A 55,449-nucleotide genomic window follows, 5' to 3' on the forward strand; every position below is an offset into this window, starting at 1 on the left:
GGACGGGTTGTTGAGCACTAACCCGGGATCGCGATACCGGCTTCAACCGGCCTCCGTAATCGGATCCACTCACCACGTGCGACTTCGTGTCGCACGCCGCAGCCGACATCGACAGCGACCATGCCCGGCACGGTCTTCACATGCAGTTGGAAATACTCCACTTCCTCAGGCGTCACAGGGAGGAACTTCCGGCCCTGCTTGTAAGCCTTGTCCCAGTGCAGGGCCGTGGCTTGCTCGTTGATGATCATGAGGCTCTTTCGAATTAATCGGACTGGAACGTGCTCCTCGCGAACCTGGGGCCGGCCGCCCTCCTCCCGCAGAAGGGCGGCCGGGGCACGGTGCGCTTCCGGCCGGCACTCCATGGCCAGACGCTTACCGCGCCGCATCCCTCCGCCGTTCGAATCCCCGGGCGCCGACGCGACGGGCGTCGCTGTGCGGTCATCTACCGGGTACGGAGGGATCCCGTTGGAAGGTCATCTCCCGGACGCGCCTCGGGGGCTCAGCAGCGCCAGGGAGATGACCCGCTTGAGGAGGCAGGCGGACTGTGCCCGGTCGACCGCCCGCGGATCAGGGGATACGGCCGGTCCACACGAGCGCCAGGGAGATCAGGGCAATACACAGGAGCCCAAACCCGGCGCAGCCTTTGAGGTAGTGCAGCCAGAACGGAGCAGGCTGGCGGGGTGCTGGTGCGGGGGTGCGGCGGTGGGCGGTCCAGAGCGCACTCGCCAGCCAGACCCCGTAGCCGGGCAGCATGGCGTAGACGAACAGGGAGCGGAAGATCATGATTCTGCCGACGGGTGGGGAGCGTTGGGGGCGTCATGGCGCATCGCCTCCCGCCGGTGCGGCGTTGGCGAGGCAAACCAGGCGTATGCCCCAACTCGTCAGCCACGCCTTGAACTTCTGGCGATCCCAGCCCGGGTCCCGCGTCTCCACGGGCGGAACCAGGTCGTCCGTCGAGTCGACGAGCAGCATGCCGATCTGCCGAGCCTCGACGAGGCGCCGGATCCGCTTCCAGCCGGGCCGCTCCGACAGCGGCCAGTCGTGCAAGCTGCGGTCACCATGGGCGAACCGCAGTGAACCCGCACGCTCCTCGCCGGCCCGAGCCATGCGCTGGAGAAGGACGTCCAGGTCAACACGCTCGCGGGTGCAGGTGTAGGCGGCGGCAGCGACCCGGTGGGGCAGGAGGTCGTCCAGGGCGCTGGACACCGCGTCCGCGTACTTGGGCCGGGGGAAGTCCGGGTCGGCGGGCAGGATCAGGAGCATCTGCTGCGCCCGCCACAGAGCGTGGGCGAGAGCGGGTGACGGAGCGGGGACCAGGGCCAGGGTCCGTACCGCCTCGAACAGTCGGGTGCGGGTGACGCGAACCCGTGTCGCGCGCTCGTCCGGCCACTTGTCCGCCGCCAGCGAGTCCCTGAGCCGCTCCAGCAGAGCAGTGCCTCCCGGAGCGAACTCGCGGTGCAGCGCCACGCTGTATTCGACGGTTGGGGTCGCCATCAGCGCGTTCCCTCCGCTTCGGAGGGCGTAGCAAGGAAGGCCCACGTCCACTTGCCGACCCTGCCTTCCCGCGCCCGGATGCCCCAGCTGTCGGAGAAGGCGTGGACCAGGAACAGGCCGCGCCCGTGCTCGTCATCCGGGTCGGCGTGCACCACGTGGGCTGAAGCCGTCGACCTGTCGGCCACTTCCACCCGGACCCCACCGTTCGTGCGGATGATCCGGAACCCGAGGTCACCGCCACCGTGCACGAGCGCATTGGTCACCATCTCGCTGAGCACGGTGTTGACGCGGTCCACGAGACAGTCCAGCTCCCAGTGCCCCAGCAGGCCCCGAGACTGGAGCCGGAGCCGCTCGGGCAACTTCCGGTCCTCGACAGTCAAGTCCTCGCCGGGCCCTGCGGTCCTGGGAAACCACTGCTCGTGCACGACCCTCACTCTCTCCCGGCCCGCTCCTATGCCCTTACCGCACGACGGCTCGACGAACGGCGTGCGGTGCGCGGTGAGAGTCATGAGCCCGGTCCGTCCTGTCGGTTCGCTGTGTTGCCGGTGATACCGGCAAGCTGCCTTCTGGGACCGCAGACTCCTCTGCGCCAGCCCAGGCAACAACCGTGAGGGGTCACGGTTTTGGGCCGCTTCACGGCTTCCCGTCACGGCTGGCGGGCCGGATCAGAGGAACATCACGGTTTCTTGACGCAGGTTCACGAATCGGCTACTAGGCTTTGCACGCGACCAGCCCGATTCGTAGGGAGTCCGCAGCATGCCGGAACGTCCTTTGCCACATGGCCCCTCCTGTGCCAAGCGGATCCGCGCGCACGGAGTCTCGGCGGCCTGGTCCCCCGCCCGGATCGCCGAGGAAATCACCGCGTGCTGCCGGGTAAGTCCCCTTCGCGCGGCGCGCCTTGGGCGGGGACTCACCTTGAAGGCCGCCGCAAGCTTGCTGCAGGAGAGCGGCGCCGCTCTTGGCGCCCACGCGCCTCGCACGGACGACGAACAACTGCGCCTGTACGAGATGGGGCGGCATAAGCCCCAGCGATTGACAGTTGATCTCCTGTCCAGGGTGTACGAATCGTCACCGGAGAGCCTGGGTTTCCGCGCTGACGCCCATGCCTCTGAAATTCATCAGCAGCCCGCTTTGACGGCGCCGGCCGCTGCTCGCGGACAGGTTTCCTCCTGGAGATCGGAGCATGATCACTTCGAGGACCAGGTTGACTCAGTCCGCCGGGCGGTCAACCGAACGCTGGCGATGACGACGGTCAGCGCCACCCAGCTCGACCTGCTTGATTTACAGATCAATACGGCCCGGCGTGAGTACCTCTATCAGCCCCCGTTGATGATGGTCCGCCAACTCCTCGGCATCTTGGGTGAGGTCAAGGGCCTCTCCGCCGACCGGCAGCCGGCGTCGGTTCAGGTGCGGCTTTCGGAGATGGCTGCGTGCCTCGCCGTCTTGATCGCTGATGCACTCATGAAGCTCGGCAAGCTGGATATGTCGCGGTCCTGGTATGACACGGCGCAGACCGCGGCCGAGGACAGTGGTGATCCGGAGCTGCGAGCACGCGTCCGCGCGCAGCGCGCGATGCTGCCGTACTACTACGGGCCGCTGGCGGAGGCCGTCGCCTTCGCCCACGAGGCTCGCCTGATCTCCAGAACCCGGCCGACCGCCACGGGGGCCTTCGCGGCCGCCGCCGAGGCGCGAGCTCGCGCCCGGCTGGGCGATGTGGCCGGTGCCGAGGAGGCGATCGGCGTCGCGCGCCGAGTCTTCGAGCGGTGCGATCCCGGTGACGAGAGCGACGCCTTCGCCTTTCCCTACCGCCGGCTCCTGCTCTATCTGAGCGGCGCACTCACCGCGCTCGGACGCACACGCGAGGCCCGCACGGTCCAGGAGGAAGCCATCGCCCTGTACCCGCAACGCACCGGGATCGATCCCGCCTTGCTGCGGCTTGAGACGGCCATCTGCCTGGCCCGCGACCACAGCCCTGCCGAGGCATGCCAGCTGGCTGGAGCGACGGTCTTGCGAGTCTCATCAGGTCATCGCACACCGATTCTGGAAGAACGGGCCCGCCACGTACTGGGGATCCTGCCGCCTGCGGTTCGACAAGCACGTGAAGCGCGCCAACTCACCGAAATCCTTGCTCTGCCGCCAAGCGGCATGTGACAGGGGACCTGCGGGTCCGTCAGCCTGTCCTCATGACAGAACCGGCGTCGGCCCCCGGCGGCTTCCCCCAGCGCACGATGATCGACATCCTTCACCGGGCGTGCGAGGCCGTTGGCCTCGACGGCAATGGTGCACATCTCCTGCGCGGCCACACGAACGCGGTCGTCCTTCTCGACAGCGTGCCCATCGTCGTGAAGATCGCCCGCCTCGGCACCTCAGTAGCCGAGGTCCAGCGAACCGTCCACCTCGTTCAGTGGCTCACAGACTCCGCATTCCCCACCGCTCCCTTGCACCCCGGCATTGCTCAGCCTCAGGTCATCGACGGGCACCCCGTGACCTTCTGGACATACCTGCCTCAACCTGATGATGAACCAGTCACCGCCGAGCAACTCGCCAAGCCGCTCAGCATGCTCCACACCCTCACGGCCCCGAATCTCGTCCTGCCCGCTCACGACAACGTCCGGGCCATTCGGTCCTCGCTCGCCAAGATCACATCTTTGTCATCGCCGGAAATCGCCTTTCTGGAAGACCGAACGACCCGCTTGGAAGAAGATCTTGAGCACGTGGAATTCGCTCTGCCCGGTGGGCTCATTCAGGGCGACCCGCAACACCGCAACGCCCTCCACGATGGCGGCGGTGGGGTAGTCCTCTGCGACTGGGACACTGTCTGCGTGGGCCAGCCCGAATGGGACTTGGTCACCATAGAGGTGCACTGCCGCCGGTTCGGCTACCCTCCTTCGCACTACCATGCCTTCGCCACCGCCTACGGTTTCGACGTCCGCCAGTGGCCCGGATACAGCACCTTGCGCGACCTGCGAGAGCTCCGAATGGTCACCACGAATGCCCGGAAAACCCACCACGCGCCCGGCAGCCTCCACGAGGTGCGCCAACGCGTGGAGGGACTGAGAGGCGAAGACCACGAGCGAACTTGGAACATCCTGTAGCAAGTTCACCCGACGCAAGGACGCCGAGGAGCGGTATCAGCCCCCAGCCCCGTCCCGACGATGATTCGGATCTCCTGACGGCTGTCGCGCACCGTCACCCGATACTCGACGTCCGCGTAGGCGGGCCAACGCCCGTCCACAGTCGGCCAGCCCAACTCCTCGAACGAGCGGTGCGCCGTGCGCTGACCGCGCACCTTCATGAAGGCCACACCGGTGACGAGCCGGCCTTCGCCGCCGCCCCGTCCGTCAGCGACCAAGCGGAGCAGAGCGTCGTGCCCGAACGGCCCGTACAGCGGGGTCACCACGATCGCGCCGGGCGCGGCCTGGTCGAGCCAGGCCTGCGGGATCTCACGGACGGCCGCGGTCGAGATGATCCTCGTGTACCGGGCGCGCGCGAGATAGCCCAGTTCCCCGTCACCGGCGACCACTGTCGGGTGAAGACCGAGGTCGGCGAGCGCCGCGCGGGCGCGGGCGGCCAACTGCTCGTCGATCTCCACCGTTACCACGTTCCCGGGCCGGACCCGCTGAGCCAGGAGTGCGGTGCTGTAGCCCGAGCCGGTGCCGATCTCCAGCGCGATGTCGTCGGGGCCGGGGTCGAGGTAGTGCAGCATGTCCACGACGACGGCGGAGCAGGACGCGGCGCTCGTGAACGGCTGGTCGGTAGGTCCGTCCTCCGGCCGCACGGCGCCGTCGGCGACCTGGGTGATCAGGGACGCCCCGGGCTGGTAGACCCCCTTGAGCCAGGCGCGGGGCCGCTCGTGACGGTCGATCACATGGTGCAGCCCGTCATCGCGGGCGGTGGGCCACCACACTTGGTCCGGCACGAAGTGTTCGCGCGGCACCCGCAGGAACGCCTGGCGCAGCCAGGGCCGGTCATGGAAGTGGCCCACCGGCCGGTCGTCGAGTTCGGCAGCGCATTGGGCGCGCAGCTCCAGGGCCAAGCTTGCCAGGGACGGGTCCGCGAGGTCAGTCATCGTCCGGCTCCGGTTGCGGGTCGGGCTCCGGCATATCGTTCCCGGGGTCGCCCGGGCTCGACGAGGGCCCGCCCACCTGACCGTCCTGATCACCGCGACTGCCACCCATGATGCCTCCCTGGTGTACGACGTCGGGTCGGCGCATCCCAAGCGCGCCCGCCGGATGACCAGATGACCAGCAGCTACGCCTGCCCGCAAGCGACTTGCAACATGTGCATGCGCCCTGTACGCCCAGCCGGTTGGAGCTCTACCGTGGGCTGGCCGTGGCCCTAGCATCCGGGAGGCGACGATGAGCAGCAGCGTCGATCCGCTGTGGAGATCTGCTCGGGCGCGCGCGCCCTGGTCGCGAGCCGTGATGCCGGAGGCCTCATCAAGATGGGGCGCGAGGCCCGCGGATGGCGGCAGCCTGATTTAGGGCGCCGGCTCGGATACTCCGCCTCCACCATCTCCCGCCTGGAGCAGCACGGCGCCCGCACTGACCTCGCCCTGATCCAAGCTGCCGCGAATGCCGTCGGCATCCCAACCCCGGTACTGGCAGCGTCTCTCGGCCTGATCGCGCCTCTACCCACTACAGTTGTGACGGTCGTCCCACACCACCAGGAGGACCCGGTGCGCCGTCGCACAATGCTCGCCGCTGCCGGGCTCGCGGGCCCCGCTAGCCTGCTGGCTGGACTGGATCCGCGCTAGCCAGCACCCCCGACCCCACCGGCTCACCAGTGCCCCTGGACGCCCGCCTCGCCCAGGCCCGCGCCTTCTTCGACGCCGGACAGCACCCCGCCCTCCTCAAGGCCCTGCCGGGACTTCTGGCCGACGCGCACCACGCCGCCCGCAGCCGCCGCGAGATCGAACTGGCGTGCCTCTCCTCCACCTACAGCCTGGCTGCGCAGGTCGCGGTCAAAGTGGGCCGCTACGACCAGGGCCGGCTCAGTGCCGACCGGGCCGCGGTGTACGCCGAATGGTCCGGCTCCCCGCTCGTCGCCGCGGCCGCAGCCCGGGAGATGTCCATCGTGCTGCGCCACCAGGACCAGGCGACCGCCGCCGAGCGGCACATCTTGGATGCCGTCGCCCGGGTCGAGGGCACCGGCCTGAAAACCGACGCGCAGACCTCCGCCTACACCCAAATGCTGTGCACCCAGTCGTACACCGCGGCGAAGGCGGGCGACCACGATCAGGCCCTCACCATGATCCGCGAGGCCACCCGGGCCGCCCGCCCCCTGCCCCAACAGGCCCCCGCCGGACGCCTGTTCCCGATCACCCAAGCCGCCGTCGACCTGTATGCCGTCGGGGTGCACTGGGCGCTCGGAGACCCCAGCGCGGCCCTGGAAGCTGGCCGCGGACTGCGCGAGGGCCAGTTCGCCACCGCGGAGCGCAAGGGCAGGATGCACACCGACCTCGCCCGCGTCTGGTGGCTTCAAGAGCGCCCCGAGCAGACCGCGTCCGAGCTGCTCGCCGCATTGAGGGTCTCGCCTGCAGAGGTACGTGAGCGCCCCGCGATCCGGCAGGTCGTCACCGAGCTGGGGCAGCGGCACAAGCGCATTGTTGGGGTCCGCGAGCTTGTCGCGGCCGTCGGCATGCCTGTCTGATCCAACTCAAGGCGGGGCCGCCCGACTTGGGCTCGTTCCCACCGGTACATGCCATCCAGGCTATTGACCATGATGCCTTCGACGCTGGCCGCGCCCCAGCCCGGAGACAGCCCGTTCGGGCCGTGTCCGGGTCGGTGGTCTGCGGGCACAAGGCCCAGGGGGCGGCGGGTCCATGGAGGGCGGCCAGGACATTTGTCCTGCGGGTCTCGGGATTCTTCGCTCTGCCGCGGGCTCCCTTCCCACCGGGAGTATCGGTGGTGTCGGCACGAGCCCGGCGGTCACTGAGAAGACGTGAGAGGAACGCCATGAGCGCCACGGTCGCGATGGAGATGCCGGTCCAGGCCATCACCCAGGTCGAGGGCACGGCGGCGGAGGGCGTGGCTCCGCTCAGGGGGCTGCCGAACTGGTACTTCCCGCTGGTGGGCCTCTTCGCCGGGATATTCGACATCGCCCGTGCCTACCCGGTCCTGTACGCCCTGATCCCGGTCGTCGCGATCGTGCAGATCGTGCTCGCGTTCACCGTCCTGAGGGCCCGGATCCGTTCCATGAAGGCGCTGTGGAAGAACAAGCGCACCCGCTTCCTCGCTCTGGGTCTGCTGGCCGTGCGCTTCGTTGTCCGCTACGGACTCGGCGTCGCCGGGCTCGCGCTGGGCGCCGCCACGGGCCAGCTCACCCTCGGCATCGTCATGACGGTCATCGGCACCGCGATGGCCTGGGGCGACCAGTGGCTCATCCTGCGCACCCTCAAGCACGCCCAGGCCAAGGCCTCCTGACGGGGACCGCACCGCCCTAGCTACATACCCACGAACCGAGACAGGGTCCCCGTCGCAGCAGCGGCACGGGGCCCTTCGTGTGTGCGCCGCGGCCGGGGTGTCAGACTCGGACGGTGATCGACATCGACGAGTTCATGAGCGGCTGTCGGCCGGCGGTCCGAGGCCTGGTGGAGCATGTCGCCGGTGAGCAGGCAGCTGCCGCGTTCGACGTCGACCCGCTGAACTCGATCGAGGTCCTGGACGACTACGTGCGGCGGCTGCCGCTCGACGCGTTCGAGGCGGAAGACTGGATCACTCTGCACGCCGACCTGACCGCCTTCGTGATCGTGGTGCTGATGGAGGCCTACGGCGGCACCTGCCGGGCACGCTCGGACGAAACGCTCCCAACGGGCTGGGAGCTGGTCGTTGACATCATCGGCCTGGACGGCGAGCACCGCACGATCGCGCCGATGGGACTGGTCTACGAGCACCTGGTGCCGGTCCCTCAGAGGATCCCGCGCCTGCTGGAAGCCGTGGCCCATCAAGCGACCAGCAAGCCCCCACCCGCGTGACCCACGTAGTCCCGCAGGCTCGGCACCCATCCGCCTAACCGCGCCTGCCTCGTCCCGCGCGTCCTCGACGGCTGACTCCGCCGGACCCGCGCCCGTGCCGTCGCCGGCAGCACCCGTGACGCGCCCGGCTTTCCGCTGCTGACTGGTGGGCGGTCCAGACCGAGCTGCTCACCAGGACAGCTGCGCGCCTCGCCCCAACGCCACGATCCACATCGGCTGCCGAGTCACTCCGACGGCAGCCGGAATGCGATATCCCCGGCCAACTGCCTTGCCTCGTAGGCTTCGTCGTCGCCCTCGTGGTCAGCGAGGTGCTGGAGTAGCCGCACGACATCTCGCGCCTCCATCAGGGTGATCAGCGGCAGGCGGGGGGCGTCCGAGTACGTACCGGTCACGGGTGAAGCGAGATCATCCATGACCGGTCAACTCGCAGGTGGGGCGCTGGGTTACGTATTCAGGTTCCTATGGCAGCGCGACGCCTTGAAATCAACCTTAGAGTTGATAGAGAGGTCAACCCTAGGGTTGAGTAGGTGGTGTCGAGAGAGGGAGCAGCCCCGATGGACACCGCCACTGCAACCGCCAAAGCCCCTGTCAGCATCCCCACCGCCCGCAGCTGGCGCGCCCCCAGAATCGTCACAGCCACCAAGACCGCCGGCCGCTGGAACATCGACGCCGACTCCCTCAGAGCCCGCATCCGCAAAGCCCGCACCGACCGGGCCGTCGCAATCGTCCGGGCCCGCATCCGCGCCGGACTGCAACTGCCCGGACTGACCGGCCCGGCGCGACGGCACCCTCTGCTACCAGATCACCGAGCCCGGCATGCTCGGCCGCGACCCCCCGGCATCACCTGCGAACAGACTCTCGGCATCCGCTCATCGGACCCTACGACACAGAGGCTGACTATCTCGCCGGCTTCAACCGCGTCCTCGCAGCGCCCCGCCACACCCAAGCCGCGTGGTGGATCAACCACGTGCTGACCCCAAGGAACCCCGCCATGCCGCAGCCGATCACCCCCGACGTGCAAGCCCGAGCAGATCGGATCATCCGCGCCATCCGCCGCGAAGAAGAACGCGCCGCCATGCAGCGCACTCTGTCCGCGATCCGCCGCGCCCAGCTGCTGCGCCAGGCGGAAGACGTCCTCGGCACCCAGAGGGCCGTCGCCCGACAACTCGGCGTCAGCCCGCAGGCCGTCAGCAAAGCCCTCGCCGACCCCGACGCCACTCGCGGCAGGCTCCCCAACGAGCAGCCCATCAACTATCTGCCTCTGGAACTCGCCGAAGGCTTCACCGGGCTCGGCTACGGCGAATTCGTCGTCACCCCGCAGGAGTGGGAAACGATCGAAGACCCGGACCAGCAGCAGGAAGCCGCCACCGAAGCAGCAGCGGCCTGGCATGCCCTCGCCCTGCTCACCGACGGCCTCTCCCGCGCGCTCAGCCAACTGATCTACGCCTACGCGGACGTCAACGACTACCCCGAGGAAGACACACAGTCACCCAGCCAGGTCCAGCAGATCATCCTCGACGAGTGCGCGTGGACCCCCAACTCGATGCTCCCCATCAACCGTGACGGGGCGCGCCGCATGAGCCGTCTGCTCGGATACCTCGCGGATTCCTTCGGCGACCACGGCGCCAGGTCGTGGAAGGAAGTCGAGAAGTGGCGCGACCGCGCCGGGCAGGAACAGACCAGCATCGAGAACGCGCTCTGACGAACCCTGGGTCACAATCCGCCAGCACCCCCACACCACAGCTGCTGACACGCGTGGTTTTGTTAAGACCGAGGTGGGCAGAGTGATCCGTTCTCCGCGCCGCTCCACCTTTCCCCACGACGGAGGTTCGACCCCCTGATGTTTCTGCGTAATCACACGGTCGCGACGGCCGTTGCTGCCCTAACTGCCGCGGGCACGCTGCTCCTCACCGCATGCGGCGGTGGGGGCTCGAAGGAGTTCGATTCCAAGAAGATGGCGGGAGCGGACAGCGGGTCTTCCGGCTCTGCCTCTGCCGCGCCGTCGGTGTCGGCCGCCATGTCGGACCGGCCCAAGGTCGAGATGCCGGCGGACGTGAAGCACGTGTACGAGGAGGTGAACACCGGCGATCGGGTCAAGGACGCGGTCCTGGCGGACAACGCCCGGAACCTTGAAGCCATCGATGCCGCGATCACGGGCAGTCAGTCCTCTGCCGAGGCTGCCCTGAAGTTCTACAACAAGGACAACGCGCTCATCGCGGTGTCCGCCTACATCAAGCCCTTCTACGACGAGGGCCGGAGTTTCGTCGGAACCACGCGCTACTACCACCGCCAGGTGACGGTCAAGGATGCGACGGCGACCCTGTCCTACTGCGCAGACGCGACGCAGACCTTCCCGAAGGACCGCAAGACCGGAAAGGTGGACCGATCCGTGGCCGGATCGGCTTCTGACTACACCTTCTTCACCGAGCAACTGCACAAGAACGACAAGGGTGTCTGGCAGTCCGTCGGCATCACCTCGGGACCTGGAGCGAAGAAGTGCAGGTGATGAGGCGAACCGCCCGCGCAGGCCGGTGATCGGCACCATGGCTCTGACAGCGGCGCCCTCCACCGTGTATGAGGACGGCGGCTGGCTTCGACGGCTGAGATGGACCCTTTTCCCTTACGGAGGTAGGACTCCCCGATGCGTAACCACAAGGCCACGACGGCCGCGGCTGCCCTGGCGGCCGCGGGCGCGCTTCTGCTCACCGGGTGCGGTGGGGATTCGAAGGGGGCCGATTCGAAGAAGATCGCGGGCGCGGACAGCGGGTCGTCCGCGTCGGCTGCGCCGTCGGCGTCCGCGTCCGGTGCAGCCGACGCGGCGAACCGGCCGAAGGTGACGCCGCCGGCGGGGGAGGAGCTGTCCTTCGACCCGGAGAAGACCGGCGACCCGATCAAGGACGCGGTACTCGGCGACAACGCGGAGTACGTGCGCGCCGTCGACGAGGCCATCGCCAATCAGGATGCCAAGGCGCCGAGTGTGGCGTTCTACGCCAAGGACGACGCCCTGGTGGGCGCCATGCAGTGGATTGCCTCGGTGACAAAGCAGGACGTCTCCATCACGGGGACGATCCGCTACTTCGACCGGCAGGTCTCTATCAGGCAGGACGGCGCGGCGACTCTGACGTACTGCGGCGACGAGACCAAGGGGTTCACCAAGGACCGGAAGACAGGCAAGGTCAACGTCACTCCGGCCAACAGCGATTCGTACATCTCGTACGCCCTGGTCCTGCGCAAGAACGACAAGGGCGTGTGGCAGGTCACCAAACTGTCGTCAGTACGGGGGGACAAGAAGTGCCAGCCGTAATGCGCGTCTCCCGCGGTCTTGCCGTCGGTGTCGGCCGTCGTGCCGGACCGGCCCGAGGCCGTGATGGCGGCGGACGTGAAGCACGTGTACGAGCAGGTGAACACCGGTGATCCGGTCAAGGACGCGGTCCTGGCGGACAACGCCCGCAACCCGGAGGCCATCGATGCCGCGATGACGGGCAGTCAGACCTCCGCCGAGCCGGCCTTGAGGTGACGTCTGCCCGAAGTGCGTCTACTGATCGAAACTCAGGAAGACGAACAGGACGCCCAGCAGTGTGAAGCCGCCGGAGATCAGGATGCCGAAGAGGCTCCCGAACAACGGTGACCAGCTTCCTCCGCGCCCCATGACGGTCGCGGTCCGAGCCGGGTTGTCGGGCCGGTACCGGACGGTCACGGCGTCGCCCTGGGCGAGCAGGAGGGCATCCTCTTCGAACTCGATGTACTGGCCTTCGAGAGTGGTGAAGCCATGGACGTGATGCCAGTAGGTGTTGCCCTCACTGCCTTCGCTTGAGTACCGGCGTACGCAGCGGCCTTCCACCGCGATACCGCTCACGATCGTGCGCAGTCGGCCGGTCAGCTGCCGCGTCAGGAAGAAACAGAGAGTGCCAAAGGCCGCCAGGAGGCCGAGCCCCACCCAAAGTATCGTCATCCCGGCAGGATAAGAGTCCATCCGCTGCCTCCTGGCAGGAGGCCGGCCGGCCGGTCAACACCACCTTGCATGTCAGGCGGTCATGCGTGGCTGAGGATGACCAGCAGCGCGGTGCACTCGGCGAGGACCTGGGCGGCGACCGCTACCTGCCGCACCCGAACCGCAGGGGCGGCGAGGGCGACCGCGAATGCCACCGCCCCGACACCGGCACTCCACTCGAACAGCCACCCAGACAGTGCCGGGGCGCACTGCTCCCCGCTCGTCACGCACTGAGAGGCTCGCTCCGATGCCAGGGTGAGCACACCGGTGGCCACCACTGCGGGCACGAACAGGAGGGCCGCGAGGGCGGCCCACAGCCGGGTACGGTCCCGGTCCTGGGCTGTCTGGGTCGGGAGCGCGGCGGGGGAGGGGTATGCGTTCATGGCTCCATCCAACGGGGAGCCTTTGGCGCCGCGCAGCCGCTCGGGTACTCAGTTCGGGGGCACATGTACTCAGGTTTCATGTCCGCCGTCCCGCTGGGAACGGCCCGTGGACCGCGACCGTCTCAACAGTCAAGGCGAATTGCCCGTGTACGGCGCGAAGGTCACCATCACCTCCGACGGTGCCTCCGCCCTCTCCCGCGGCCGCCGCTGGTCAGCCAGCCTGTAAACGACTGAAGAACGGCTGAGCGATCGTACTCATGTCAGCTGTCGGGGGCATCTGGGAGGCTAGGCGTCACTGATCAGAGGAGCCTCATGAGCGACGTACAAAATTCTCCCGCCTCGGATGATCCCAGGTCCGCGCGCATCCTCGGTTACCTGCTGGGACGGGCTCTGAGACCGCTGGCTCGCTTGGTCAACCCGCTTGTCCGCCGCGGCTACACCACGTTTGCCGGGGTGATCGTGGGGGCGATCGTCTGCGCCGCCGTGTGGACCTCGAGCTACGGGCTGTTGACGCTCGCGCCCGCGCTGCCGCTCCCGCTGATGTTGCTGGCGACCCTGTCCGGCGCGCTCTTCGCCGTTCTCGGGGGGCTCGGTGGCATGACGCTGCTCTTCACGGCCCCCGTATGGATCTTGAGTGGTTTCACCGAGCCCGCAGTCCGCACCCGGAGGTGACCCTCGACGCCGTGGGGCGTGAGCGACGACACTCCGCGGCGCCAGCGTGTGTTGGGCGGCGTACAGCGTGAGTACGTACGCGGGGGTTCGCGACGTTCACCGTGGCCATGGCCGGGAGCCGTCACGTTGACGCTCTTGCGCGACGACACTGAGATCGCCAACCGGCTTTCCCCGTACCTTACTTGGACGTCACGCTGCTCACCGTCGACATGTTGTCACTGGTCTTCGTTCGGGTGACCGGTGCGCCCGGGCCGGGCTGTGTGATCAAGGATGTGGGCAGCGTGGAACACGAGCTGACCCTGGCGTGGGCGGCGCGGGCCTGGTTGCGTTGGTGGGATGCAGAAGGCAGCAGCTCTTGATCGTCGTTCCGCCGGGACCTCGTGGGGCGCAAGAGTGTGCGTCACTCGTGTTCACGGTGTCTGCTGGATGGTTGTCCACTTCGCCGAACGCGGGGCATGGGCGTTCCGCCGGTCGTGACTGCAGTAATTACACCGATCCGTCGGATCGTTGGTGCTCGCGGAAATGTCGGCGGCGCTATCCGGGGCGGATTACGTCAGGTATCGGTGCAGGTTGGAAACGCGTACCATCCGGCAGCAACACACGCACACACATATCCCCTGGGAGTCGCACCGTGCCGGACAGCACCACGCTCCAGTCGCAGTACGCAGCCCAGGTCCACAAGGACCTGGAAACCAACGTCGCGGAACGCGACCGCATCACCGCCGAGATCGACGTCCTCCAAGAGCAATTGAAGGTCCTAGAGGACAACCATCTGCTGCTGACTGCGATGCAGCAGACCCTCGGCACCAGCACACCCCCGGCCGCTAAGACACCGAAGAAGCCCGGCAAGACTGCACCACCTGTCGGCGGGCGGGTTCCGCGGGCCCGTACAGCGGACGAGGCTCCCCGCACGAGGACAGGGAAGCGGGGGCAGGCCGCCGTGAAGACCAGGACGAGGGGCAGTGGTCCGACCCTGCGCGAGCTCGTCGCCGGGAACCTCGCCGGCGCCGGTGAGCCGCGCTCGGCCGCCGAGGTCACCACCGCCCTGGCCGCCGCCCACCCGGACCGGAACATCGCCGCCACCGCGGTGCGCGCCACCCTCGAAAACCTTGTCGCGAAGAGCCAGGCAGAGCGCACTCGCCAGAACCGGTCCGTCTTCTACACCCTCCCCGATACCGCTGGTACCAGTACGCCCGCACAACCCCAGGACGCCGCGTCAGGGGACCAGGCAGTCACCCATTGACCGCCGGGATCAACGAGCGAGGCCGGTGTCACCGTTCACCGTGCCGGAGCCGTGGGTCCGTGGGGCCGAGCTGATTCCTCAGGCCTTCCCGGATGTGCGCCACCGCCATGGAGAACCGGCAAGCCGCCCGAGTGCTGGCCACCGCAGGCCGCGCGCTCGACGGCCGCTACCTCTCCGCCTCGCCACGTGGCCCTGACGCCCCGCGCCATGAGGCGTCCTGGCCTGCCTGCCCGGCCCAGCCACTGCAGCGATCGTCAAGCCCGTCAGCCGACTGTCCCGCTCGACTAGACCCCAACCCGCTGGTGCCACCGAACGCCCGTCTCTACCTGCCTGATCAGGTAGCGGATGCCTTGGTTGTCGTCGGGGTTGGTAAAGAGGCTATTGCCGAAGACGGCCGTGGCGCTCGCCGTCTCGCCCGACTGCCACCAGGTACTGGGACCTGCTGGGAGTCATAGGTACGTCGAGTTCGACTCTTCACAGGCGACTGAGCAGTCCGTCGCGGATGCCGCTGTCCATGTTCTGCCGCCGTCCCTGCGTCACGAATGTCCCGTCTGTCGGCATACTCGCGTCTATGGCCCTGGCAAGATTTTCGTGAAGCCGGGATGCGCCACCGTGCGCCGGTGACGCTCCGTCACCGGTAGCGGGACCCCCGTCGGGTGTGTGATGACTTCGTACGGATTGTGTCCCCACACCTGGAGGCGGTGCGGGTGGAGCGAGTGTGGGTAGCAACGTGTTCGACGAGGTGAAAGTTTCAATCGTCCGGCGCCCTACTGCCGAACCGTCCATCCTGGACGCATGACTTCGACCGATCCCGCCAGAGCGAACGAGCCGCCGACAATCACGGCGGTGACACGACGTGACATCTTCACGTACCTGCGCGGGATATCGCGCCCCTGGTGGGGCAAAATGGACGAGGTCACGTTCCTGGAGGGCCTCTACGACCTGGACCGACCTCCAGTCGGCAACAGCCAGCTTCCGACTGTCCGCGCCAATATCCAGCAGCACCGGTTCAACAACGAAGACCTGCCCGACGACTGGATCTTCGAGGACTCCCGCTTGGAGCTCTCCCACGGACCGGACGAGGTACTGCTCACCTTTCTGGCACGGATGGTCCATCCTGAAGTGGCAGCCGACGTCGAGGAGGCTACAAAGCACGTCGAGGAACTAAACTTGTTGCTGGCGCCAGACGGATGGGGTCTGCGTCCGCACGAGTTCCTCTCGGGCCGCCCCCTGTATAAGCCGGTACGAGTTCCGCCCAGAGGCCCGTTGATCCCGCTGCCGCTGGAGGACGAGGACACGGGCAAGCTCGGCCTGGTCCTCGGCCAGGCTTTCAGCCTCCTGGACTGCGCTGGCGAGGAGACCCCACGCGACCTGCTCCGCACCGCGGTCCTGACCCTCCGCCGTGATGGCGGCATCTTCCATCCCATGCCTGGTGACGGTTGGACGGCTGACACCTACGAGGCGGTCCTGACGGTGGAGCGCGAACTTCTGCCCACCTGCACCCCGGGGGCGAAGGAGGTGATCTGGCGGACGTTGCAGTCCGTGCTCATCCAGCTCGGGCGCATCGACGTCCAGGACCTTGTGGTCGAAGGCGACACCCGGCCGCTGCCCAACATCCCACCGGACTGGCGGACCCAAGCCTCAGCGCCCGCTACCCCCATTGTTCGAGGCTTCCGACTCCCCTTCTCCACCACCGAGTTCGATGTCACCCGCAGGGACTTCACCGACCTAGAAATCCACGGTTCGCAGGACAGCGGCGGGTTCCACTACCTCTACGACACCCGCGCACGCCGGATGATCACCGACTTCGTCCTCGACGACCGGCCGCAGGTAGCGACCTTGTGCAGCATCACCATCATCAAGAAGGGCGACACCTTGACGCCGAGGATCAAGCTCTGGAAGAAGGACAAGAAGAAGGCTGGGGAAGTCTGCGCTACGCAGACAGTGCCTGAGACCGGGACCACCCGGGCCGTCAAGGCGCTCGTCGACACCGGGGACGTCCACGAGAACTTCTGGAAAGTCATCAACTTCCTCCAGGGCTGCACCGGCCTGAGCACTCCCGGCAGTTCCCTCCAGCTCGTGGCCGGCGACGAGGCCCAACTGGCCCAGCTCCTGACCGGCCAGGACCGGACGACGGTTCTCGGTGCGGTCAGGACAGCCATCGGCGGCGGGCTCACGGAGGAGGACATCCGGCTGATCAGCAACCGCAAGGAACAGCTCCAGAGGTTCGAGCGACTGCTGACCGATCCGGACTACTTCCGGCAGGAGGAGAGCCTGGCAACGACACGCGGGGCGGAGGCGGTCTGGCAGGCCTTCTTCGAGGCGAATCAGTGGATATTCGGCTACGGCCTCAACCTCATCGCCTGCGAATCCATCAACGACGGCAAACTGGAACGCATCACCACCGGCGCCAACATCTTCGGCGGAGCCGGGAAACGCATCGACGCCATCATGCGGTCCAAGGGCCTGATCAGCAGCATGCTCTTCTGCGAGATCAAGACCCACGACACCGAACTGCTCTCCAAGACCCCGTACCGCGCGGGCGTCTACCAGGCATCCACGGAACTCGGCGGTGGCGTGGCGCAGGTGCAAAAGACGGCCAGCAAGGCCCAACAGCTCATCTCCAGCCAGTTCCTCACCCGCATCTACGACGACGACGGCACCCCGACCGGTATCGAACTGTCCACTACCCGGCCCCGGCAGGTCGTGGTGATCGGGAGCCTGCGCGAGTTCACCCACAACGGCGCCGTGAACCCGGAGAAGATGAGCTCCTTCGAGCTGTACCGGACATCCATCCAGGACGTCGAGGTAATCACGTTCGACGAACTCTACGAGCGGGCCTGCTTCATCGTCGAGGATCACTGAGGCGGGCCGCTGCCAGGGCACTCGCCGACACTGCCGCTGCCCGTGACGGAGCGTCACCGGCGCACGGGGGCACATCCCGGCTTCACGAAAATCTTGCCAGGGCCGCGTCTGTGCCAAAGGCAGGTACGGAGGAACGTGCTGAGCATGTGGCTGCCGAATGGCCCTCATTGCCATGCGAGATGATGGGGCAGTGGATCTTCGCTACTTCAATCAGACCGGCCGGACCGCCATCTTTAACGGCACCGAAACCGATATCGGCCGCATGGTGCGGGTGGAGGCATGGGACCCGGCAACCGGAACGGCGCTTGTCGTCGATCCCAAGCGACGCGCCATGCGTCCTGTCACGGATTACGAGGACTTCTCCTATCTTGAGAAGTCCGACCAGGTCGTAGCCGCAGTGCCTGGGGGCGGGTGGCGGGCCCACTGGAAAGACGAGGGCCCGGGGAAAACCCCGCTCACGGAGCAGGTGCTCGCGTGGCCACTTGGCGAACAAGGCCCACCACCCGGTCCTCACCGCCCATCAGGCCTCGCAGCGGCGACGTAGCGGTTGCTGGTCACCTCACGAACAGTCGGCCCGGACGGGAGAAGGTGGCCCGCGGGTGAGTCGCCGCGCTACAGTCGGGGGCGGCGTTGGTGACCGCCCCACTCCGATGCTGTGCGTCCCCACGTGGCAAGCAGCGCGGCGGACAAGGTTCTGTCGAATCTCACTGATCAATCACCTGTGCTCGGGATATCGAAGTGCGGGACGTGGGACTGCACGGGATGACGAGCCCGCATGACGCGCAACCGTAAGAAGAAGCTGGCCATCCGGGCCGAGGCGGACGGCGGCAGCTACACCGAGGCCGCACGCCTTCACGCGTCCACCCCTCAAGAGATCCTGACGGCCGACGTACACAACCGGCTGATGGACGCGTTCAAGGCGGCGGGCTGGCCCGTGGAGAACGACGGTTTCCCCGAGTACGGCACCTGGACCGGCTGGCCGGGGCCGGTGTGGTCCATGCTCTCCCGCCCGCAGGACTGGCACAGCGAGGCGCACCCGGACGACCCGGACCACTACGACCTCACGGCGGTCCCCGAGCTCACTCTCATCACCCCCAAGATCCCCATCAACACCGGGGAAGCGATGGTGCTCAGGCTCCCGGGGACCATGCCGGCCGCCGACGTCGTCCGAGCCGTCCGCGAGGAACTCACGCGCACGCGCGCAGCCAAGGTCGGCGAACTGGTCAACAACGCAGCGTGTTCCCTGTGCGGCGACCGGTACCCGGCCGCGCACCTGCTGCCGTCGACCGACTCCGACCGGCTGGTGCTCTGCCCCTTCTGCGTCTTCGACGGCGACATCCTCGGCAGCCACCCGCTGCGCCTGGTCTACCTCATCGACGAGCTGACCAGCGAGGACGTGGCTGCACCGGCAGGGTGGGCGGCGGTGACGGCACTCCTGGCCTGCGCCGCGGGCCCGGCCTTCCGGGAGCGGCTCGAAGATGTTGGCGTGCTGCAAGTGCCGCTGTCGCACTGGTTCGATCCCGACCAGGTGTGGGTGTGGCTTCCGCCCGGCGACTTGCCGCCCGCTCTGCAGGGCCTGGCCCCGGGCACGAGTCTGGGCACCCTCGTGTCCGCCGTGGAGACCGCTCACCCTGACCTGCGCGACCGCTTCCGCGCGCAGGTGGCGGCCACCTTGGAAGAAGACGAGGAAGACAGCGACGGAGAAGACCCGCGGGACTACCTGGTCGAGCAACTGTGGCCATCCGCAATCTGTTTCGCGGTCACGGCAGCTACTCAGTTCCGCGAACGCCCGGATGGCCATTCACCGTGGCACCTCCTCGATGACGGCTTCGAGGAGGGCAACTTGAGCGACCACTTCGACCAGATCGGCAGCACCCTCGACGCTGATTCTCTCGGGCCCGTGTTCACTCTCTCGATCGGTGTCCCGCTCATCTCCGAGGTTCTGGGCCTTGGCCCCAAGCCGTAGACCGGAGTGGCCGGGGAAGGAGATCCCGCTGTGATCGATGACCACAAAACTGCCGACGAGGAGCCCGACGAAGAAGAGAGCACCTTTGCCGCGGGGCTGCTGGGGCTGTTGAAGGACATGGCCGCCAACTACCCGCGCGAGGACCACGGTCCCGCCCTGTTGCCGCTCGGCGGCGTCGGCCGGTTCGAGGGCGAAGCCTTCGTCGACCTGAAAGAGACCAGATTCGGCCGGCCGCTGCGCGTGACCCGCGATCTCCTCAAACGAGGAGACGCCTGGGGCCTGCAGGTACGCGACGCGGAACGGGTCGCGCACCTCAACAGCCGCGACGCCGAGGACTACCTTGGGCAACTGGTGGACGCGGGCTACCTTGTCGCGCCCGGCCCCCGGGACGAGTGCTACGACTGCCGGGGCTTGGCGTGCCACCACGACTACCGGAGCTGGAAGCTGACGGGCAAGGGCCGCACCCTGGGCCATGCCTCCGGCCGCCAGCCCTCCACTCGTAAACGCGCCGACGCCCTCGCGGCCAAGGTGGTCAAGGCCGCGGCCACCATCAACGCCGACCCCGACGCAACGCTGTGGTGGGTAAAGGAGATCCGCGCCGCCGGTGCGTATGCGGACCCGCAGCAGGACCCCCTGCTGCACGTGGACCTCGCGGTCGTGCTGCGCCCATGCCTGGACGACCCGGCCGAGCAGCGCAAGGCCGAGGCACGGCTACGGGACGCGGCCGAAGACCGCCACGAGCGCGTGCGGGCCTGGGACCTGAACGGCTACGGACACTTCCAGACCCGCCTGGCACTGGCCGGCCGCAGCAAGGTCGTCCGGCTGTTCCACACCGACAGCGCCGCCCAGGGCCCGCTGCTCTTCCACGAGGACCGGGACCTGACGGTCAAAGCCGCGCCCACCGCCGCCTACACGCAGCCGACCCAGCCGGAGTCTCTGCCGCGCTGCTCGTGGTGCCAGCGCGAAGAACCCAGTGAGCGCATCGCACCGCGCGGCGAGCCGGTCAGCACCTCACCCATCGGCCTGTGCCGACTGTGCTCACAACTGGGCCACAGCGACAGCGAGTCCTCGTTCGGCTGGTACCAGCCCCGGCACTGGACCCTGCGGGAGACCCGGACCGCCCTCACCCAGCAGCCCCACCACCCGGAAGGCTGCGCGCTGTGCGGACGGCCCGATGGCGGCGTCCGGTCGTGGTGGACGGACCGGGAGGAGGGCGAGAAGGAGTCCGCTCCGTTCGAGCTGCGCCTTTGCTCGCTGTGTCCCGGGCTCCTGGAGCTGGCCGACCGCCCGGACCGGGAGAGGTGGTGGAACTGGAGGTATCAGAGCGCGACGCTGCGCGGAATGCACCAGATCATGCGCGATGCCGTCAACCTGCCCGCGCTCCCTGCCAAGCCGGGGACCCGTAAACCGGCGCGGCTCACCAACCTCCACCACACGCTGCTCGCCCAGATCCGCCTTCACGGCGTCCTCTCCCCGTTGGACATGGCCCGCAGCACCTCCAGCCAGAGACACCAGGACTCCCAGTGGTGGACCGTGCGCTTCGGGCACCTGCTGGACAACGGCCTGCTCACCCCGCTCGGAGCCACCGACGCCATCGACCTGCACAGCAGTACCGAGACGCGTGCGACCAGCGAGGAAGAACAAGAGCTGCGACGCCAGATGGCCGCCCTGTTCATCCCCGGCCCGTTCTGGGACGGCTCTGCCGTCCGTGAAATCGACCCGCCCGCCTCCTGGCAGAGCCTGCGAGAGCGCTCCCAGACGCTCACCCGGACTCTCGACAGCCAAGCCCGCGCCCTCCAAGCCGCGACAGCCGGAACACCCCTGTGAGCGCACCGGAGGATCTGGGCCGAACGCCGACGCGGACGGGAGGCTGCTGCCCCGGCGGCCCCGAAGTTCCCACGGGCTCGGGGCGAGCTTCCGCGAGCGCAACCACGGCACTCGGCGGAAGAGGGCGACGACCGCACCCGAACTGCCCCGGCCCGCACAGCCCACCGAGTGACGGCCACATCGCCCCAGACCAGTGATATCCGTTGCTTTTGCGGCCGACGCGGGAAGCCGCCACGTCTCGCTGGCTCCCCGCCGCCCGGCCTGCTCCCTCAGGGGCGGTGGTGCGCTGCCCCGGGTCCTACGTGAGGCCGAGTTTGGCCAATGCCGTGGTCCAGTCAGTCGCGATGGCGTTCTGCGCTGCCGCGAGCTGGACCTTGTTGGAGCAGACCGCAGCGGACAGTTTGGCTTCGACGCTGTCCTTGGGGTTGTTGGGGCCGCCGCCGGCCTTGTGGCCCGGCGACGGCGGCTCGGTCCAGATGTTGCGCGGATCATCAGGGTCTCCGCCGAGAACCAGGGAGACAAGGTGGTCATATTCAGCGTCGCCGATGGGTCCGGTGTAGCTGTACGACTTGGCGTTGGCGGTCTTCTCCGGTCCGGTGACGGAAACCGGCGGGCGGATCGTGGCCGTGTACCCGGACTTGCAAACCGTCGTCTTCAACGTCGCCTGCGTCACCTTCGGATTGAGCGCGCCCGGGGTGCATTTCGGGTCCGGCAGCGGTTGTTTGTCCGCCGTGAACCGGTACTTACAGCTGCCAGGGGCGGGCTGGGCTTGGACGGTGTATTTCGTCTGCGGGCCGGGCCCGTACTGCAGCGCCGCCGGAGCGCCGCCCGGAGCCGGGCTCCCGGCCGGGCTCGACGGCGCATCGGGATGTTTCGCGCTGTCGGACGATTTGCCGCTCGAACAGCCCGCCACCGATGCGGCCAGCAGCAGCGAGAGCGCGGTGACGGTCATACGGTGCACGGACATCAAAGACCCCCGAGATGAGACTGCGACACGGCGAACCTACCTCCCGAGCGCCAACTGCCGCACTATCACCGGGAGTACACCGCCCGATCGAAGGACGTAGCCGGATCGACGAACGGTGAGCGGGCGGCGGCCCGGGCAGACCGAAGGGGACGCCCGTGCGAAGGAAACGTCCCCTCGGATCTCCCCGGCGCGCTCTCGCTCGGATGACCGGGGTCTTCAGCATCTCCCCCGCACCGCCGGGCCTGCCACCCGAGTGCCGCCGAATGGCGCGCTCACATGCAGCCGGATCGGAGAGGCCGAACTGCCGTCAGGCGGCGGCACGCTCCTGCCGAGCCTGGGCGCGCCGCCACTCCCGGCACCCAGTAGCCCGGCACGCCGGCCGGTTGGCGCTTCCGCGGTAGCCAGAAGGGGTGGCACATGCCGGGTCGTCCTCGCCGAGTACACAGAGGGACCACGCTGCTTCGTCCAAGTCCTCGGCGAAGCCGGCGTCCCAGTTCGCACGCCCGTAGACCTGGCGGAGCGTCACGCCGACCTCTGCCGCAGCCTCCGACACGGGCATCTGTGCTTCCACAAGCTCCAGCACACGCCTGCGCGCCTCGTAGGGGAAGGCTTCCTCGGCCAGCGCGTGCCGCCGCTGGAGGCTGTCCTTACTGTGTGCCCGCACGCACAGGGGGCATCGGCAGCCCACCCGGTACAGGGTCGCCGCCGCGTAGCGGTCGTGGTCGAACGTGACCTTGACCGGCCGGTTGGCGATCCGCAGCAACTGCGCGCCGCTCCAGGTGTGCACACGGCCTCCGCGCCGGTGCGGCCGCATCCTGCTGCCGGGCAGCCAGCCGGACCGGGCCATCCCTTGGACGCTGGACGGCGAGAGCTCCAGGATTTCGGCGAGCTGCCGCACCGTGTACACCCGGTCCGGGTCGATCTGCTGCGTGTACTCGGCCAGCGGATGCGGCCGTTCACTTGTACGCGACACCACAGGGCTCCCTCCCCGAACTTCCCGAATCATCCCCATCCCGACAGGACACGTCCGACACGCCGCTCATCACGGGCGTAGGGGCAATCCCCGCATGCGCGGGGAGCATGCTCGTCAGCTGATTGTCCTGGGGCACCCCCGCAGCGGCGGGGAAACAGGAGACCGGCGCCGTCCCTCACAGGGTGGTGGACAGACGGATTCACCCCCGCATCGGCGGGGAGCGCGAACTGGTGCCCATGATGGCACAGGCCTCATGGAGTGTTCCAGGATTGGGGAGTTGGAGAGGCTTCGGTCGGTTGCTCTTGGTCGGCCGGGACGCCCCGTAGCGGCGGGCGGAGTGCCGACCAAGGTCAAAACGCCCGCCGCTGACGCCCCATTATCCCAGCAGCGCTCCTTGTCGGTGCGCAGGCTGTTCCGGACGGGCTGTCGCTTCGGTTGGTCCTGGAGGTGAACGTCCTGGTCCCCGAGGACTAGACGGTCAGGATCGACGTGGAGGAGGACGCCGCGAGCACAGAGTGCCGGGTAAGCGTGCTTGTGGGCCGCAGCCGTACTCGCGGCCGAAGCGGAGGGAGACCGTGCGGGTGCTGACGGCCCTCGACAACCTGCATGGTAATCAGTGACGTCACCGAGGAGAGATCTCTTGCGCGCTTGTATTGCCGTTACGGCCAGTGTCCTTGTCTTCCTGGCGCTCGGGGCCTCTGCCTGCTCCAAAGACGAGAGCCCTCAGTACCACGATGCGGCCCTGGAGCAGTCCGTGCGTAGCTACGGAAAGGCGCTCAGCGCCCCGGACGCTCCGGCTGCCTGGCGGCTCATGTCGAATCGGTGCCAGTCGATGTCGTCACTGGAGATGGTTACTTCGGTGGCGAACGTGACTCACGATCAGTGGGGCGCGGACACGGTCAGGACGTTCCACATAGACCAGCTGTCCGGAACCCGCGCGACAGTGACCTACGGCTATGGCAAGGACAAGGACAAGGGACTATTCAAGAGATCGGGTTGGGTGCTCGAGGGCGGTGTGTGGAAGTACGACTGCTCGCATTCCTGACCTCGCGTCAGCGGACTCCGCGCTTCGGAAGGTGGTTGGCCAGGGCTGTGCCCGTGAGCGAGGAAGACACAGGCGCGGAACTCTGTCCGGGTGGATGCTGCGGAGATTTCGGCCTCCCGCAGATTGCGGGCGAGGAGCTCCATCTCAGGGAGGGTTCCCGAGATTTCACCAGCCAGCACGTGGCCCAGTGCGGTCCTGGCGCACGCAGGTCAAGCCGGAGTTCGGCCCGCAGCACCCGCGTGATCGCGATGCTCTGCCCCTGGGGGACGTCACCCGCAACCTCGCCGGTCCGTGTTCGGAGACCCGGCGCCGTGCCGGGGCTGGTCCACGAGGACGGTTCCCGCGACCTCAAGTACGTCGAAGGCGCTCAGGTGCGCGGGCTGCTCGCGGCCGGCGCGCTCCGCGGTGGCCCCGCGGCGTCGGGCCCGGCCTTGGAGGGCCACGAAATCGAGCCTGCCGTCACCCCACATCACCAGGTCGGCATCAAGGACCGCTTCGACGCCCGGGGCACCGGCGGCCCGGGGGATCTCCGGGAACGCCGGGCCCAGGTTGGCGGCCCGCCGGGACTGGACATACGGCGCCGACCGGCGAAGACGAGCGTGCGATAACCGTCGACTCTCTGCTCGTACAGCGGGTCTCTCCCTCCGGCTGGGGCAGTTCACTGACGGGTCGGGCCCGTATTGGATTGAGGGAGGAGAATGGTGCACACCTCCACTACTACGAGATCGGCTCCGCCTGCGCGTCCTCAGCGGGCCGCCCGCCCCTGCCTGCGCGGTCCCCGCCGCCGGTGCCGCCTTTGCATGTCAGGCCGTCACGCGTGGCTGAGGATGACCAGCAGCGCCGTGCACTCGGCAAGCACCTGGGCGGCGACCGCCACCTGCCGCACCCGAACTGCCGGCGCGGCCAGGGCGACAATGAACGCCACCACGCCAACCCCGGCACCCCACTCGAACAGCCACCCAGGCAGCCCGGGGGCGCACTGCTCCCCGTACGTCAGGCACCGAGAGGCTCGCTCCGATGCCAGGGTGAGCACACCCATGGCCAGCACTGCGGGCACGAACAGGAGCGCCGCAAGGGCGGCCCACAGCCGGGTACGGTCCCGGTCCTGGACTGTCTGACTCGGGAGCGCGGCAGGGGAGGGAGATGCGTTCATGGCTCCATCCAACGGGCAGCCTATGGCGCCGCCCAGCCGCTCGGGTACTCAGGCCGGGGGCACATGTACTCAGGTTTCATGTCCGCCGTCCCGCTGCGAACGGCCCTTGGACCGGGGCCGGCTGTAGCGCCGACAGAGAAGGACCATGGATCGAGCGTGTGCGAAGGAGTGACTGGCGACGGGCCCCTGCCAGCGCCCCACGAGGAAGGCGGCGAGGGCGACGACGACACCTGCTACAGCGGCACCGGGCACCGGGAGCAGCTTCGGTGCGAGGTCTCAGAGATCTTCGAGCATCTGCCCTGATGTCCCCAATGAATCCGGTCGTGTCGGTGGCCGGTGGAATGATGGGCGGGAAGAGCAGCCAACCTCTGGGGGCCCAGTGGATCAGGAACTCGAACGCCACTGGCGGCGGGTGATGCTCTGGCAGCGCGGGTTTCTGCTGGTGGCGCTCGCAATCTGCGTCGCGGGTGGCGCCAGTGCGGCACTCTCCGGCAACGGCCTCCCGGCAGGGCAATTTGTTGCGCTTGCCATCATCGCCCTGGCCGGTCTGAGCTGGAACGTCATTCGCGCGAGGTGCCGACGAGGTGGGCCGAGCAGAGGGTGCGGACGTCGAGGCTGAGGTCGGGGCGGCGTCTATTGGACACTCCCGGAGGCGGTTCCCTTCAGCCCCAGGTCTCGCCGCTGACGAGGGCCGGACCGAAGTAACGCGTGGCGATGGCGGCGATCGGCGGCACCACACCGTCTTCCGCCGCGTGTTTGTAGGTGTGGACGATGCAGGTGCGCACCGGGTGAACAGGGCCGCCGGCTGGTCCGCAGTCATGGGTGGACAGCGGCCGGTCCTGTGTCCTGGCCAGGGCGAAGCAGACGAGCATCGTGCGGTGGTCGTCGTAGCAGAAGTAGTCGTTGATGGCCCGGTTGCCGAAGTCGAGGTGGTCGAAGATGACGGCGACATCCTCGTCCCCGTACGGGGCGAGTTGAAGGGCGGGCAGCACGTCGAGAAGCTGCTCACCGCGGCCGAGGAGCCTGGCCCGCTCGTGTGAGGGGCCCCACGGCGGCGGGTCGGCGTCGGGGTCCTGGAGTTCTTCCGGGATCTCTTCGCTGCGCAGCAGGCTGCCTATGGGTGGGCGGTCCCAGCGGGCCTGGCCGCTGACGCTGCCCCAGTTGAGACACGCATTGACGCACAGCTCGCCCGCGATCAGCGCCCAGGGCGTACGGACCACACGCTCGCGCGCCAGATCGACCACCAGGCGCCCGAAGTCCTCACGGGACAACAAGTGCGGCTCGGTGGGCGCGACGAATACATCGGTCCAGATCCCCATGCCACTGGTTGTAACAACCCGGCCTGCGCCGACGCCAGCCAATATCGGCACCCGGCCGACGGTTGCATCAGGGAGTTGGGAGACGACGCCGCCGGGGTGCCATGCGGCACCCCGGCGCGACGTCGACGGCGAGGAAAGCGAAGGGACTAATTTCAATGAGGTGTGAGAAGGAAGCCCGTTCATAGCCTCGCCGGGCCCAACGGTAGCAGTCAGCCCGGGATCAAGTCCCGCAGGTTTTCCGGAGTGACGATGCGTGAAGCCGGGTGCAGCCCGTCGGGGCGTTCCAGGCCGATGTAGGTGACCGGGCCGTCCGGGACCGTGGTGCCGTCCCACAGCATGGTGTTGGTGGCTCGGTCGGCCATCAGATCGGTGAGGTAGCGCACGGTGAGGTGGTCGCGCTCGACGATGCCGCGCAGCAGGGTTGCGACCGAGATCCGGTTCCCCTCGACCCGGTTCGCGTTGGGGTTGCCCTTGAGGTACAGGTGCAGCCACTTGGCGCGCCATCGGCCGTCGTCCCCGCGTACGAACGCCAGAGGCAGTGCGACGCGGCCCGGGCCACGCAGCTCAGACTTCAAGCGCACGGTGCGCGGTTCGAAGGGGCGGCCCTGCTGCTCGGCGTCGCGCAGCATGAAGCCGAAGAACGACTCCTCGACCTCCTCGAATCCCTCCCCCGAGAAGATGTTGACCTGCGGCACGATGTAGGTGCCGCGCACGGCGCCCAGACGCAGGTTGATGAACTCCGAGGCGCCGTCGGGTGCGTCGGTGATGTCGCCGGAGTGCTCGCCCTCGAGCTCGGTGAGAGCGGTGTACGACAGCCAGGAGACGGTCTCGTACGCGGCGTTCAGCATCAGCGCCGACAGGTCGAAGTCGGTGGTGCGGCTCGTCTGCTTCCAGTACACGAAGAACCGGAGCAACTCGCCGTCGACCGGAGTGAGAGAACCGCGTGGCAGCACCCCGAGGCCGGCCGCCGTCGCCCTGCCGCTGAGCGGGAGCGCGACGTCCAGGATGTCCGGGTCGATCAGCAGCTGCCCCGGGTCCGGCAGGCGGCGGCGTATCTCGACGTCCAGCGCCGCGGTCAGGCGCTTGCGCTCGGCCGCCGGCACCGGCGGGCGCGTGTCGTCGCTGACCCAGGCGCGGCCGAGGCGGTTGACGAAGACACGGCGCTCGCCGCCCTCTTCCGCACGGTTGTCGAAGTGCTCGCGCACCGACAGCAGGACCCGGCCCGAGACCTGCGGGGCGACCCGCTCGGCGGATGCCGTCACCACGTCCCGCTCCTCCTGAGTGGGGCAGGCGCGCAGCAGGCGGTCCAGAGAGCGGAACAGCTTGCCCGGAGCGGACTCCAGCAGCCGCACTGCGCCGAGGACGTCGTTTGCGCCGAGCAGTTCCTCGACGCGGCTGTCGAAGGTGTGGGCCTGCTTGTCGCCCCGGGCCACGGCGAACACGTCGGCGGCGTGCGGCCAGCGCGCCTCGTACTCGTGGGCGTGCAGCCGCTCTCCCAGGCGCTTGAACGCCTCGCGGTGGGCCAGCACGTCGGCGAGCTTAGCTGGGGCCGCCGCGACCACGGAGTCGAGGCCGGTGAGCAAGGCACGGCGGACCCGCCGGGACGGCGAGCGGAACCGGGTCGGCTCCAGGAGCGTCACGTCACCGTCCGACAGGGCGCACGCGAGGCGGAGCACGTCGGTGACGGTGTCCAGGAGAAGGTCCGCGTCGGTGTCGAGACGGGCGCGGTTGACGACCGCGCGGTTCTCCCGCATCGGGATCGTCTCGGGCTGGGGACCGTCCACGCAGTACCCGGCGAGCATGGCCAGGTCGAGCAGGCCTTCCTCGCCCAGCGGCGTGGTGGCACCCGCCAGCGACAGGTACAGGGCGGTCACCTCATCGTGCGGGGCGCCGCCCAAGCGCAGGACCGTCAGGCGGTCGCCCGCTTCGGCGATCAGCTCGTCGTGAGCGGCGATCAGCTCAGCGTACGTGTGCTGGTAGGTGCCGTACGTCGGGAGGGTCAGCAGGTCGACCACGCCGGTGCTGAGCTGCGCGAGTGTGTGCTCGCGCGTCGCGTCGTCGCCGAGCGCCTCGGCGATGCACCGCGTCCAGAAGCCGTACGTGTCTGGCACGTTGGCCGGGAAGTCGATGAAGTAGGTGTTGTGCTGGACGTGATCGCCGACCATCGCGCGGACCGTGTCCAGTGTCTGTACGGCGGTGTCGACGACCGTGCCCTCGGACAGCGCCGACAGATGCCCGAGCAGGTCCGCCGAAAGCTTGAAGCCCACGGACATCAGCACCGCGTCCAACTGCCGTGCGGCGACACCACCTTGCCCGCCGGGTCCGGAAGGAGCGGGAAGGCGGTGAGTGTGCCGGATGACCAGGGGTTCGAGATGGTGGACCATCCGGGGATGATCCCAGAGCCGTATGAACCGACGCACCCGGGTTTCGGAACATCGCCGCGTACCCGTCACTGCGCTCAGGGCCCCAGGGCAGATGCGATGAAACCGGGCCGGGGTTTATGTCCCGGCGTGCGTTGGTGGGAGCGGCGCGTGACCGGGAACGGGCGCCGTTGTGCGTCGCTCAGGCAGCCCGCAGGGGGCTGTCGCCGGACGGAGCAACACGTATGGCAGGGACTGCTCCGCATGCCCAGGCTGGGACACGTGGAGTTCCCTGTCTCGCTCGCCTTGGCCCAGGCCGTGCAGTCCCCGCCGAAGGGGGCGAACTGGTTCGCGGAGCCTAAGTTTGACGGCCACAGAGTGGCCCTGTGGCGCATGGCAGAGACCGTCCGCCTGCAATCGCGTACGGGCCGGGACGTGACATCGGTCTGGATGGACGTGGCCGTGGCCGGCATGCAGCTACTGCCCGGGACTGTCATTGACGGTGAAGCCGTCGTATGGGTGGACGGTCGGGTGTCGTTCTCGGCAGCGCAGTCCCGCGGCGCCTCCACCACGGCCAGGGCGCGCGCTCTGGCCGCCGAGTACCCGGCGACGCTGGCCGCCTTCGACCTGCTGCGGCACCCCGTACATGGGGACGTTCGGATGCGCAGCTATGTGGAGCGCCGCTCGTGGCTCGTCGAGCTGCTGGAGCCTCTCGGGCCGCCCCTGCAGGTCGTCCCGTCCACGGGGGACCGGACGGTTGCGGCGGACTGGTACACCGTCCTCCAAGCCCAAGGGCTGGAGGGCCTGGTGTGGAAGCACGCGACGTCGCTGTACGTGGGCGGACGCCGCATCTGGCGCAAACAGCGGCACGCAGACACCGACGACGGAGTCGTCGTCGGGTTCACCGGCCCACAGACCCGGCCGCACACCGTGGCAGTACGCCTTCCCGACGGGAACGTTGCCCTATCCCAGCGCCTCCCGGCGGTCCTGGCCGCCGAACTCGGCGCGCAGCTCACCGGTCGCCACTCTGCGTCCAACGGCCGGGCCCAGAGCGGGGAGACCTACCGAGAGCTCCCTGAGGGGCCCACGGTCGAGATCCTGGCGGGCTCGGGCAGACACGGAGTCGTAACGGTAACCCGGATGCGATAGCCGCAGCTCACAACGCCCGGCGTGCAAGGTCCCGTTGGGCCAGACACCGCGCAATGAGAGCGGACAACTGCAGATTGAACCCCTGAGCCTCGTACAGCGCAGAGTCGGGAACCAACTGGTGCGGGTCGTAGCCCAGCGCGGGACGCCCTGCCAGATGTCCGCACAGCGCATCGATCCGGTCCAGGAGCTCCGCCTGGCGCTGCTGCTCGGCATCGAGGAGGCGCCACCACTGGTACCGGCCGGCCACGTTCTCGGGGCGCGGCGGCAGGGCACGGCGCAGGTGGTCGGCGCGCTCGCTCAACGTGTTCCACACGGGCAGACGCAGCGCCTCGGCGAGCTCGTCCGCCGATGTCGTGACCTGGGAGTCAGCTGTGTCGATGACCATGTTTCCACTGTGGCACCCGGCGCTGACAAGCCATTGCACCCCGGACAAGCGGGTGTGCATGTCGCCCTGGCATCCGCTGGCCGCAGCGGGTCAGTTCGAGAGGGCCTTGATGCCCATGGCGAGGTTGAAGAGGAATCCGAAGGCGAAAACGCAGCTCACTCCGATCCAGATGCGGCCCTGGACCCGCTGAGAGCGCCGGGGCGCAGGGGGAGCAACCAAAGTGTTGGCGACGCGCACCGTTTCGTACCGGTCGGCCGAGCGGCTTCCTGCACGGAGTTTGGTCCGTCCGACCCAGAAGAAGAGCAGGGTCGCGGCCAGGGTGATGGCGACGTTCTGGAGGTACACGCTGGGCGCCTTCTCGGCGAGAGCTGCGATGTAGGGATGCACGAATTCCTCGGGTAAAGCTTCTGACGACCGGATGATCTCCTCATGATGGTGCAGTTCATGTCAAACAGGACTATCGGCCGTCTGCTTGGAGCGATGTGAAGCGGTTTCTGCGGTGGAGTTACTGAATTTCCGGGCGTGATGTCGTCAGGGTGAGGCCGGTTGCGGCGAGGCACCCGTCGATGAGGCCACTGCGGTACTGGATCTGGCGGAGGCCTTGTCGCAGGGCTCTCAGCAGGTGGTCAGGGTCGGTGAAGGCGGTGTTGGCCTGACGGCTGCGCCGCAATGCGGACCAGATGCCTTCGACGGGGTTGAGGTCGGGTGCGTAAGACGGCAACTGGAAGACGGTGATCCAGTCTTGCTCGGCAACGAAGTCGCGAAGACCTGCGGCACGATGGGTGTTGAGGTTGTCCCACACGAGGACAAACGGGGCACCGAGCTGGTGGTGGACGACGCGGAGCAGGTCGCGATAGTCGGTCCAGGAGAAGCTGCGGCGCCCGGATTTCGTATGGCCGCCATGAGGGTCGTGGAGGATGTACCGGTAGATCAGGCGGGATCGTGCTCCGGGGCGGTAGCAGCACAGAGCGGCCACCGAGACCCGGCCCCGGGAGCGTCCCCTGACCCGTATGAGCGGGGTGTGTCCGCGCTTGGACCAGGTGCGGGAGGTGGGCGGAGTCATCGAGAAGCCGGCCTCGTCCTCAAAGACGATCCAGCCGCCGAGCTCCGCCGCGGTGCTTCCACCTGGGGCCACGTGTCTTTCACCCAGCCGGTCACCGCGTTTTCGTCCCGCTCCAGCGCCCGCCGGGCCGGGACCTGGTGGCTGAACCCGTGGCGGTGCAGCATCTCCGCGATGGCCGACAGTGAGAGCGTCTTGTGGAACCGGCGCCCGATCAGTGTCTTGACCCTGGCCAGGGTCCAGGTCTGGTCCCGCCACCCGTGCGCGACCGGACCTCTTGCCAACTCCTGCTCCAGGACCGCGAACAGGGCCTCGCTCAACTTCGGCCGGGCAGCCGACCCCCTGGAGGCAAGGGCTTGTTGCCCGCCGTCCTGCCAGGTAGCGCGCCATCGCTGTACCGAACGCACGCTGACCCGCAACTGCTTGGCCACCACCGTGTAGTCCTGCCCGGCGGCAAACATCTCGGCGGCCTCCATCCGGATGCGCTCCCGAAACGCCCGCCGCTCGGCTGTCAGCCCACCGCCTTGCGGATACCTCATGGTTCGGACGTACCGCGACGGCCGTCACCTGCCAACCCTCCACGACATCACGCCCGGAAGGTCAGTAGCTGGTGCCGAGGACAGCGAACAGGTAGTGCGGGCCTTCGATCTCGTCGCTTGCCTTGTTCGTCAGCCGGTCGCCTATGTACAACCGGCCCTTGTCGAACAGCAGGTCGTCCGTGCGGATGCCGAAGGACGGCAGGACGAGGTTGAGGACCTTGTCGTCCTTTGGGAGCTCCATGAGGACGGTCTGTTTCAGGGTGGTGCCGTCGATGCTGATCACCGCGCTGTGTCCTTCGTAGGGCGGGGTGCGCAGGGCGATGACGTTGTTGCCGTCCATGCGGATGGGGAAGAGCTTCCGCCCGTCGCCGGCGTCGGCGCGACCCGGTGCCGGCTTGCCGGTGTTGAGGTCGAAGGCGACGAACTCGTTGGTGTGGCCGGGCGCATCAGGCGAAGCGTTGTCGTGGTCGGCAGTTGGCAGGAACAGCTTGCCGCCGCCCGCGAGGGGACCCAGGCAGGTCCCCACCTCCTTCTTGCAGTCGATGGCGTACTTCTCGTCGGGGATCGTGATGTGGGCCAGTTCCTTGCCGGTCTTCTCGTCGATGGAGTAGATGTCGGAGACCTTGGCGCCGGATCCCTCGCCGGGAGAACCACCGACGACCAGGGGCTTGGAAGACAGCACGTGCATGTCCCTGAACGCCGAGGACACCTTGTACGTGGACAGCGGCTGTCCGGTCGCGGGGTCCAGCGTCTGCACCGAGAGGGACGGCTTGGAGTAGTCGCCGCACCGGCGCACGGCAACCAGCGCCGGTCCGCCCGCGTAGCCGTCGTCCTGGCAGTTGTCGGCGTTGGCCGTGGGCTTCCAGAGCAGCTTGCCCGTGGCTATGTCCCAGGCGGCACCTCCGTCGGGTCCGCCGCCCACCGCAGCGGTGCCGCCGCTGATGGCGATTTCGTCGACCCAGAGTTTGCGATCACCGTTCCCATCGGCGGAAACACCGAGAACGGGTGTGCTGGTGTGCCAGAGCATCTTCCCCGTGGTGATGTTGAACGCCGCGATGTTGGTGCAATCTCCGACGCCCTCGAAGGTGGGCCTCTTCTCATCGTCGTACGCGATCACGGTGACGCCGTCCGCAGTGCTCTGCAAGGTCGTGAAACACACCTGGGTAGGAAGGGGAAGCTTCCAGAGCTGAGCGCCGCTTGCCCGGTCGTAACCGGTGATCTCCTTGAAACCGGTCTTGGCGTACACCTTGTCGGTAAGCCACTCACCGTTGACACGGCCCCCATCACTGCTGGCCTTGGGCGCGAACTGGTTGAAGAGCATCTTGGCAGCCGGCGGAGCGGCCTGCCCGGCGTGGCCGCCGTCGTTGCCGCCCTTACTCGCGTCGGCCGCGGGCTTGCTGTTGCTACTGCTGCCGCTGTCGCCGCCCGACGTCAGGTACCAGGTGCTGCCGCAACCGAGCACGAGAGCAGACCCCGCGATGATGGCGACGACCCCCGGCCATTGCCGGGCGCGCCGAGCGGCCGGAGGGGCAACGTTCGTCGGCGGGGTGGTGGGCATCGGCGGAACAGCCGGGCCGAATCCCGCAGGGGGCGGGCCGAATCCCTGCGGAGTACCGGGCGCGGGCGGTGGGGGGTAGTTCATAACGGTACGTACCTCAGCAGAGGGGGAGTTGGCCGTGGACGGCAGCTGACCCGACGGCGAGACATCCAGCCTGCGGGCGCCGGTGTCGCTCACGGCGGCAGAGTCTCAGGACGTCAGGTCGTTGATGATGTGGGTGAGGACCCAGATCGCCCAGGCCAGAGGGAGCAGGGCAGCCAGGGAACTGGCGCGCCGCAGCACCGGTGTTCCGGGGGCCAGTTGCGGGCCGGGCTGTCCGGGAACGGGCGCGGGCAGTTTGTTGATCTGCGCGAGGGCGACCCGGTTGATGATCAGGGTGCCGGGGGTGAACAGGACCAGGGACAGGGGCGACCACCAGCCCTGCCACACCGTCTCGCTGGTCACCTCACGGTAGATCGCCGTACCGCACGGCCGGCAGAAGGGTCCGTTCACGCTCGAGAACCGCATCCACATCAATATTCCCTGATGCCGGCGGAACGTCGCGAAGGCTGCCGGGAGCGCACCGCAGATGCGGCACGTCAGAGGCGGTGCCAGCAGCGTGGGCATGACGGGAGTGGCGCCGGGCATGGGCGGCATGGGCGGCCCGAAGGAGCCGGGATGTGGCGCACCAAGGTGCGGATACGCGGGCTGCGGCGCCGTCTGGTGGGGGGCAGGGCCGGACGGGGAGGCCTGCGGGTGCGGGGTGGTCACGGTATGCGTTCCTCGGTCGATGGGGACGGGCTCCGGCCATGTCAACAGGCTGCCGAGGGCCATGGTGTTGAAGCGGCCTCCCGAGGCGACGTAATGGTCCGTCTCCTGGGCTCCGGATCGACGGAGAAGATCTTCCTGACCCAGCATCTCGGGGGGCTGAGGACACCCGTATCCAACGTGGTGGGGGGCTGTGACCTTAATCCTCTGTATGTAAAGGCGAGTTGGCCAGGCTCGGATGGTTCCGGTAGATCATTTTCCGGAAATATGGATTCCGGTATAAGGGTGGTCCCGGCGACGGCGCCGCCACAGGCTTGTCCGGCTGTTCCACCCCAGAAGCGCGCCATGGCCCGGGCGAGGTCCCCTCGTGCCGTGGGGGCTCGCCCTACACCGTGCTCAAGGACGGCTGCCCGGCCCCCGCAGAGAGAAATGAAGGGGATGAGCCCGGAGGAGCGGCCCGAAGCCTGCCCAGCCTCCGTCGTCGGATGAGGACAAGGAGCGTGCCCGGCGTCGGTCCCAGTGGGATCTGAGACACGGTGTGTGGGGGCGTGACACGCTCTCAACCGGCTGGCGATCCCGCCGAGTTCCGATCGGCAGGATCGCTATCTGCCGGTGCACGTTCAAAGCCGTCTCGAATTGGATCAAGCAGTCCGGCAAGCCGGATGACTGAGCCGACGGGTGTCTCACCGCGCCGTAGCCGCCGCGGACTCGTAGGCTGCCGTCTATGAGCGATCCCACCGCCGTTCCCAGCGTCATGGACCTCGAAAAGATCGTGAAGACTCTCGGCGGTACGCCGAGGACGTACATCCCGCAGGGGCCGACGGCCACGGAGACTTTGACCACGGCGGCCCTGGCCACTGCCGTGTTCGGCCGCGCGGCGAAGGCCGCCCACAAGGCACAAGCAGACCTCGCCGCCACCGGCGACCTCCAGGCCGGGGTCGCGCTGAACCATCTGCTGACCGTAGCGATGGAGGAGGGAGACAGCCGCCCGGAGGCCGTTCCGCTGCTCTGGTACTGGCAGGTCTCCACCATCGCCTGGATGCTGCGCGACCTGCGCACCAAGGCACCCCAGACCGACCCGCTGATCAAGGCCAGCGCGGACACGGCACGTGCTCTGATGATCCTGCTGGAGGCCCGCCTCAACCTGAAGCCGGAGCATGCCGGGCAGCTCAAGCAGGTCCTCGCCGAGGCCGAGGAAATGCTCACCAGCGCACGGGCGAACACCTCACGCGTGCCGCACTGGCTCAAGCAGCCCGGCACCCTCGAAGACTGAGCCAACCAGCGGACCGCGCACCGCTCCAGCAGTCCCCTGTCAGCGGGCGGTGCACCCTTCGGCCACACGACTGCGACCACGACGGACGTACAGCGGCCCGACGAGGCCGAGGCCATCGCCGCGCAGCTGCGTGTGCCGGTATGGCGGGCTCTTGCCGAGCGGGCCGAAGTGCTCCGCCGCCCCGGCCCGAGACCGCCCACGGCCGCTACGTGCGGCTGCGCGCACTCGATACTGAGCAGGGTCGCCGCGCGGTGCTCCTCGGCCGCCTCGAAGCGCCGCGGGACCACGTCGCCGGGCCGGCCAGCGCTCGAATACTCCCTAGATGATCCTCTGCCGACGGCGGCCCGGGGTCGCAGGGGGCCGGGCCGCCGTCGGGTCGTCCTGAGCCTGTCGTAAGTGACTGCTCAGGCGCTTGTGGCCGGGAGAGCTCGGGTCGGGTCGTCTCCGCGGGCCGGGTCGTGTCAGTCCAGTTGCATCGGTACGTTGATGTACTGGGCGGCGACCCAGCCCTGCTCGCCCTTGTGGGCGCCGGACGTCACCGTGACGTAGCCCCAGGCCCCCGGCTCGCCGTTGCTGCCCTTGTTGCACTGCCAGTACACACGGGTGCCCGGGGAGAGCTGGCCGGTGGCGGTGTAGCCGGTGCCCGGGCCCGTGCGGAAGTTGACGGTCGTGTAGACGTCCGTGTCGATCTTGATCTGGTGGGTGCACGCGCCACTGCCGAGCGTCGCGGCGCTGGCGGTGGAGGCGGTGGCGACGGCGCCGCCGAGCAGCAGCGCACCGGTGGTTGCCACGGTCGCGGCGCGGCGGGTGAGGGTGTTCATGTGCGGCTCTTCCTGGTGCTGTCGGCCGGAATCCCGCTTCTTCACCGCGTGCTTGCGCGGCCGTGGTGAGGTGGGCGAGGAAGACAGGAACGCGACGGTTGCATCCTCGTTCCGGATCCGATCTTCTTTCCGCCCAGCGGAGTTGACCACGCCCAGTTCGTTCCGGAACCCCATATACAGGGAGAGCGACTACAGGAAATCGTTCCCCGGACGTCAGGCTGCGGCGACGGAGACCGCAAGGGCCCCGATGACCATGTAGGGGCCGAACGAGACGTGGGCGCGACGCAGTCGGCCAGCCGCGAGTCGCACCACCTCCGAGACCGCGCCCACGACGAATCCGGCGGCCGCCCCCCAGAACAGCGCCGTCCAACTGCTCCAGCCGAGGAGCGCCCCGATCGCCGGCGCGAGCTTGACGTCTCCCAGCCCCATGGCACCGGTAAACGCCACGAGGAGGTAGGCGGCGGTGAGCACGCCGGCAGCGGCGGCTGCGCGGCCCAGATGGCCGGGCTCACCGGCGAGCGCGGCCGCGCTGAACAGCAGGAGTGTTCCGCCGCAGGCGGGAAGGGTGAGTACGTCGGGGAGCCGCTGGACGGCGAGGTCGATCAGCGCCAGAGCGACACCGCACGCCGCGATCCAGTACTGGGCGGCCGCGAACCAGCCGTGCGCCCCGCCCGCAGCGATGGCGGCGAACGCGATGGCGGCCGCCGCTTCCGGTACGAAGGAGCGCGGTCCGATCGCCTGCGCGCATGCAGGACAGCGCCCGGAGACGGGCAGCACCGGCAGCCGGCCTCCGAGGACAGTGGTGCCGCAATGCGGGCAGCTGCTGCGACCGGGCATGGGCGCCGGCACCGACCGGGCGAAGACCAGAAGGCGTGCCGCGGCACCGGCCAGGGCTCCGGCAGCGGCGGTCAGGACAATGGCGAGGGCGGACAACCAAGACTCCTACGTACAGACCGGCTTCCTTGCGACGGGCTGATCGGATTCGACCCTACTGCCCGGTGAGGCATCGGCCCGGCCCGTCCCCGTGAAGGCCGCGCCGCCGGAGCTGTGCCGGCTCGGCGCCGCGGACCACGCGGGGCCTGGTTTTCCCAGGTCGCTCCTCAGCGGCTCATGCCCCTCGCGAGCCGGCGTCGAGGGTCTCCGCCATGCTGAGCGCGACCAGGAGCTGGAACTGGCCATCGGCCAAGGGAAGGGCTCCGGCCGCAGTGGCCTCGGCGATCCGGGCCGCGTGCTCCAAGGCCATCGCAACGCCGGTCGGCTCCCGGTAGGCGGTCAGCCACTCGAACCCGGCCCGGAGCGCGGACGCGAGGTCGCCGTCGTGGTCCTCGGGGCCGTGCGTCGTTAACGCCCGGAGCCACACATCGGAGTGGGACTGCACGATCGCGGAGTACGGCCGGTAGTCAGTGACGGTGCCGCATCGCCCGCCCGCACCTTCGGGGCTGCGCCGCCCCGTCCATGTGCCGGCCAGCCACCGGTGTCGGCGGCAAAACTCCAGCCGGTAGTCCACCGGCCGGTCCCGTGCCCGGCTGCGGCGCTCGACGACGATGGTGGACGGGCTGGTGCAGGTGGTGATCTGGCGTAGGACCGGCACGGCGGTCTCCCCTCCTGGTCGTGGATGAGACTCTGATCATGACCAGGGACAGGCAGGGGCGTCGTCCACGTTCGGACGCTACGGACGTGACCCGGATCTCATCTATTTGGCGGTCGGTACGGGCTGCGCCGTGCCCGCCCACCAGCCCGGTGGCCGCGCCGTACGCCCGCAGCTGGACGCGGGATCAGTCTGCGCTGCGCAATGCACCCCGCCGAAAGGCGGCTTGCGTGGGCGTAGGAGGAGCGCCAACGGAAGACGTGGGGACCGAGGAGAGGTGGCCTGTCACGGTGTTCGGCCGGCCGTCGCGCCGTCGCCGAGGTGAAGTAGCGTCAGGGACATGACCATGCCACCTCCGTCGCCGCAGCCGGGTCCCTACGCTGCGCAGCCCCAAGGCCCCTACGGCACCCCGCCGCCCGGCCCCTACGGTGCGCAGCAGCCCTGGCCGCAGCAGCCCCACGCCCAACCGGGTTTCCCCGTGCAGCCGTTCCCGCCGCAGCAGGGCTGGGGGATGCCCCCGGTGGGGCCGCCGCCGCGCAAGAACCGGGCCGGTCTGGTGATCGGCATCATCGCGGTCGTGCTGGTGGTGCTCGGCGGGCTGGGATTCGTCGCGAGCAGGGTTGCCGGGGTGGCCGGGGGCTTTCCCGAGGCGAAGTACCGGCTCACGGTGCCGCCCACGTTGCTGAACGGTCAGTACACCCTGGCGCAGGACGTGTCCGAGGTGGGCAGGGAGAGCCTCAAGGGCACCTCGCAGGCAGAAGTCCGCGATCCCCAGTCGGCCGTGGGCCAGTACTCGGGCGCCAAGGGCGACGGCACGTCGATAGTCGTGGGCGGCTACTACGGCAGGGTGAAGGCCCCCGAGCGGCAGCGCGACGGCATGCTGCGGGGCGCCGCGGAAGCGGACGGGGCTACCCTCGTGACGCCTCCCAGGGACGCCACCCCTGCCGGCTCGGACGTCAAGATCTCCTGCGAGGTCCTGACCAAGTCGCAGGGCGCCATCACCTTCAGCTTCCCGATGTGCGCATGGGGCGACAGCAACACCGTGGCAAGTGTCGGGGTCGTCACCCCCGCGTCAGCCACGCAGAAACCCGCCGACGTCGATGTCACCGAAGCCGCCGAACTGGCCGTCAAAGTACGCGCCGAGATCCGCAAGCCGATCGGCTGAGGAGAAGGACAAAGCAGAAGGTGCGGTAGCGTGGCAGCTCTTTTGGGGAGAACTGCTGCCCGTCGAGGAAGGCGTGGGCGGCGGTGGCGATGCTGACCTGGTGGTACCAGCCCGGCCAGGAGCGTCCACGCCGCCATACGGTCTCGAAAAGGGCCTGCTGCTCCCCAAGCGCACCGCCGCGGCCAACCACCTTCAGAATTAGGGGAGTTCGCTGACGCGTGATCAGACCCTGTGTCTGAACCCCGAAACACCAAGTCAACGATGACCCATTTGCCCGTCTTTGTCGTTGATCGAGCATGACTCGCACAGACAACACGACCAAGGCGCCGACCGAATTCGCGATGCCTGAGGCTGCCCTGATCAGGGCAGCGCTGTCCGATGCGGACTGGCACCAGTTGCTGCACCACAGGCCAGAACTGGCGGTGCCTCGACGTCCACCGAGCCACATGCCGAGCCGACAGCGCAGCTCCCACACACTCACCCTTCGGTGAACTCGTTTTGGAATCGTCCTAGTTCGGAGCAGGCGAACTCTTATCGTCGGCCTTCATGTCGAAGTTGACTTGGTCCTTGGCCGCCGAGGTGACGTTGACCGTCACACCAAGGGTGCGGCCGTCGCTCCCCGTGAGGGTGCAGCGCATGGTGGTGCCGACCTTGCCGACGAGATCCTCGGGGCAGGTGACGTGCGGCTTCGGCTGTCCTGTGGTGGCGGCGAGCTTTTCGGCGACGGTGTCGGCGACCTTGTCAGCCGACAGCTTCGGCGTGGACTTCCCGACCTCGACGTGGGCCGAGCAGCCCACCAGCAGTGTGCCGGCGGCGACGGCCGTGACGGACGCGAGGACCGACGGGGCTATGGGCATCCGGGCTTGGAACATCGTGCACTCCTGGTCGGCAGGCCAGCAGGCCAGTGGGGCGAGAGGACCCCCGGAGTTTAGAGCCTGCATGTGAGGCCGCCATGACAAGGCTCGTTTCGAGTAGGCAATCCTCGTGGCGGTGGAAGCGCGGTCGGAGCGTTGTGGGAACGGCTTGTTGCCGCGACGGAGTGTGCCGAGGGACTGGCGCGGACGGCCCGCCCGGTGGTCGAGGAGAGCCAGCGGCTGGTTGACGCGAGCTGTCACTTGAGGCGTCAACGTGCCCGGGCGCCGACGGCGGCCCATCTTCTGGCGAACGACGCCCAGGACTCCCTGGTCGCACGGGAGTTACTGTTCCGACTCGCGCTGATGCACCCGGAGACCGCCATCGTCTGGGCCGACTCGGCCTACGCCAAGAACGAGCTCATCCCCTGGGCGAAGAAGTACCTCGACAGCACCGTCAAGACAGTCCGCCGCCCACCGGATTCCCACTCTTCTCAAGCGACTTCGTGGCGCACGTTTCGTTTGAACCAGGCGCTGGCAGTGCGCTGGCTGAGCAGCACCACCACGGTAATCGCGCCGATGACGGCGAAGATGCCGCCCTGGATCCCCCGGGCTGTCCCGCTCAGCGCCAGGACGATCTGCACGCTCGCCAGCACAATGGACGTTATCCGCACACCGTTTCCTGCCGTTCGGTAGCGGAAGGCGAGGACGAACAACACGCAGCCCATGAAGTTCTGTCCGAAGGTGGCGCCCGCAGCCTGCGTGTTCTGGGCCATGCCCACCACGACCGACATCAGCAGGCAGAGCCCCATCATCGCGAAGATGGTCACCTGCGCAGCACGGACACTGCCCGGCATGGTCACAGGTGCAGTGGGCGGAGCTCCGTAAGGCGGCGGGTACTGAGCGGGGTACGGGTGTGGCTGAGGTGGATATTCGTTCGACATGAAGGCACTGTAACCACCCTGCGACCGGTGGTTCACCCGACATCACGCAGGTCGCAGGGCTGGTGCGTCACCCCCGGGGCAGTGGAGCTACCAATTCGGCGAAGACCGGGTCGGCAGCCGACAGTCGGGGCCGTCTTCAGCGTCCAACGCCAACTACCGCAACCTCCTTCCCCCTACGGGGCGTTCGAGGCCCAGTAGTCCGGCGCTGCCGTGCGGCAGAGGCGGTCCTGCCGTGGTCTGCGCGACGGCCGAGCTCTGGGCTGTGCCGGTCTCGGTGCATCCCTGGAACCTGGCGCCGTGGGGACGTTGCGAGCACGCAGTATCGTCGAGCCCTTCAGTTCAGGGGCTCTGACCGCCTCATGGAGGGGACACACGCGTGAGCGACATCAAGACGGCGGCGCATCCAGTGGCACCCGCTGTGCCCTGCCCCATCGGCAATCACCTCCGCCGGGACCTGGCCGTCCTCCTGGACACGATCTGGGCCCTGTTGTGCGGACTTATCACCCTGATCATCAGCGTGGTCGTACAGGAGGGCCTGGCAACCTACACCGGTTCCGAGGTCTCATGGAAACTGGTCGGTCTGCGAGGCCTGGCCGTCGCTGCGGCTGCGATGATCGCCGGATCCTTCACCAATCAGGTCCTGCTGACCATGTGGACGGGTGCCAGTCTGGGCAAGTTCACCACACTGCTGTGCGTGGTGCGGGTCGAGGACGGTGCGCGGCCCCGCTTCCGGCCGACGGTGCGCCGCTGGCTGTACGGCCTGGCCTATCTCATCGCCGTCCTGCCGTTCGCCGCCCTGGGCCTCACGGACTTCGGGGGCTCGGACGGCCCTCGCCATGACGCCATGGGACTACGCATCGTCCGGCGCTCATGCGTCAAACTGCGCGGACAGTGTCCGGACTGCACATGGAATCACTCGCGACGGCGTACTGCCCCGGCTCGGGTGTAGCGCGTGTAGCGCTAGACCGGCGTTCCGCCGGCTGCGCCCTTGCCCCGGACCCTGCTGCCGCTCGTCCCCATCGCCCTGGCCGCGGTCGCCTACCGGACGCTGGGCTGGGCGCCCGCCGTCCACACCGCGTACCTGCCGCATGCGCTGGTCACCGGCTTCGAGACGCGCGGCCCGCGGGTCGCAGGGTTCGGCCGCAGCCGGCGGCCGGACGCGGTCGCCGCGCTCGCCGCGGGCCCGCTGGTGGTGGAACGGCCCGCCTGCGAGCGGATCGCGGCCATGTACGAGGAATCCCTCCGCAAGGCGCTCACCCCCGCCGAGGGAGAACCAGCCGAGGCCAGCGTCGAGGGACACACGTTGTCGTCCCCGGCCGACCGGGGCGAGGTGATCGGTGCTGGGAACTGGCAGCGGGCTGTCGCCTTCGCCCTGATCACCGGTGCACGTGAGGACCTCGCCCCGCTTATCCTCACCGGCCCCGTCTTCGCCCGCCCGGACGGCTCCGCCTTCAGCGCGTACCGCGAAGCCCTCCACGCCTACTTGAAGGGCGCCGATCCGGAAGCGGCCGCGCAGCGGGCCCTGGAACAGAACGAGAGGGCCAGGGACTGGGGCTTCGCCATGCCGCCGGCCGTGCTGCTGTCGCAGCTGGTGGAGGGCGACGAGGAGAGCTTCAATCTGGCACTGGCCGACGCGCTCGAAGCGCACCGCGACTACTACCAGGTCGCCGACCGCGCCGACGACCCGGACGCCTCCGTCAACCTCGACATCCTCGCCCTGGCCTGCCACGCCCGCCGCCGCGGCTGGGCGATCCGCGTCGAATCCCCCTACCTTCCGCAGGACCTACTGCGGGCCGCCGAACCCTTCTAGGAGCGGCGCAGCCGGATGCGGGGCCCACAGCAAGGACCGCGACGTCAGCGGCCCGGCGGGCGCCACAGATGCTCGACGAGGCGTGCGAGGTACAGCGGAATGTCCAGTGCGAGTTCGAGTAGGCGCCTGTGTGGAGGCCTGTAGCACCTGGCTGCACTGGTCCCTGGCCTTCCGGTCGGCGTTCCGCACCCCTGAGCGCGGCACTAGCGACATCGACCTCTACGGCGGACCGTCGCCACGCTGCGCACGGTGTGGCGGGCTGCCGACGATCGAGCCCGCAGTGCCGGGCTGCGGAACCCCGCCGACGCGATACGGATAGAGGCCGCGCACCACTGGGCGGCACTGGTCCCTGGCGCACTGCCGAAACGCCGTGTCCGTCGCCTCCGCAGGCCATGCGGCCGTTGGGGAAACGGCGATGACCGCCGAGACCCGGAAGCACGCGGTGGCTCGGCCCTAGCCCGGTGTTGCGATGAACGCAAAAAGCTGCGACCATCGCAATATGAATCCCGTAGCCGAACTGGCCGCACTCCTCCACCCGTTGCCCGAGCCCGGCAGCGTGTCCCCAGCGGAGTGCTTCGACGATGCACGCGAAGACACCGAACAGGCCCGCAAGGAGTTCGCCGACAATCTCCAAGCTGCCTCACTGGGGCTGGAAGCGGACCCGCTCCTCCTGGCCCTGGAAGAGGCTTACGCCCAGAAGCGCATGGCCGACTGGCGCATCCGTAACCTGCTCGCCTACGCACGGGAGTTCCACGCCAAAGGCAGGTACTCCCTGAAAGAGCTCGGTGACCTGTCCGGATACACCTTCTCCGGGGTGCGTACTGCGTACGGCAAGAGCGAGATCGCCCAGATCGAAGAACAGATCGGCCGGGCCCCGCGCCGAGGTGCCCGCGAGGAGGACACCGCATGACCAGGCTGGCGCTGCGCGAGGAGCAGCCCGGCATGGAGGCGAGTCCTTGGCCTACTGCCCGCGCGCTGGACTTCGAGACGGACGGCCGCTATGCCTACCTCCAGATCGCCGACTTCTTGCGAAGGGACATCACGTCCGGGCGTTTGCGGGCCGGCATGCGGGTCCCGACCGCACGAATGCTCCAGGAGGAATTCGGTACGGCCTCCGTCACCGTCCAGAGGGCAATGCACCTCCTCAAGCGTGAGGGGTACGTCTATTCCGTGCAGGGACGGGGAACCTTCGTGCGCGAGCGTGCGGCGAACTCGGAAGGGTCCGCCGCACAGCGTGGCGGAGGGGCCGCCCGAGCAGCAGAAAATCCCCCCAACGAGAGCTACGACGGGCCGGTCGCCGAGCCTGCTCTCACCGAGCCGGTCACTGCACTGAGCTCCGAGCTCGCAGTGCTCACCGAGCAGATCGCCGCGCTGGCCGTCGAGTGCTCAGCGTTGAGGGGGTTGATACGAAACATGACGCCGCAGAGCGGGCGTGGGTGACGTCGCCCACCGGACGGCGCCGGGCCCCATGCGGGCAGGGTCAGCAGCCATACTCGTTGAGGACCGCCCGGGTTGCCTGGTCGAGCGGCTGCAGCGGGTGTGTGCTGCCGTCGTTGGCCGGGCCCAGGCGCAGCGTCGTCCCGCCGCTCATTGGGGTCACCTTCAGCACGCCGTCGTCGACCATGGCCTGGATGGTGTCGTGCCGGTAGGGGCTGGCGGCGAGGCATTCGTTCGCGTATTCCCGGTCGTAGCGGTCGTACGGGCCGGCGAAGTAGTAGCTGGCGAGGGAGCTTTGCCCCTGCCACACCAGGATCGCGACCAGGGCAGCCGCGATGCCGGGTACCGCCGCACGGAGCCCCGGCGCCTTCATCAGTTTCGGTGCGTGCCGGGTGATGAGCCCGGCGCCCGCGGACGCGATGAGGACGGCGGCCATGAGCAGCAGGGTGAGGTGGGACAGCAGGTCGGCCTCGCGCCCGAAGATCAGCGGCAGCGCCGCGCAGCTGAACACCAGCCAGCTCAGCCCGGCCAGCGTCACGCCCTGAAAGAAGCTGAGCTTCGCCGGCCACTTCGCGCGGTCCGGCACGAACTGCCTTTCGCGTCCCATCCAGCGCCCGGCGCCGCGCAGCCGCCCCGGCTGCGGAGCTAGGCCGTCCGACCGGTGCTCGACGAGGAGAGCCAGGACCGCGTCGCCGAAGCCGCGGGCCCGGGTGTGGACTGCGGACCGGTCGCGCGACAGCTGGTTGAACTCTGCCTCGCGGCCGGGCTGGATACGCACGCCATCGCCCCTGGGGAAGGCACGGTTGAGAGGGTGCCCCGGGTCGGGGAATCCGGGCAGCGTGGGCGCCGACCTGCCACCGCCACCGACCAGGTTGGCCATGGGGGCGCCCGTGCGCTCGGGGATGAACGCCTCGTACAGGCGGTCCAGGTTCCGTTCGCCGTGGAGACTGGCCTGCAACGCTTCGGCCTGCTGGATGACGTCGGCAAGCAGGGTTTCGGAAGGGGCGCTGCGCATCCGTTCCAGTGCGGCATCGCGGGGAACGGCCCGCCATACTCCGCCGCGCCGCTCTCCAGCGCGCGCTTCCCACACATCGCGGAACCACGGCCACGGGCGGGCGATCGGGAGCCGCCGGGGCGGCTGCCGGTCGGTGAGGTGCACCCGCAGCAGGGCGCTTGCGCTCCGCAGGTAGTCGGCCCCGGCTACGTACGAGATGACCTTCGCGGTCGCACGTTCCGGCCCCGAGGCGTCGTCGGCGCGCTGGGCGGCTGCCCGGGCGGCGTCGCCCTGGGCACGCAGTTCGGCGATCGCCCGATGCCAGTGGCTGCTCACCGGCCGCCCCCTTTCCCTGTGCCGGGTCTGGTGTCGCCCTGAGGCTACCGGCCCGGTCCGACACGTCCCCCCTTCCCGGCCAAAGTCACCGGCAGGGAACGGGGAGTGCGTAGGGGCGCGTGGGGCGGGGTCAGGCTGCCATCGCGGAGTGGGAGTCGGCGTGCTCTCGGTCATCGTGGTGGGACCAGCTCAGGTCGACGTGGGTCGCTCCCTCGCGGACCAGGATGGGCCCGTAGGTCTTCTCCAGCCTGCGGTACTCGTTGCCGCCGGAGTTCGGGTTCTTGTAGCCGGCCCACTTGCCCAGGTCTGCCTGCGACAGGGCCACGCCGGCGGCCTGGTGGGCGACGTAGAGCCGTTCGGCCCGCTGGCGCTGGGACAAGTTCGCCGGGAGCATTGAGAGGTCGATCTCGATGCTCGCCCGTTCCCGTGCCTCCTCGTCACCCTCATCGCCGGGCGGCGTGTCATGCTCCGGCTCCTCCTCGTCCTCGTCGGCGGACTCGTCGCCGGGAAGCGGGGTGTCCTCGGCCCTCAGGTCCGGGGGCGCGGCCGTCCCGGAGTCGCCGGACTCTGGCACACCTTCCGGGCCTTTCGCAGCCTCCGCCTCGCCTTCGGGTTCCGGCTCAGGCTCGGGTTCCGGCTTCAACTCCGGCTTCGGCTGCGGCTCTTGAGCGGGCGCCGGGCGCGGCTCGGCCAACGCGGCGGGAGCCGGCTTCTCTTCGGTCTTCGGGGCCGGATCCTGCCGGCCTTGCGGCGTGGTGGCGGACCCGGAGGGCGCGGCGGCGACCGGCGGTGCCGTTGAGGCCGCTGCCGTGGTCGTAGGTGTCTGGGCCTCCTGGGCAGGGGGCAGCGAGGGGAGGAGCGGCAGAGCGTTCACCGGTGCTGCGCTCGCCACGGTCGCGGCCGGGGACATGGCGGTCTCGGCCCGCTCTACGGTCACTTCGGCTGCGGGGGCCGCAGCCGCCGCGGGGCGGGGACGCTGGGAGCCGATCACGCGGACGTTGTCGACGGTCGCCAGGAGTTCGGAGCGCCACGCCTTCCACATCCGTACCGGTGCGCCGATCGGCCAGGGCAGCCACAGCAGAAGGCTGTAGTCCCGCTCCCGGTCGGCCTTGCGGCGCTTCTGTCGGCCCATGATCACCTGTTCGATCTTGAGCAGGAGCATCTCCAGCAGGATCGCGTAGACCAGCGGCGGCACCACGGCGAGGAAGGCGCTGCCGGCGCCCGCTCCCGGGGCGTGGAGCAGGTTCATGATCGCGGAGGCGCTGACGAAGCCCAGCAGGAGGATCCGTGTGATGGCGGACGAGCGCAGGGTGAGGGCCTCGAAGAAACGGATCAGGCTGAGGCTGAGCGCGCCGGCGTCCAGGAGCAGAGCGAAGCCCGTCGCCGCGTCCCAGTCACCGCCGTTGTGGGCGTGGGCGTACTCGCGCTGGGCTCCGAAGGAGAGCCAGGCGGCGATGCCCGCAAGGACGAACATCATCACGCAGCCGACGCCGAGCGCGATCACGGCGAGGCGGCGCTGCCAGGCGTTGCGGCGCTGGAGGGCGAGTTGGGCCCGTTCCTCGGCGGTGGCGTTCTGTTCCTCGGCCCTGCGGCGGTTGCCGAGCAGCATGGCGACGACAGCGACAGCGCCGATCCCCGCCACGGTGAGGCCGGCGGACAGCGCCCACTGAAAGATGGTCATCAGCGGCCACCCGTCCGGGTACGGCCCGCCGGGGTGGCGGGCTCGGCGGGCGGGACGGCGGCGTGCGGCCGGCGGCTCATGTACGCGGACTCCTTGGTCGGATCGTTGGCCGCAGAGGCCCCTCGCTCTCTACAGGTGTGATCGAGCGGTGCGGTGTGACACCGAAGGCCGGTGCATTTGAAACGGCTCATGAGGCGGCCGATCCCCAGGTGGGGGGCTGGGTCCTCTCGCCCTTGAGGAGGGTGCGCAGCAGGCCGACGGTCTCGGGTGAAGAGTCGATGCCCTCGACCGCGTTGATCCGGGCCAGTTGGGCGGCGGCGCGCTCCAGGCCCTCGCGGTCGCCCATCTCGTGGCAGATCGTGAACAGGTCTCTGTACAGCAGCTCCGACTGCGCGTCGACGAGCATGCCCTTGGTGACGGCCTGGGCTGCCGCCCGGTAGTCGCGGACCTGGCGGCGCCGTTCGGCGAGTTCGTGGGCGACGTCGACGATCGCGCTGATCATCTCCTGGATGTCGGCTTCGGCCCAGATGTACTTGGAGGGGTCGACGTCGGCGAAGGGACGTCCCCGCACCAGCGCCAGGGCCTCGGCGAGCGCGATGTCGGCGTCCGGTCCGTCGTGGTGCATGCCCTGTTGGTAGAGCTCCTGGAACTGGCCCCAGTCGGAGGTGACTTGGTCGCTGAAGGCGTAGATGCCGCCCTTGATCGGCGGGAGATAGGCGTCCTGAGGGCCGTCGGCGGGCAGGTGGGGCGCGGTGCCTATCCAGGAACGCAGCCGGCTGATCGCCGTGTTGCGGGACTCGGCGATGATGCGCATGCCGGGCCAGATGGCCTCGTCGAGGTCCTTGCGGCTCAGCCCCGGGTGCAGCACCAGCCATGCGGCGATCTCCACAAGGCTGCTGCGGCGGTTGCTGCCCACCCGGCCGCATGCCCCGACGAGGCTCACCGGACCGAGCACCTGTACCTGGGGTGCGGTCGGCGGCGCGGGGGGCGTGGCGAGGGCTGCCAGCACGGTGGAGGTCGCGGCACTCGGCCTCGGGACGATACGCCGCTCGGCCGGTGCGGGCCGGTCCACGCCCGTGTCCGTGTCCGCGCCGAGCGCGGCCGCGGACATGCCGGGCCCGTCGGCCTCGCCATCGCCGGTATCGCCAGTGTCGTCGGTTTCCTCGTCGTCCTGTTCGGCCAGTACTTCGCCGAGGGCCGTGTCGAACTTGTCGGCGGCCGTGGGACTGTCCCACACCTCCGCGCCGAGCGCGGAGGCCTCCTCGTCTTCCGGCTCCTCTTCGTACGGCGCCTCGTCGGCGTCGTGTTCGGGTTCGACGGCGCCGGAGTGTGGGATGCCGCGTTCGACGCCGGCCGAGTCGGCGTAGGTCTGCGGGGTCTGGCGGGCAGGGGGCCCGGCGACGGCGGGGGACAGCGCGCTCGCACCGTCTTCCTCGGCCGGACCGGAGGTGCCGCCGGCCGTTGCGGCGGTGTCGGCCGTGAAAGCGGGCGCAAGGGAGGTGAAGTCGGGGAGCGCGGCGGCCAAGTCTCCTCCCGGGGACGCGGTGTGGGCGGGTGCGTAGGTGTCGGCCGCGAGCGCGGAGGCCTCGGGGGCGAGGGCGGAAGCCTCCTCGGCAGGGCCGGCGGTTGCCCGGGGCCCGTTGTCGGCCGGGCCGGTGTGGCCGGTCCAGGCCGGCGGCGGCACGTCGTCGGTCCGGCTGGAGGTGGCGAGGAGCTGGACGAGCCGGTCGTAGGCCCCATCGTCGAGGTACTGCAGTTTCACCGCCAGGTCCAGGCCGGGCAGTTCGACCAGGGCGCCGGGCTGGGCGGGCAGCGTCCAGGTTCCGGGCAGGTCGAGTTCGCCCCCGGCAGCGGTGACGACCGCGACCGAGGTCCGCGGACGGGAGGTCAGGAGGTCCTCGAGCACGGCGGTTGGCGAGCCTGTGGGCGGGGTGGTGGCGACGAGGATGCGGGGGATCCAGGAGTCACCGGAGGTCTCGTCGTCCAGCCGGGCGGACCGCAGATGGTCGTGGCCGGTCTCGGCGAGCGCGTCACGCTGGAAGGCGTCGTGCGCCTTGAGGGCGGCGGCGGCCTCGGCCAGGTTGGTGTGGTGCTCGACCTGGTCGGGGTAGAGGTGGTGCAGGTCGCTGCCGGCTCCGGCGAGCACGATCTGGGTGTCACCGGCCAGCTTGGAGGAGGCCAGCTCGATGGCGAGGGCGAGCGTGACCGCACGCACGTCGGCGGGGCTGCCGGCCAGCCGCAACAGGCCGATGTTCTCCAGGTCGACCAGGACCGCGTCGCCTTCCTCGGTCTCACCGAGGCTGACCAGCGCCGGGTAGGGCGGGGTGACGTCGGCGGCCTGTTCCTCGCCGAGGAGGGCGGCACCCCGCCTCGGGCACCACCACACCGCCGGATTGTCATCGCGCTCGGTGAACGGTGCGACGGGCGGGGTGGCCGCGGCCAGGTGGAGCTCGAGGCCCCGCGTGGTGATCCGTATCGCCTCGACCTCGGGCAGCGGACGGCCCGCCTCATGGCAGTTGAAGGCCAGGGTGCGCAGGGCGAGGTCGGCCAACGCGGTGCCGGTGATGTCGGAGACCGTCCGCAGCTGCTTCTCGAAGTCGGCGCTCGGACCGGATGGCATGGGGATGCGGCGCTTGGCCCGGCGCCGGCGCTGCTGGCGGGTCCGCCGGACGGCGATCACGCCGAGCACGGCGGCGGCCAGGATGCTCCCGGCTGCCGCGACCGCGGTCACGCTCTGGCCGCTGTCCTCGGACGTGTCCTGCTGCGCCTGCTCGGCTGGTGCGCCGGTGGCCGGATGGCCGGAGGCCTCGTCAGGTCCGTGAGGCTGCGCGGGCGGCTGCTCAGCGGGCGCTTCGGGCCGGGCCGTGGCCTGCCCGCCGCCCGGCTGCTCCGTGCCCGCGTCCTTGCCGCTTCCGTCCTGACCGGGACCCTCTGCCTTGCCGCCCCCGGCGTGAGCGGGGGGCTGGGCCTGGTCGTGCCGGCCTGTGCCCGGCTGCTCACCGGCGTGGTCGTGCTCCGGCGCGGGCTGGCGTTCCTGCGGAGGAACAGCAGTGCCCGAGTCCCGCTGCCCGCTGCCGGCGGCGGGAAGCTTCAGCTGCCAGCCGGGGTAGATGTCGTCCGGGTCGCCGAGGGTGCGTCCGTCCGCCTGGGCGACGCCCTTGTTGGCGTCGACGATCTGGGGGTAGTCGTCCGCATTGCCGAGCTCGTCCTCGGCGATGGCGGACAGGGTCTCGCCGGGCCGGACGGTGTGGGTTGCTTCGTGGGCGGTGGCGCCGGTCTGTGGCCGCTTACCGCCGTCGTTGTCGGCCGCGGGCGCGGCGTCGGTCGGCAGCCTCAGGACCCAGCCGGTCTGCAGCAGGGTGGTATCGGCGGTGATGACAGACCCGTCCGCCTGCGCGACATTCTTGTTGGCCTCGACGATCCGGTGCCATTCGATTCCGGCACCCAGGCGCTTCTCCGCGATGTCCCAGAGGGTGTCGCCGTCCTGGACCCGGTGGACCGGCCCATCCCACGAACCCGCAGTCGCGGCCTTCGCAGCCGTGTGCGACCCGGCCGTCACGGATGCCGTGGCCACGGTCGCCGACGAGAGGGGAGCGGCGGTGGCCGGGGTGGCGAACGCCGTTCCGGTGGGCAGCAGGATGAGAATCCCGCCGATGAGCGCGCCGGCCAGCTGCTGGGAGCCGCCCAGCATGCGGATCCGCGGAACCCTGCGGTGGCGCAGCGCGGCGACCGTCTCCAGAACGACCGAGATCACGAAGGTGAGCCAGCCGTACCAGCCGATGAGGGTGACCGCGCCCAGGAACAACTGGCCCGTGTCGGGGCTGGTGAGCGCAGTGGTGGACTCGCCGATGCCGGGGACGTGATCGGGCAGGACCCCGATGGCGAGCAGCACGCAGGGCACGCCGGCCACGATGGCGACCAGGACGGTGAGCGCGAGGAGTGCGCGGATGATGGTGGCTGCTCTGCTGCGGTTTCTCATGACCCTTACCCCCGGTAGACGAGGTTGGCGCTGCCGTGGCCGGTGACGGACCAGTTGCCGCCGCCGAGGAACTTGGGGTGGTAGGACTCGGTGACACTCACCTGCAGGGACCCGCCGTCCTCGCTCACCTGGACCGTGCCGCTGACGCCGGCCCGGCTGAGGTAGGTACGGGCGGCGGCGACGGCTGCGTTGCGGTCGACACGGACGCCCCCGCCGGAGATGGCCTTGCCCGCGTCGACGGCCTGGCCGCCGGCCCGCGCGGCTTCATGGGCGACGCCCTCGGCGTGGGTGCGGGCCCGCAGCTTTCCGCCGCCGTCGATGACGAGGGCGGCCACGGCCAGCAGCGCCACCATGGTGGCGAGGACGAACAGGCTCATCGCGCCGCGGTCGTCGCGCAGGGCACGGCGTATCCGCAGGGCGAGGGCGGGGCGGGCGGGTGTCATGAGGAGGTGGTCCTGTCAGCCGCGCTGGCGGTAGGAGTCGATCGACGAGGTGAAGCTGCTGATCATGGTCTTGGTGCCGGGCAGGCCGGGCAATCCGATATCGGAGAGCCGCACGGTGCAGCGCACGGTGGCGGTGGTGGAGGCCGGCTCGCCGATCCGGGCGGAGAACCCGGCGGTGGAGACGGAGACCGACGTGCTGGTGCACTGCAGCCCCTGCTGGCTCAGCACGCTGCGTGCCATCTGCTCACCGCTGCTGCTGGCGGCTCCGCCGGTGCGCTCGAGCGAGGCCGCGCGCGCGGCGTTGCGGGCGGCGGTGTCGACGGCGTTGCCGGCGGAGCTGATCCGGCCGAACGCGATGACCAGGAGCAGCACCAGGATGAGGGCGGGGAAGAGGATGACGGCTTCGAGGGACAGCGCGCCGCGGTCGTCCCTGAGCCTGCGGGCGAGGGTCACCTGGCCTCCGTGATGCGCTCGGCGGCCGCGTCGGCGTGCTGGTCGATCCGCAGCCGGAGGCCGGGGATCATCGTGTCGACGTAGCCGGTGACGTGGATCCGCACGGTCGCCCCCTTGCTGCCGGTGACCGAGGCGTTGGAGATGCTGCCGCCGGCACGGGCGAGGAAGTCGCGGGCCTCGGCGGTGCCGGTGCCGGCGGACGCGCCGCGTACGCGGGCCGACTCCACCCCCAACTGGGCTGCGGACAGGGCCACGTTGCGGGCGTGCCACCACAGTCCGACGTGGACGACGAGCAGGATGACCAGCAGCACGGCGGGGAAGACGATCAGCATCTCCAGGGACACGGCTCCGCGGTCCCGTGCGCTGCGCTCGGTGAGCGCGCGGGACCGACGGCGAAGTGCCCTGCGGAGGTGGCTCACTTGATCGTGGCCGCCTTCTCATTGACCTTGCTGAGGATGACCGCGCCGGCTATCGCGGCGACGACGACGAGACCGGCCACGATCATGATCGTTTCGATGGAGATGGCGCCGCGGTCGTCGCGGACGTTGCGTACTCGTTCGATGCGGGCGCTGAAGAAGGCCTTCAGGAAGGTGAGGTTCGAGTCGATGCCCATGGCGGATTTCCTTGTCTCTTCCGGGAGTTAGCTGGCCATGATCCGCGAGAGGGCGGGGTAGCCGATGTAGACGGTCATGATCAGGACGAGCATGGCGACCGGCATGACCATCTTTTCGCTGGCCATGTTGGCCTTGGCCTTGGCCGAGGTGACCAGGGCGCCGGAGAGTGACCTGGCCTGGGCGCCGAGGCTGTCGCCGACGGCCGCGCCTTCCTCACCGGCGATCGCGATGATGTCGGCCGGGGCGCCGAGCTCGGGCACATCCAGCTCGATGGAGAGCCGCTTGAGGCCCTCCCAGGGGCTGATGCCTTCGAGTTCGGCGCGGGTGATGGTGTCGCGGATTTTTGCGAACACCCAGCCCTCACCGACCTCCGCGGCCCGCTTCAGGGCCTGGGTGGGGGCGGCGTCCGCGGCGCGTTCGAGCTGGACGAGCCGGAGGTAGGCCTTGATGGCGTACCGGAAGTCTCCCTTGGCCTCCAGCGCCTGCTGCCTGAGCTGGAGATCCGGCAGGAACCAGAACACGACCGCGAGGCCGATCCCGGCGATGCCGGGGATCGCGAAGGGGAAGGGGTAGCCGGCCAGGTTCGCGAGCGTCACGCACAGCACGGGCAGCAGCAGCCCGTACAGGGCCAGTGCGATCTTGCGGCCCAGGTGCGCGGCGGGGGAGCGGCCCACCAGTTCCAGCTGCTGGCGCGGCAGGCGCAGGGTGCCCTCGCCGGCGGTGCGCAGCAGGACAGCACCCGCCTTCTCCATAAGGGAGTTGGGACGGGCATCCCGGTGCCGTGCGAGGTTCTCCAGCCGGGTGGCGTCCATGCGGCCGATGACGTCGCCGAGGTCGGGCCGTCCCGGCAGGAGGCCGCGGGCGGCGATCACCAGGCCAAGGCCCGCGACGGCGCCGCCGATGACGGCGTAGGGGGAGAGGATCACGGTGCCTCCTCGGTGGTGCGGCCGCTGCCGGAGCGGTCGGCCGACGACAGGAACCGGGGCGCGGCCTCGATGACCGCCATGCGGCGCATCCAGATCTTGACCAGGACGAAAGCGACGCCGACGAAGGCGAGGACGATCTGTCCCATGACGGTGTTGTAGGGCTCGACATAGCTGCCGGAGAACGCGGTGATGCCGAAGATGCTCAAGCAGAAGACGGTCACCCACCGGTCGTTGGTGCGGGGCTTTTGCCGGTCGGCCTCGACCTCGCGCCGCGAGAGGACCTCGTGCTGGAGCGCCTCGGCGAGTTCGCGCAGGGCCCGGCTCAGGCCGGCACCGCGGTCCTCGATGTGCAGGATCAGCAGGGCGATCACCTCGTCGACCATCGCGTCGTTGAGGCCGTCGGCGAAGGCGCGGTAGGCGTCCTGGGGCAGCCAGCCGGCCGACAGGCGCGAGACGAGCAGCGTCACGTCCTGGCGGATGGCCTTCGGGACGGTCTCCAGACTGCGCTGGACGGATGCCTCCAGGCTGACGCCGACCGTGTGGATGTCGGACAGGCGCCGCACCCACTCCTCGACGGCTTCGAGCTTGTGGATCTGCCCCGCGCCGGATCCGGAGGTGTTCAGCAGCCAGGGCAGGCCGACGACGACGGCGAGCGTGACGAGGCCGCCCATCAGCCAGCCGGTGAACAGCCACACCCCAAGACCCGCCAGGCCGGCCCCGGCCAGCCGGGTCTGGCCTCTGGCCCACCAGGCGGTGGGGGTAGCGGCGTCCTTGACGAAGAAGCTGCGGACCTTGCGTTCCAGACGGCTTCGGCGGCGCACCGTCGTCGAGGGCGCCCAGCCGACGCCGCCGGCCGCGGCCAGGACGAGACCGCCGACGGCGGCCAGGCCGGCCAGTGCGGCCAGCAGGGAGTTCGGTGTGAGGGTCACAGCGGCATCACCGTCTCCAGCGGCGCTCCCCAGCTGCCCCACGGGTTGAGCAGGACGCGGCGGTCAAGCCCGGCACGCACCAGGTCGTCCAGCGCGCTCTGGGAGATGTTTCCGTGGGGCACGGCCCGGGCCTCGCGGCGGCCGTCCTGATCCCGGGGCGCGAAAACCATCTGGTGGCTGGGGCGTCCGCCCTCGCCGATGCCGGTGATCTCCATGACGTGGCTGACGAACCGGTGCTTGCGGCCCGTCTTGCCGTCCGGGCCGACGAGTTCGGTCTCATCGACCAGGCGTACGTAGACGACCAGGTCGATGGCCTGGGCGATGAGGCGGTAGGCGAGGGCCTCGGTCATCCCGATGCCCGCTTCCAGACACAGGGTGGCCAGCCGCTCGATCGACAGCTGGGGGCTGCGGGCGTGGAGGGTGGCCATCGAACCGCCCTCGCCCTCGTTCATGGCGTGCAGCATCGGCACGACTTCCTTGGAGCGGACCTCACCGACCAGGACCCGGCGCAGCGACATGCGCAGCAGCTGCGG

60 protein-coding genes (1 of these 60 only partly in view) are annotated in these 55,449 nt (G+C 69.1%); 26 read left to right on the plus strand and 34 right to left on the minus strand.

The window, feature by feature from the left end; all coding sequences use genetic code 11:
• Nucleotides 1-17: 17 nt before the first annotated feature.
• From ACIBK6_RS32680 to ACIBK6_RS32695, 4 genes are all read right to left on the minus strand, one after another.
• Nucleotides 18-248 carry a hypothetical protein gene (locus ACIBK6_RS32680; protein ID WP_399055414.1) on the minus strand — a complete coding sequence of 77 codons (231 nt, stop codon included), beginning with the start codon at nt 246-248 and terminating at the stop codon, nt 18-20.
• 319 nt (nt 249-567) lie between these two features.
• The gene (locus ACIBK6_RS32685; protein ID WP_399055416.1) at nt 568-783 is read right to left on the minus strand and encodes a hypothetical protein; all 216 of its coding nucleotides are present in this window, start codon (nt 781-783) and stop codon (nt 568-570) included.
• A 33-nt stretch (nt 784-816) separates the two neighbouring features.
• Entirely contained in the window at nt 817-1,494 is a 678-nt protein-coding gene (locus tag ACIBK6_RS32690) for a hypothetical protein (RefSeq protein WP_399055418.1), read from the minus strand.
• Nucleotides 1,494-2,003 carry an ATP-binding protein gene (locus ACIBK6_RS32695; RefSeq protein WP_399055420.1) on the minus strand — a complete coding sequence of 170 codons (510 nt, stop codon included), beginning with the start codon at nt 2,001-2,003 and terminating at the stop codon, nt 1,494-1,496. The genes ACIBK6_RS32690 and ACIBK6_RS32695 overlap by 1 nt, the downstream gene beginning before the upstream one ends.
• A gap of 247 nt (nt 2,004-2,250) precedes the next feature.
• Here ACIBK6_RS32695 and ACIBK6_RS32700 point away from each other — a divergent pair, with 247 nt between their 5' ends.
• Together ACIBK6_RS32700 and ACIBK6_RS32705 are read left to right on the plus strand one after the other, a co-directional pair.
• Nucleotides 2,251-3,645 carry an XRE family transcriptional regulator gene (locus ACIBK6_RS32700; protein WP_399055422.1) on the plus strand — a complete coding sequence of 465 codons (1,395 nt, stop codon included), beginning with the start codon at nt 2,251-2,253 and terminating at the stop codon, nt 3,643-3,645.
• 32 nt (nt 3,646-3,677) lie between these two features.
• Nucleotides 3,678-4,589: a phosphotransferase gene (locus tag ACIBK6_RS32705; protein WP_399055424.1), complete on the plus strand. Its 912-nt coding sequence runs from the start codon at nt 3,678-3,680 to the stop codon at nt 4,587-4,589.
• A gap of 5 nt (nt 4,590-4,594) precedes the next feature.
• Here the strand turns inward: ACIBK6_RS32705 and ACIBK6_RS32710 are convergent, their stop codons facing one another.
• The gene (locus ACIBK6_RS32710) at nt 4,595-5,563 is read right to left on the minus strand and encodes a methyltransferase domain-containing protein (RefSeq protein WP_399055426.1); all 969 of its coding nucleotides are present in this window, start codon (nt 5,561-5,563) and stop codon (nt 4,595-4,597) included.
• Nucleotides 5,564-5,938: 375 nt separating this feature from the next.
• Here ACIBK6_RS32710 and ACIBK6_RS32715 point away from each other — a divergent pair, with 375 nt between their 5' ends.
• The 4 genes from ACIBK6_RS32715 to ACIBK6_RS32730 all read left to right on the plus strand — a co-directional run bounded on the left by ACIBK6_RS32715 (nt 5,939) and on the right by ACIBK6_RS32730 (nt 8,470).
• A complete protein-coding gene (locus ACIBK6_RS32715) occupies nt 5,939-6,250 on the plus strand; it encodes a helix-turn-helix domain-containing protein (protein WP_399055667.1) in 312 nt (103 codons plus the stop codon).
• 29 nt (nt 6,251-6,279) lie between these two features.
• Entirely contained in the window at nt 6,280-7,146 is an 867-nt protein-coding gene (locus tag ACIBK6_RS32720; RefSeq protein WP_399055428.1) for a transcriptional regulator, read from the plus strand.
• Nucleotides 7,147-7,451: 305 nt separating this feature from the next.
• Entirely contained in the window at nt 7,452-7,919 is a 468-nt protein-coding gene (locus ACIBK6_RS32725) for a hypothetical protein (protein ID WP_399055430.1), read from the plus strand.
• A 113-nt stretch (nt 7,920-8,032) separates the two neighbouring features.
• Nucleotides 8,033-8,470, plus strand: coding sequence for a hypothetical protein (locus ACIBK6_RS32730; protein ID WP_399055432.1), 438 nt, complete (start codon nt 8,033-8,035; stop codon nt 8,468-8,470).
• Nucleotides 8,471-8,694: 224 nt separating this feature from the next.
• Here the strand turns inward: ACIBK6_RS32730 and ACIBK6_RS32735 are convergent, their stop codons facing one another.
• Nucleotides 8,695-8,883: a hypothetical protein gene (locus ACIBK6_RS32735; RefSeq protein ID WP_399055434.1), complete on the minus strand. Its 189-nt coding sequence runs from the start codon at nt 8,881-8,883 to the stop codon at nt 8,695-8,697.
• 578 nt (nt 8,884-9,461) lie between these two features.
• On the opposite strand from ACIBK6_RS32735, the gene ACIBK6_RS32740 reads away from it, so the two are divergent.
• The 4 genes from ACIBK6_RS32740 to ACIBK6_RS32755 all read left to right on the plus strand — a co-directional run bounded on the left by ACIBK6_RS32740 (nt 9,462) and on the right by ACIBK6_RS32755 (nt 11,987).
• Nucleotides 9,462-10,172, plus strand: coding sequence for a hypothetical protein (locus ACIBK6_RS32740; RefSeq protein WP_399055435.1), 711 nt, complete (start codon nt 9,462-9,464; stop codon nt 10,170-10,172).
• Nucleotides 10,173-10,310: 138 nt separating this feature from the next.
• A complete protein-coding gene (locus ACIBK6_RS32745; RefSeq protein WP_399055437.1) occupies nt 10,311-10,976 on the plus strand; it encodes a hypothetical protein in 666 nt (221 codons plus the stop codon).
• Nucleotides 10,977-11,111: 135 nt separating this feature from the next.
• A complete protein-coding gene (locus ACIBK6_RS32750; protein WP_399055439.1) occupies nt 11,112-11,774 on the plus strand; it encodes a hypothetical protein in 663 nt (220 codons plus the stop codon).
• A gap of 18 nt (nt 11,775-11,792) precedes the next feature.
• Nucleotides 11,793-11,987, plus strand: a complete 195-nt coding sequence (locus ACIBK6_RS32755; RefSeq protein ID WP_399055441.1) for a hypothetical protein — start codon at nt 11,793-11,795, stop codon at nt 11,985-11,987.
• A gap of 18 nt (nt 11,988-12,005) precedes the next feature.
• Here the strand turns inward: ACIBK6_RS32755 and ACIBK6_RS32760 are convergent, their stop codons facing one another.
• Both ACIBK6_RS32760 and ACIBK6_RS32765 read right to left on the minus strand, forming a co-directional pair.
• The gene (locus tag ACIBK6_RS32760) at nt 12,006-12,422 is read right to left on the minus strand and encodes a DUF3592 domain-containing protein (protein ID WP_399055443.1); all 417 of its coding nucleotides are present in this window, start codon (nt 12,420-12,422) and stop codon (nt 12,006-12,008) included.
• A gap of 80 nt (nt 12,423-12,502) precedes the next feature.
• The gene (locus ACIBK6_RS32765; RefSeq protein ID WP_399055445.1) at nt 12,503-12,844 is read right to left on the minus strand and encodes a hypothetical protein; all 342 of its coding nucleotides are present in this window, start codon (nt 12,842-12,844) and stop codon (nt 12,503-12,505) included.
• Between the two features lie 312 nt (nt 12,845-13,156).
• On the opposite strand from ACIBK6_RS32765, the gene ACIBK6_RS32770 reads away from it, so the two are divergent.
• From ACIBK6_RS32770 to ACIBK6_RS32800, 7 genes are all read left to right on the plus strand, one after another.
• The gene (locus ACIBK6_RS32770) at nt 13,157-13,516 is read left to right on the plus strand and encodes a hypothetical protein (protein ID WP_399055447.1); all 360 of its coding nucleotides are present in this window, start codon (nt 13,157-13,159) and stop codon (nt 13,514-13,516) included.
• Between the two features lie 182 nt (nt 13,517-13,698).
• Nucleotides 13,699-13,875, plus strand: coding sequence for a hypothetical protein (locus ACIBK6_RS32775; RefSeq protein WP_399055449.1), 177 nt, complete (start codon nt 13,699-13,701; stop codon nt 13,873-13,875).
• A gap of 272 nt (nt 13,876-14,147) precedes the next feature.
• Nucleotides 14,148-14,759, plus strand: a complete 612-nt coding sequence (locus ACIBK6_RS32780) for a hypothetical protein (RefSeq protein ID WP_399055451.1) — start codon at nt 14,148-14,150, stop codon at nt 14,757-14,759.
• Nucleotides 14,760-15,605: 846 nt separating this feature from the next.
• The gene (locus tag ACIBK6_RS32785; RefSeq protein WP_399055453.1) at nt 15,606-17,624 is read left to right on the plus strand and encodes a Shedu anti-phage system protein SduA domain-containing protein; all 2,019 of its coding nucleotides are present in this window, start codon (nt 15,606-15,608) and stop codon (nt 17,622-17,624) included.
• 190 nt (nt 17,625-17,814) lie between these two features.
• Entirely contained in the window at nt 17,815-18,168 is a 354-nt protein-coding gene (locus tag ACIBK6_RS32790) for a hypothetical protein (RefSeq protein WP_399055455.1), read from the plus strand.
• A 231-nt stretch (nt 18,169-18,399) separates the two neighbouring features.
• On the plus strand, nt 18,400-19,590 hold the full coding sequence (locus tag ACIBK6_RS32795; RefSeq protein ID WP_399055457.1) for a hypothetical protein: 1,191 nt from the start codon (nt 18,400-18,402) through the stop codon (nt 19,588-19,590).
• A 30-nt stretch (nt 19,591-19,620) separates the two neighbouring features.
• Nucleotides 19,621-21,417, plus strand: coding sequence for a hypothetical protein (locus ACIBK6_RS32800; protein WP_399055459.1), 1,797 nt, complete (start codon nt 19,621-19,623; stop codon nt 21,415-21,417).
• A 298-nt stretch (nt 21,418-21,715) separates the two neighbouring features.
• Here ACIBK6_RS32800 and ACIBK6_RS32805 read toward each other — a convergent pair whose 3' ends face one another.
• On the minus strand, nt 21,716-22,369 hold the full coding sequence (locus tag ACIBK6_RS32805) for a hypothetical protein (RefSeq protein WP_399055460.1): 654 nt from the start codon (nt 22,367-22,369) through the stop codon (nt 21,716-21,718).
• Between the two features lie 322 nt (nt 22,370-22,691).
• A complete protein-coding gene (locus ACIBK6_RS32810) occupies nt 22,692-23,357 on the minus strand; it encodes a helix-turn-helix domain-containing protein (protein WP_399055462.1) in 666 nt (221 codons plus the stop codon).
• An 868-nt stretch (nt 23,358-24,225) separates the two neighbouring features.
• On the opposite strand from ACIBK6_RS32810, the gene ACIBK6_RS32815 reads away from it, so the two are divergent.
• Nucleotides 24,226-24,402, plus strand: a complete 177-nt coding sequence (locus tag ACIBK6_RS32815) for a hypothetical protein (RefSeq protein WP_399055464.1) — start codon at nt 24,226-24,228, stop codon at nt 24,400-24,402.
• Between the two features lie 311 nt (nt 24,403-24,713).
• Nucleotides 24,714-25,010 carry a hypothetical protein gene (locus ACIBK6_RS32820; protein ID WP_399055466.1) on the plus strand — a complete coding sequence of 99 codons (297 nt, stop codon included), beginning with the start codon at nt 24,714-24,716 and terminating at the stop codon, nt 25,008-25,010.
• A 203-nt stretch (nt 25,011-25,213) separates the two neighbouring features.
• On the opposite strand, the gene ACIBK6_RS32825 is transcribed toward ACIBK6_RS32820, so the two are convergent.
• The 3 genes from ACIBK6_RS32825 to ACIBK6_RS32835 all read right to left on the minus strand — a co-directional run bounded on the left by ACIBK6_RS32825 (nt 25,214) and on the right by ACIBK6_RS32835 (nt 29,258).
• Entirely contained in the window at nt 25,214-25,555 is a 342-nt protein-coding gene (locus ACIBK6_RS32825) for a hypothetical protein (RefSeq protein ID WP_399055468.1), read from the minus strand.
• Nucleotides 25,556-26,217: 662 nt separating this feature from the next.
• Nucleotides 26,218-26,874, minus strand: coding sequence for a hypothetical protein (locus tag ACIBK6_RS32830; RefSeq protein WP_399055470.1), 657 nt, complete (start codon nt 26,872-26,874; stop codon nt 26,218-26,220).
• 209 nt (nt 26,875-27,083) lie between these two features.
• Nucleotides 27,084-29,258 (minus strand): hypothetical protein, encoded by a 2,175-nt coding sequence (locus ACIBK6_RS32835; RefSeq protein ID WP_399055472.1) that lies wholly within the window; start codon nt 29,256-29,258, stop codon nt 27,084-27,086.
• A 240-nt stretch (nt 29,259-29,498) separates the two neighbouring features.
• On the opposite strand from ACIBK6_RS32835, the gene ACIBK6_RS32840 reads away from it, so the two are divergent.
• Nucleotides 29,499-30,383 carry a hypothetical protein gene (locus tag ACIBK6_RS32840; protein WP_399055474.1) on the plus strand — a complete coding sequence of 295 codons (885 nt, stop codon included), beginning with the start codon at nt 29,499-29,501 and terminating at the stop codon, nt 30,381-30,383.
• 7 nt (nt 30,384-30,390) lie between these two features.
• Here ACIBK6_RS32840 and ACIBK6_RS32845 read toward each other — a convergent pair whose 3' ends face one another.
• The 6 genes from ACIBK6_RS32845 to ACIBK6_RS32870 all read right to left on the minus strand — a co-directional run bounded on the left by ACIBK6_RS32845 (nt 30,391) and on the right by ACIBK6_RS32870 (nt 34,432).
• Nucleotides 30,391-30,768, minus strand: a complete 378-nt coding sequence (locus ACIBK6_RS32845) for a hypothetical protein (RefSeq protein ID WP_399055476.1) — start codon at nt 30,766-30,768, stop codon at nt 30,391-30,393.
• Between the two features lie 90 nt (nt 30,769-30,858).
• Nucleotides 30,859-31,155, minus strand: a complete 297-nt coding sequence (locus tag ACIBK6_RS32850; protein ID WP_399055478.1) for a hypothetical protein — start codon at nt 31,153-31,155, stop codon at nt 30,859-30,861.
• Nucleotides 31,156-31,273: 118 nt separating this feature from the next.
• A complete protein-coding gene (locus tag ACIBK6_RS32855) occupies nt 31,274-31,831 on the minus strand; it encodes a transposase (protein ID WP_399055669.1) in 558 nt (185 codons plus the stop codon).
• Nucleotides 31,828-32,367, minus strand: coding sequence for a winged helix-turn-helix domain-containing protein (locus ACIBK6_RS32860; RefSeq protein WP_399055480.1), 540 nt, complete (start codon nt 32,365-32,367; stop codon nt 31,828-31,830). The genes ACIBK6_RS32855 and ACIBK6_RS32860 overlap by 4 nt, the downstream gene beginning before the upstream one ends.
• Before the next feature lie 61 nt (nt 32,368-32,428).
• Nucleotides 32,429-33,925, minus strand: coding sequence for a PQQ-binding-like beta-propeller repeat protein (locus ACIBK6_RS32865; RefSeq protein WP_399055482.1), 1,497 nt, complete (start codon nt 33,923-33,925; stop codon nt 32,429-32,431).
• A gap of 189 nt (nt 33,926-34,114) precedes the next feature.
• Nucleotides 34,115-34,432 (minus strand): hypothetical protein, encoded by a 318-nt coding sequence (locus ACIBK6_RS32870; protein WP_399055484.1) that lies wholly within the window; start codon nt 34,430-34,432, stop codon nt 34,115-34,117.
• A 964-nt stretch (nt 34,433-35,396) separates the two neighbouring features.
• Between ACIBK6_RS32870 and ACIBK6_RS32875 the strand changes: the two genes are divergently transcribed.
• Nucleotides 35,397-35,945, plus strand: coding sequence for a hypothetical protein (locus ACIBK6_RS32875; RefSeq protein ID WP_399055487.1), 549 nt, complete (start codon nt 35,397-35,399; stop codon nt 35,943-35,945).
• Between the two features lie 461 nt (nt 35,946-36,406).
• Here the strand turns inward: ACIBK6_RS32875 and ACIBK6_RS32880 are convergent, their stop codons facing one another.
• The 3 genes from ACIBK6_RS32880 to ACIBK6_RS32890 form a co-directional block, all read right to left on the minus strand.
• The gene (locus tag ACIBK6_RS32880; RefSeq protein ID WP_399055489.1) at nt 36,407-36,766 is read right to left on the minus strand and encodes an SH3 domain-containing protein; all 360 of its coding nucleotides are present in this window, start codon (nt 36,764-36,766) and stop codon (nt 36,407-36,409) included.
• Between the two features lie 213 nt (nt 36,767-36,979).
• Complete coding sequence (locus ACIBK6_RS32885) at nt 36,980-37,699, minus strand: prepilin peptidase (protein WP_399055491.1); 720 nt, start codon at nt 37,697-37,699, stop codon at nt 36,980-36,982.
• 175 nt (nt 37,700-37,874) lie between these two features.
• Nucleotides 37,875-38,357 (minus strand): hypothetical protein, encoded by a 483-nt coding sequence (locus tag ACIBK6_RS32890; RefSeq protein ID WP_399055493.1) that lies wholly within the window; start codon nt 38,355-38,357, stop codon nt 37,875-37,877.
• A 337-nt stretch (nt 38,358-38,694) separates the two neighbouring features.
• Here ACIBK6_RS32890 and ACIBK6_RS32895 point away from each other — a divergent pair, with 337 nt between their 5' ends.
• On the plus strand, nt 38,695-39,519 hold the full coding sequence (locus ACIBK6_RS32895; protein WP_399055495.1) for a hypothetical protein: 825 nt from the start codon (nt 38,695-38,697) through the stop codon (nt 39,517-39,519).
• A 509-nt stretch (nt 39,520-40,028) separates the two neighbouring features.
• Here the strand turns inward: ACIBK6_RS32895 and ACIBK6_RS32900 are convergent.
• Both ACIBK6_RS32900 and ACIBK6_RS32905 read right to left on the minus strand, forming a co-directional pair.
• Nucleotides 40,029-40,391 (minus strand): DUF4333 domain-containing protein, encoded by a 363-nt coding sequence (locus ACIBK6_RS32900; protein ID WP_399055497.1) that lies wholly within the window; start codon nt 40,389-40,391, stop codon nt 40,029-40,031.
• Nucleotides 40,392-40,864: 473 nt separating this feature from the next.
• Complete coding sequence (locus ACIBK6_RS32905) at nt 40,865-41,200, minus strand: hypothetical protein (RefSeq protein WP_399055499.1); 336 nt, start codon at nt 41,198-41,200, stop codon at nt 40,865-40,867.
• A 490-nt stretch (nt 41,201-41,690) separates the two neighbouring features.
• On the opposite strand from ACIBK6_RS32905, the gene ACIBK6_RS32910 reads away from it, so the two are divergent.
• The 4 genes from ACIBK6_RS32910 (at nt 41,691) to ACIBK6_RS32925 (ending at nt 44,564) form a co-directional block, all read left to right on the plus strand.
• Nucleotides 41,691-42,263: an RDD family protein gene (locus ACIBK6_RS32910; RefSeq protein ID WP_399055501.1), complete on the plus strand. Its 573-nt coding sequence runs from the start codon at nt 41,691-41,693 to the stop codon at nt 42,261-42,263.
• A 39-nt stretch (nt 42,264-42,302) separates the two neighbouring features.
• The gene (locus ACIBK6_RS32915; RefSeq protein WP_399055504.1) at nt 42,303-43,124 is read left to right on the plus strand and encodes an immunity 49 family protein; all 822 of its coding nucleotides are present in this window, start codon (nt 42,303-42,305) and stop codon (nt 43,122-43,124) included.
• Between the two features lie 499 nt (nt 43,125-43,623).
• Nucleotides 43,624-44,034 (plus strand): hypothetical protein, encoded by a 411-nt coding sequence (locus tag ACIBK6_RS32920; RefSeq protein ID WP_399055506.1) that lies wholly within the window; start codon nt 43,624-43,626, stop codon nt 44,032-44,034.
• A complete protein-coding gene (locus ACIBK6_RS32925; protein ID WP_399055508.1) occupies nt 44,031-44,564 on the plus strand; it encodes a GntR family transcriptional regulator in 534 nt (177 codons plus the stop codon). The genes ACIBK6_RS32920 and ACIBK6_RS32925 overlap by 4 nt, the downstream gene beginning before the upstream one ends.
• A 40-nt stretch (nt 44,565-44,604) precedes the next feature.
• Here the strand turns inward: ACIBK6_RS32925 and ACIBK6_RS32930 are convergent, their stop codons facing one another.
• The 10 genes from ACIBK6_RS32930 to ACIBK6_RS32975 all read right to left on the minus strand — a co-directional run.
• Nucleotides 44,605-45,891: a hypothetical protein gene (locus tag ACIBK6_RS32930; RefSeq protein WP_399055510.1), complete on the minus strand. Its 1,287-nt coding sequence runs from the start codon at nt 45,889-45,891 to the stop codon at nt 44,605-44,607.
• Between the two features lie 130 nt (nt 45,892-46,021).
• Nucleotides 46,022-47,572, minus strand: coding sequence for a DUF2637 domain-containing protein (locus ACIBK6_RS32935; protein WP_399055512.1), 1,551 nt, complete (start codon nt 47,570-47,572; stop codon nt 46,022-46,024).
• 187 nt (nt 47,573-47,759) lie between these two features.
• Complete coding sequence (locus ACIBK6_RS32940; RefSeq protein WP_399055514.1) at nt 47,760-51,551, minus strand: LysM peptidoglycan-binding domain-containing protein; 3,792 nt, start codon at nt 51,549-51,551, stop codon at nt 47,760-47,762.
• A 5-nt stretch (nt 51,552-51,556) separates the two neighbouring features.
• On the minus strand, nt 51,557-51,994 hold the full coding sequence (locus ACIBK6_RS32945) for a pilus assembly protein TadG-related protein (protein WP_399055516.1): 438 nt from the start codon (nt 51,992-51,994) through the stop codon (nt 51,557-51,559).
• Nucleotides 51,995-52,009: 15 nt separating this feature from the next.
• Nucleotides 52,010-52,447 (minus strand): TadE/TadG family type IV pilus assembly protein, encoded by a 438-nt coding sequence (locus ACIBK6_RS32950; RefSeq protein WP_399055518.1) that lies wholly within the window; start codon nt 52,445-52,447, stop codon nt 52,010-52,012.
• Complete coding sequence (locus tag ACIBK6_RS32955) at nt 52,444-52,866, minus strand: TadE/TadG family type IV pilus assembly protein (RefSeq protein WP_399055520.1); 423 nt, start codon at nt 52,864-52,866, stop codon at nt 52,444-52,446. The genes ACIBK6_RS32950 and ACIBK6_RS32955 overlap by 4 nt, the downstream gene beginning before the upstream one ends.
• The gene (locus ACIBK6_RS32960) at nt 52,863-53,060 is read right to left on the minus strand and encodes a hypothetical protein (RefSeq protein ID WP_399055522.1); all 198 of its coding nucleotides are present in this window, start codon (nt 53,058-53,060) and stop codon (nt 52,863-52,865) included. Before ACIBK6_RS32960 ends, ACIBK6_RS32955 begins: the two co-directional genes overlap by 4 nt.
• A gap of 27 nt (nt 53,061-53,087) precedes the next feature.
• The gene (locus ACIBK6_RS32965) at nt 53,088-53,987 is read right to left on the minus strand and encodes a type II secretion system F family protein (RefSeq protein WP_399055524.1); all 900 of its coding nucleotides are present in this window, start codon (nt 53,985-53,987) and stop codon (nt 53,088-53,090) included.
• Nucleotides 53,984-54,916, minus strand: coding sequence for a type II secretion system F family protein (locus tag ACIBK6_RS32970; protein WP_399055526.1), 933 nt, complete (start codon nt 54,914-54,916; stop codon nt 53,984-53,986). The genes ACIBK6_RS32965 and ACIBK6_RS32970 overlap by 4 nt, the downstream gene beginning before the upstream one ends.
• Nucleotides 54,913-55,449, minus strand: the end of a protein-coding gene (locus ACIBK6_RS32975; RefSeq protein WP_399055528.1) for a CpaF family protein. It continues 1,029 nt past the right edge of the window; the window shows 537 of its 1,566 coding nt (coding positions 1,030-1,566); the start codon falls outside the window, past its right edge — the gene reads right to left on this strand; its stop codon occupies nt 54,913-54,915. Before ACIBK6_RS32975 ends, ACIBK6_RS32970 begins: the two co-directional genes overlap by 4 nt.

Source organism: Streptomyces sp. NPDC050485, from assembly GCF_044458185.1.
Classification (GTDB): Bacteria; Actinomycetota; Actinomycetes; order Streptomycetales; family Streptomycetaceae; genus Streptomyces.

Coding starts and splice junctions, on each gene's coding strand:
- ACIBK6_RS32680 (WP_399055414.1), bottom strand. CDS start 248: ATGATCATCAACGAGCAAGCCACGGCCCTGCACTGGGACAAGGCTTAC.
- ACIBK6_RS32685 (WP_399055416.1), bottom strand. CDS start 783: ATGATCTTCCGCTCCCTGTTCGTCTACGCCATGCTGCCCGGCTACGGG.
- ACIBK6_RS32690 (WP_399055418.1), bottom strand. CDS start 1,494: ATGGCGACCCCAACCGTCGAATACAGCGTGGCGCTGCACCGCGAGTTC.
- ACIBK6_RS32695 (WP_399055420.1), bottom strand. CDS start 2,003: ATGACTCTCACCGCGCACCGCACGCCGTTCGTCGAGCCGTCGTGCGGT.
- ACIBK6_RS32700 (WP_399055422.1), top strand. CDS start 2,251: ATGCCGGAACGTCCTTTGCCACATGGCCCCTCCTGTGCCAAGCGGATC.
- ACIBK6_RS32705 (WP_399055424.1), top strand. CDS start 3,678: ATGACAGAACCGGCGTCGGCCCCCGGCGGCTTCCCCCAGCGCACGATG.
- ACIBK6_RS32710 (WP_399055426.1), bottom strand. CDS start 5,563: ATGACTGACCTCGCGGACCCGTCCCTGGCAAGCTTGGCCCTGGAGCTG.
- ACIBK6_RS32715 (WP_399055667.1), top strand. CDS start 5,939: ATGGGGCGCGAGGCCCGCGGATGGCGGCAGCCTGATTTAGGGCGCCGG.
- ACIBK6_RS32725 (WP_399055430.1), top strand. CDS start 7,452: ATGAGCGCCACGGTCGCGATGGAGATGCCGGTCCAGGCCATCACCCAG.
- ACIBK6_RS32735 (WP_399055434.1), bottom strand. CDS start 8,883: ATGGATGATCTCGCTTCACCCGTGACCGGTACGTACTCGGACGCCCCC.
- ACIBK6_RS32740 (WP_399055435.1), top strand. CDS start 9,462: ATGCCGCAGCCGATCACCCCCGACGTGCAAGCCCGAGCAGATCGGATC.
- ACIBK6_RS32745 (WP_399055437.1), top strand. CDS start 10,311: ATGTTTCTGCGTAATCACACGGTCGCGACGGCCGTTGCTGCCCTAACT.
- ACIBK6_RS32750 (WP_399055439.1), top strand. CDS start 11,112: ATGCGTAACCACAAGGCCACGACGGCCGCGGCTGCCCTGGCGGCCGCG.
- ACIBK6_RS32760 (WP_399055443.1), bottom strand. CDS start 12,422: ATGACGATACTTTGGGTGGGGCTCGGCCTCCTGGCGGCCTTTGGCACT.
- ACIBK6_RS32765 (WP_399055445.1), bottom strand. CDS start 12,844: ATGAACGCATACCCCTCCCCCGCCGCGCTCCCGACCCAGACAGCCCAG.
- ACIBK6_RS32770 (WP_399055447.1), top strand. CDS start 13,157: ATGAGCGACGTACAAAATTCTCCCGCCTCGGATGATCCCAGGTCCGCG.
- ACIBK6_RS32795 (WP_399055457.1), top strand. CDS start 18,400: ATGACGCGCAACCGTAAGAAGAAGCTGGCCATCCGGGCCGAGGCGGAC.
- ACIBK6_RS32805 (WP_399055460.1), bottom strand. CDS start 22,369: ATGACCGTCACCGCGCTCTCGCTGCTGCTGGCCGCATCGGTGGCGGGC.
- ACIBK6_RS32825 (WP_399055468.1), bottom strand. CDS start 25,555: ATGAACGCATCTCCCTCCCCTGCCGCGCTCCCGAGTCAGACAGTCCAG.
- ACIBK6_RS32830 (WP_399055470.1), bottom strand. CDS start 26,874: ATGGGGATCTGGACCGATGTATTCGTCGCGCCCACCGAGCCGCACTTG.
- ACIBK6_RS32835 (WP_399055472.1), bottom strand. CDS start 29,258: ATGGTCCACCATCTCGAACCCCTGGTCATCCGGCACACTCACCGCCTT.
- ACIBK6_RS32840 (WP_399055474.1), top strand. CDS start 29,499: ATGCCCAGGCTGGGACACGTGGAGTTCCCTGTCTCGCTCGCCTTGGCC.
- ACIBK6_RS32845 (WP_399055476.1), bottom strand. CDS start 30,768: ATGGTCATCGACACAGCTGACTCCCAGGTCACGACATCGGCGGACGAG.
- ACIBK6_RS32855 (WP_399055669.1), bottom strand. CDS start 31,831: ATGACTCCGCCCACCTCCCGCACCTGGTCCAAGCGCGGACACACCCCG.
- ACIBK6_RS32860 (WP_399055480.1), bottom strand. CDS start 32,367: ATGAGGTATCCGCAAGGCGGTGGGCTGACAGCCGAGCGGCGGGCGTTT.
- ACIBK6_RS32865 (WP_399055482.1), bottom strand. CDS start 33,925: ATGCCCACCACCCCGCCGACGAACGTTGCCCCTCCGGCCGCTCGGCGC.
- ACIBK6_RS32870 (WP_399055484.1), bottom strand. CDS start 34,432: ATGCGGTTCTCGAGCGTGAACGGACCCTTCTGCCGGCCGTGCGGTACG.
- ACIBK6_RS32875 (WP_399055487.1), top strand. CDS start 35,397: ATGAGCGATCCCACCGCCGTTCCCAGCGTCATGGACCTCGAAAAGATC.
- ACIBK6_RS32880 (WP_399055489.1), bottom strand. CDS start 36,766: ATGAACACCCTCACCCGCCGCGCCGCGACCGTGGCAACCACCGGTGCG.
- ACIBK6_RS32895 (WP_399055495.1), top strand. CDS start 38,695: ATGACCATGCCACCTCCGTCGCCGCAGCCGGGTCCCTACGCTGCGCAG.
- ACIBK6_RS32900 (WP_399055497.1), bottom strand. CDS start 40,391: ATGTTCCAAGCCCGGATGCCCATAGCCCCGTCGGTCCTCGCGTCCGTC.
- ACIBK6_RS32920 (WP_399055506.1), top strand. CDS start 43,624: ATGAATCCCGTAGCCGAACTGGCCGCACTCCTCCACCCGTTGCCCGAG.
- ACIBK6_RS32925 (WP_399055508.1), top strand. CDS start 44,031: ATGACCAGGCTGGCGCTGCGCGAGGAGCAGCCCGGCATGGAGGCGAGT.
- ACIBK6_RS32935 (WP_399055512.1), bottom strand. CDS start 47,572: ATGACCATCTTTCAGTGGGCGCTGTCCGCCGGCCTCACCGTGGCGGGG.
- ACIBK6_RS32940 (WP_399055514.1), bottom strand. CDS start 51,551: ATGAGAAACCGCAGCAGAGCAGCCACCATCATCCGCGCACTCCTCGCG.
- ACIBK6_RS32945 (WP_399055516.1), bottom strand. CDS start 51,994: ATGACACCCGCCCGCCCCGCCCTCGCCCTGCGGATACGCCGTGCCCTG.
- ACIBK6_RS32960 (WP_399055522.1), bottom strand. CDS start 53,060: ATGGGCATCGACTCGAACCTCACCTTCCTGAAGGCCTTCTTCAGCGCC.